This is a genomic window from Streptomyces griseofuscus, assembly GCF_014673495.1.
GTDB lineage: Bacteria > Actinomycetota > Actinomycetes > Streptomycetales > Streptomycetaceae > Streptomyces > Streptomyces murinus.
In genome coordinates, this window is record NZ_CP051006.1 from 4,391,918 (window position 1) to 4,449,162 (window position 57,245).

Genomic DNA, 57,245 nt, shown 5'->3' on the forward strand with positions numbered 1-57,245 from the left:
CTGGACGATCTGGAGGCGGAGCGTGCCGCCAACGAGGGTGCCTACCTTCAGTTCCTGCGCGAGCGGAACATGTCGGTCGGCCTCTACGCCCTCGACTCGGGCGCGCACGACCCGCAGCAGCCGCACAAGCAGGACGAGGTGTACTTCGTCGTCAGCGGCCGGGCGTCGATCACCGTCGGCCTGGAGACGACCGAGGTGGCACGGGGCAGCGTGGTGTACGTGCCCGCCGGTGTCGCTCACAAGTTCCACCACATCAGCGAGGATCTGCGGGTGCTCGTCGTGTTCTCTCCACCCGAGGCGTGAGGGTCGGTCTCCGGGTTCCCTAGGGGACGGCTCAGGGGAGGACAAGGGCTGCGAGGCCCCCGCTGGACCCTCCCTCGGCTCTAGCATCGGGTGCAGGACATCGGGACCGTACGCGACGTACACGTACGCACGAGACGAGAAGGACGAGGGCCATGCGAGGGATCTTCGCGGGACTGCCGTGGTGGGTGAAGTGGGTCGCGGTGCCGGTCATCGCCCTGGTCGTGTTCGGCGGCCTGATAGCGAGCGTCGTCGGTTTCGTGATCGGGCTGCTGTTCAAGGCGCTGATCTTCGTCGCCCTGGTCGGCGGACTGATCTACATCGTGCGCAAGTTCATGTCCAACTCCTCCTCGCACGGCGACTGGTGAGTCAACACGGGAACCGGTGACCGGTAAGGGGGTGCCGGTTCCCTCGGGGGAGGGAAGTTTCCCCGTGAGCCCGGCCCCACGCGATGGCGGCCGGTTAGAGTCCGGAACTCCCGCGGGGTGCGGCCCCGTGGGTGGCGCAGAAACCCATCCGTGCTCCCCACCCACGCACGGGCTGCCCCCTCGCGTTTCCGGAGTAACCCTTGGCCACGGTCGACACCGCACCGGCGAAAACCCCCGCACTCCCCGCCCAGCCACGCCCCCGCACCCCACCGGCCCGGCGGCCGCCCGGGATGGCCGTCCCCCCGCAGCCGGCCCCCACGACCCTCATCGGCTCCGTGCAGCGCGCCATGCGGCTGCTGGAGACCGTCGCGGCCCATCCGTACGGCGCCCCCGCCAAGCAGCTCGCCCGCGCGACCGGCCTGGCCCTGCCCACCACCTACCATCTGCTGCGCACCCTGGTGCACGAGGGCTATCTGCGCCGGGACAAGGGGCTCTTCTTCCTCGGCGACGCGGCCGAGCGGCTGAGCAGCAGCGGAGCGCGGGAGAAACGTCGCGGCAGGCTCGCCGACACCCTCGCGCACTGGCGCGATTCCATCGGCGCCCCGATGTACTACGCGATGTACCGCGACGGCGAGATCGAGGTTCTCTGCGTCGCCGACTCCCGTGAGTCCCCCGCGGCCGAGGAGTGGGCCGACTTCCGCGAGACCGGGCACGCGCACGCCATCGGGCAGTGCCTGCTCTCCCAGCTGGACGAGGGCGCCCGGCGCGAGTACCTCGCCCGCTATCCGGTGCAGGCCCTCACGCCCTACACCGTGCGGGACAGCGACGCCCTGCTGAGGCGGCTGGCCCGGGTGCGGCGCATGGAACCGGTGACGGAGCGCCAGGAGTACGCGCTCGGCACGGTCTGCGCGGCGGTCCCCATCACGGTCGGCACCACCGCGGCCACCATGGCCATCTCCCTCCCGGCCCATCAGGCCGACCGGCTACTGCCCGCGGCGCAGCGGCTCCAGACGGAGATCGGACGGCATCTGGGATCCCTGACCCTCTCTATCAGTATCTGAAAACTTACTCCTTGTGATCCACTGTGTACTTTCAGCAAGATTTACCACGGTCAGAGGGATCAAACCCGGCCAGTCGATGTCATATGACGGGGTAGGCGATGCGCGAGTCCGTACAGGCAGAGGTCATGATGAGCTTTCTCGTCTCGGAGGAGCTCTCCTTCCGCATTCCGGTGGAGTTGCGCTACGAGACCGGCGATCCCTACGCCGTGCGGCTCACCTTCCATCTGCCCGGCGATGCCCCGGTGACCTGGGTCTTCGGACGGGAACTGCTGATCGACGGCGTCGGACGGCCGTGCGGGGAAGGGGATGTGCGGATCTCCCCCGTCGAGGCCGATGTGCTGGGCGAGGTGCTGATCAGGCTTCAGGTCGGCGGCGACCAGGCACTGTTCCGCTCGTCGGCGGCGCCGCTCGTGGCCTTCCTCGATCGCACGGACAAGCTGGTGCCGCTCGGCCAGGAGGGCGCGCTCGCCGACTTCGACGCCCATCTGGACGAAGCGCTGGACCGGATCCTCGCCGAGGAGCAGAGCGCGGGCTGAGATGCCGAGAGACGGCAGGGGCGCTCCGCCCGGTGCCACAGGGCCGTGCAGTAACGCTTCTTCAGAAGGTCCCGTACGGGGCCTCGTACGGGCTTCCGCGCGGGACGGCGGGCAGGGCGGCGGGCGGTGTCCGGTCCCCTGCCGGACGGGCCGCCCCGCCCCGCCTCAGCGCTTCCGGCGCCGTCCCCGGCCACCACGGGCCGGCAGGGGCTGGGTGCCGGTGGAGGTCTCCGTACCCGGGGCGCTCCGGTCGGCCGCCACCACCAGGGCGGCGAGCGCGGTGGTGACCGGCACCGAGGCGACCAGCCCGATGGAACCCACCAGGGTGCGCACGATCTCCTCGGCCACCAGCTCGCTGTTGGCCACCGCCCCCACGCTGCTCTGCGCGATGGAGAACAGCAGCAGCAGCGGCAGCGCGGCACCGGCGTAGGCGAGCACAAGGGTGTTGACGACGGACGCGATGTGGTCGCGGCCGATCCGGATGGCCGCCCGGTACAGACCGCGCGGGCCCATCGTGGGGTTGGCCTCGTGCAACTCCCACACGGCGGAGGTCTGGGTGACCGTCACATCGTCCAGGACGCCGAGCGAGCCGATGATGACGCCGGCCAGCAGCAGACCGCTCATGTCGATCTTCGGGTACAGACCGTGGATCAGACCGGTGCTGTCGTCGGTGTTGCCGGTGAGGGCGGCCCAGCCGATGAACACGGAGCCGAGCAGGCCGATCAGGGACAGCGAGATCAGCGTGCCGAGCACCGCCACCGACGTACGGGCCGACAGGCCGTGGCACATGTACAGGGCGATCAGCATGATGGCGCTCGACCCGATCACCGCCACCAGCAGGGGATTGGAGCCCTGGAGGATCGCGGGCAGGATGAACTGGTTCAGCACCAGGAAGCTCACCGCCAGCGCCACCAGGGCCATGACCCCGCGCAGCCGGCCCACCACCACGACGGCGACCGCGAAGATGCCCGCGAGCAGCGCCATCGGGAACTTGCGATTCACATCGGCGACCGAGTACTGGAGATCCTTCGGAGCGGTCGGCTCGTAGGCGGCGATGACCTGCTCGCCCTGGTGCAGCTGCCGGGGCTGGTCGGGCTGCACGATCTCGGTGAACGTACGGCCCTTGTCCTTGCCGGTGTCGACCCGGACGGTCGCCTTCTTGCAGGTGCCGCCGGACTGCTGATCCGTCGAGGGGCCGCCGGAGGCATCGCCGCTCGGTGCTCCGCCGCCGGCGTTCACCGAGGCGCAGCTCACCTCGGCCACCCGGGTCACGGTGGCCTGTTGGGTCTGCCGGTCGAAGCCGACACCGCTGTGCTTGTGCGCGGGGGCGCCACCGGGCCAGAGCACCACCAGACCGACCACGACCGCCGCGGTGAACGGGACGAGGATCGCCGCGATCACCTTGCGCAGATGCCGGGAGACGGGCGCGGCGGGGCCATGGCTGTGGCTGTGCCCATGTCCGTGCCCGGAGCCGTGTCCGTGGCTTGCGCCGTCGCTGTGCCCGCGCCCGTGGCCGTGACCCGGGGCCGGGGCTGAGGCCGGGCTCTGGACCGGGGCCTGGGCTTGGCTGTGGTCGTGACGGTGGGCCTGGCTCGGGGGTGCCGAGCCGTCGGGTCGGCGCGGGCCGGGCGGCTGGTACGGGTGCTGGTCCATCCGGGTCATCGCCAGATCATCGCAAGAACCGAGGAGGGCCCACTGTTCATCGCGTCACGGATGACGCTAGCGTGGAGACACCTTTGCACACGCGGGAGCTCGGAGCACCGGGCTGAGAGGGCGCTGACCTCCGTAGAAGCGATGTTTCACGTGGAACATGCGATGTTCCCCGGGAGACCTCGGACAACGGAAGCCGCTGCGTCGACCGCCGAACCTGTTACCGGGTAATGCCGGCGTAGGGAGTAGGTCTCATGACCAACAAGGACGCACGCACGCCTGCCTCCGTCCAGGACGACATGTCCTCGGAGGCCGGGAAGTCCATCGGCTGGCACAAGGCGTATGTCGAGGGCTCGCGCCCCGACCTGCGGGTGCCGGTCCGTCAGGTGCACCTCACCAACGGGCAGTCGGTCACGCTGTACGACACGTCGGGCCCGTACACCGATCAGCTCGTCGACACCGACGTCCGCCGGGGGCTGGCGCCGCTGCGGGGGAACTGGATCATCGCCCGCGGCGACACCGAGGAGTACGCGGGCCGTCCCGCCCGTCCCGAGGACGACGGCATCAAGCACACCTCGCCGCGTGGCGGGCTGCGCAACCTGGACGCGGTCTTCCCGGGCCGTCCGCGCCAGCCGCGCCGGGGCCGGGGCGGGCAGGCGGTGACACAGCTCGCGTATGCGCGCAGGGGCGAGATCACGCCCGAGATGGAGTTCGTGGCCCTCCGGGAGAACGTCTCCCCCGAGGTGGTCCGCGAGGAGATCGCGGCGGGCCGGGCGGTGCTGCCGGCCAACGTCAACCACCCGGAGATCGAGCCGATGATCATCGGCAAGCGGTTCCTGGTGAAGGTGAACGCCAATATCGGCAACTCCGCGGTGACGTCGTCCATCGAGGAGGAGGTCGAGAAGATGACCTGGGCGACCCGCTGGGGCGCCGACACGGTCATGGACCTCTCCACCGGCCGCAACATCCACACCACCCGCGAGTGGGTGCTGCGCAACTCCCCCGTCCCGATCGGCACGGTGCCGCTGTACCAGGCGCTGGAGAAGGTCGATGGCAGGGCGGAGGAGCTGACCTGGGAGATCTACAAGGACACCGTCATCGAACAGGCCGAGCAGGGCGTGGACTACATGACCGTCCACGCGGGCGTACGGCTGCCGTTCGTACCGCTCACGGCCAACCGCAAGACCGGCATCGTCTCGCGGGGCGGCTCCATCATGGCCGCGTGGTGCCTGGCGCACCACAAGGACTCGTTCCTGTACGAGAACTTCGAGGAGCTGTGCGAGATCCTCGCCGCCTACGACGTCACGTACTCGCTGGGCGACGGACTGCGGCCCGGGTCCATCGCGGACGCCAATGACGAGGCCCAGTTCGCGGAGCTGCGCACCCTCGGGGAACTCGGCCGGATCGCCCGGCGGTTGAACGTACAGACGATGATCGAGGGCCCCGGGCATGTCCCGATGCACAAGATCAAGGAGAACATCGACCTCCAGCAGGAGATCTGCGACGAGGCGCCGTTCTATACGCTCGGCCCGTTGACCACGGACATCGCACCGGCGTACGACCACATCACCTCCGGCATCGGCGCCGCGATGATCGCCTGGTGGGGCACGGCGATGCTCTGCTACGTCACGCCGAAGGAACACCTGGGCCTGCCCAACCGGGACGACGTCAAGACCGGCGTCATCACCTACAAGATCGCCGCCCATGCGGCCGACCTCGCCAAGGGGCACCCGGGCGCGCAGGACTGGGACGACGCCCTCTCGGACGCGCGCTTCGAGTTCCGCTGGGAAGACCAGTTCAATCTGGCCCTCGACCCGGACACGGCCCGCGACTTCCATGACGAGACCCTTCCGGCCGAGCCCGCCAAGACGGCGCACTTCTGCTCCATGTGCGGCCCGAAGTTCTGCAGCATGAAGATCTCGCAGGACATCCGCCGCGAACACGGCGGCAGCCGGACCGAGATCGAGGAGGGCATGGCCCAGAAGTCGAAGGAGTTCGCCGAGGCCGGGAACCGGGTGTACCTGCCGATCGCGGACTGACGAGGACGCCGAGCGCCGCTCCGGCCGGGTCACCGGCTTCGGAGCGGCGCCTTGTCGGGCCGAAGGCCCCCCGCCCGGCGGGGTCAGTCCGGCTGGCGTTCCGGGTCGGCGTGTTCCGAGCCGGTGTGGTCGGGATGGTCGGCGAGGGCCTCCTGGAGGAAGGGAAGGATGCCGCGTTCCAGAAGGGCGGTCTCCCAGGCGGCTCTGGCTCTGGCGACCTCCTCGGTGGCGGCGTCGCGGGCCCGGGATTCGGGGGAGGAGCCGTTGCGCAGGGCGGTCAGAAGCAGTCCCGCGGCGGCGACGAGAAGCGCGGCCACGGTCAGGGCCCCGAACACCCAGCCGGCGGTGAGCATGGTGCCGGCGAAGGACTGTCCTGGGTCCAGGGTTCTCAGGATGTAGCCGATGAGCAGGAATATCACCGCCGCGGTCGCGGACAGCAGCGGCGCCAGGACGGCGACGACCGCGACCGCCCCCGCGCCGTGCGCGGCGGCGAGATCCGCCGCGGCCGGATCCGGCTCGGCGAGGGCGGCGCCGGCCGCGCCCGCGGCCTGCTCCGGGTGGCGCAGTTCGTCCCGGATCCGCACATAGCGCTGGTACTCGGCGGCCGCGGCCGCCGTGATGAGCGTGGACGCGGCGATGGCCATGGTGCGCAGTTGCGCGGGGTTGAGCCGCTGTCCCACGGCGGCCAGTTCCGGTCGGTGTGGTGCGGAGCGCAGAACCTCGTCGAGGAGCCGCTCGAACTCCCGGCGGTCCTCGTTCCGCAGGTGCTGCGGAAGGCTGTTCATGTGCATCCCCCGATGCTCCGTAGGGCTTGGGGCTCGCGCAGCGGCGAGCCATCGGGCAGAAACGGAGGGGAGCCTGCTACGGATAAGCCGATGGTAGAGCCGTGACGGCGCGTGGTGACAGGGGAATGCCGGAAATTGCCTCCCGGCCTGCGCGTACTCCGGTATGGCGGCGGCCGCCCGGGGAACGGTCAGTGCTCCAGCGGGAGTTGCCTCACCAGCAGCTTTCCGGCCATGGTCACTCCGCCGTCCATGGCGATGGCGAGCCCCTCGGCATAGACATGCGGTCCTTCGACCACCGGGTCGTTGCTCTCCTCGCCGTCCTCGGAGCCCACTTCGCCCAGCAGATAGGGGATGGGGCTGTGGCCGTGCACGATCCGGGTGCCGCCGTAGGTGTCCAGCAGGGAGCGCACGGCGTCGGCGCCGCCCTCGTCGCGGAAGGAGAAGCGCTTGGTGAGCTTGCGGAACAGGTCCCAGCACTCGTCCGCGTCATTGCGGGTGAGCCGCTCGCGGACGGTGTCGTTGACGGCCTCGATGGAGTCGCCGTAGTCGAGGTAGGCGGTGGTGTCGGAGTGCACCAGCAGATAGCCGTCGACCTCTTCGAGCGCGTCGAGGCGGGCCATCCACTGGAGATGGTGGTCCTGGAGACGGTCCATGTCGGTCTTCTGGCCGCCGTTGAGCAGCCAGGCCGCCTGGAACGTGGCGGTGCCCGCACCGGAGTTGACGGGCGTGTCGCCGAACCGCTTGGCGCCGAGCAGCAGCAGCTCGTGGTTGCCCATGAGGGCCTTGCAGTAGCCGCCGGCCGCGGCCGCCTCGGCGGACAGCCGCATCACCAGGTCGATGACGCCGATGCCGTCCGGTCCGCGGTCGGTGAAGTCGCCGAGGAACCACAGCCGGGTGGTGCCGGCGCACCACTGGCCCGCGTCGTCGATCAGCCCCTGCTCCCGCAGGGCGGCCATCAGTTCGTCGAGATAGCCGTGCACATCGCCCACGACGAAGAGCGGGCCGGGTCCTGCCACGGGCTGCGCGGCCGGGGCGGCGGGCGCCGGGTCGACGGGCACCTGGAGCGTGTCGCCGCGGTTGATGACCGGCAGATCGCGCTGGGTGGGCGTGTACGCCTCGGGGTACGACTCCTCGGCGGGCGGCGCGCTCTCGCCCTGCTGGGTGTGGGGGACGTACGGAGCGGACTCGTGGACGTACGCGGGCACCCGGAAGTCGCGCAGCGTAGCCGTCCGCTCCACCTCGGGTCCCTGACCGGCCCCCTGAGTCATCAGACCCCTCCACCATCGCGCCGCATCTGCACCGCTTCGGACTGCCTGGTCGCAGCGGTCCGCGGTGTCGTGGGCCCATCATAGGAATGCGCGTCGCGCCATGTGATGACCCAGGGGTGGTGAATCGGAACAAGACTCCGCTTCGCCGCGGCTTTCGCCCCGTTTGGGCAGATGTTCTCCGGCGGTCGGAGGACCGCCGACCCGGTGCGGCCGGCGCGGCCGCGCGGTCCGACGGCATCCGGGCCGCCGCCGAAAGCCGTCCGAGCCGTCCCCGAACGGCTTCCGCACCACCGCGCGCGGCCCGTCCTACGTGTCGTCCGGGGATCGCGGCGGGCTGACCGTCGTGCGCGGGGGCCGCCGCTGGGAGGATGTGCGCACGATCAGCTCGGTCGGTATGACCTGCTCGACCGGTTGCTCGGATTCCACGCCCTCGATCGCGTCGATGAGCAGCTGGACGACGGCCGTGCCGATACGGCGCGGCTTGAGCGAGAGCGTGGTGACGGGCGGCTCGGTGCTGGCGTACACGGTGGACTCGCTGCAACACACCAGCAGCAGATCGTCCGGGACGCGCAGCCCGTAGCGGCGGGCGGCGGCGAGCAGATCGGTGCCGTTGGGGTCGAACAGCCCGTAGACCGCGTCGGGCCGGTCGGGCCGGGCGAGCAGCCGGTCGGCGGCGACGGCGCCCGCGCACGGGTCGTGCGCCGGATAGGACTCGTAGACCGGGTCCTGGCCGACCCGCTCGCACCAGTGCAGGTAGGCCGTGGTCGACAGGTGGGTGTACGTGTCGGTCGAGGTGCCGGTGAGCAGCCCGATACGGCGGGCGCCGGCGGCGGCGAGATGGTCGAGGATGCCGAGGACGGCGGCCTCGTGGTCGTTGTCCACCCAGGCGGTGACCGGGAGCGCGCCCGCCGGGCGGCCGTCGGAGACGACGGGCAGGCCCTGGCGGACGAGTTCGCTGACCACCGGGTCCTGGTCGGAGGGGTCGATGACGACGGTGCCGTCGAGGGCGACGTTGGACCACACGTCGTGGCGGGAGGTCGCGGGCAGGATGACCAGGGCGTAGCCCCGGGCCAGCGCCGCCGAGGTGGCGGCCCGCGCCATCTCGGCGAAGTACGCGAACTCCGTGAAGGTGAAAGGTTCATCCCCGTACGTGGTCACGGTCAGGCCGATCAGACCCGACTTGCCGGTACGGAGGGTGCGGGCGGCGGCCGAGGGGCGGTACCCCAGCCGGTCGGCGACCTCGCGGACATGGCGCCGGGTGGCGTCCGGGAGCCGGCCCTTGCCGTTGAGGGCGTCGGAGACGGTCGTGATGGAGACGCCGGCGGCGGCGGCCACGTCCCTGATGCCCGCCCGGCCCGGCCGGCTGCCTCGACGTGAGGTTTCCGCGCGGCTCACCTGGTGCTTCCCTGCTGCTGTCATGGCGAGCCGATAGTAGGGCTCATGCGGTGGGGTAGTGCGGACGCATATGCACTCGTTGACAGGCACGTTTCTGCATGGTGATGCGGCGTTAACTACCTGTGAATCTAAGGCAGTTGGGCGCTTTCTTGGCAAGACATAGCGCGACGGCGCGCATGAGCCTGCCAATGGTCCGATGTTTCGAAGAGGTCTCAACTCACCTGCACGGGTGATGCGCGCTACGGCGCAAGCCACCGGCGCATAGATATATGTGCGGCGCGCCCCCGAAAGATCCGCCTTCATGGGGCGATGCCCGGTGATGCCCCTGTTACAGCCGTGAGCCCAGGAGCTTTGCCCACGGCCAGTACTCAGGGCAGCCGAATCCTCATATGGTGAGCAGTATTGGAAGCCGGCGGCGTCGACGGTCCGCCGGTGGTCGCGAGGAGGACTGCGGTGAGCGAGACGAGCCCCAAGCTGCGCGCCGAGCTGGAGGGTATCCCCACCTACAAGCCGGGCAAGCCGGCCGCGTCCGACGGACCGGTCGCCTACAAGCTGTCCTCGAACGAGAACCCGTACCCGCCGCTGCCCGGTGTGCTGGAGCGTGTGACCGCGGCCGCGGCCTCCTTCAACCGCTACCCCGACATGGCGTGCGCCGCCCTGACGGAGGAGCTGGCGGAGCGCTTCGGGGTGCCGGCCTCCCACGTGGCCACCGGCACGGGCTCGGTGGGCGTCGCCCAGCAGCTGATCCAGGCGACCAGTGGTCCCGGCGACGAGGTGATCTACGCCTGGCGCTCCTTCGAGGCGTACCCGATCATCACGCAGATCAACGGGGCCCGGTCGGTGCAGGTGCCGCTCACGCCCGGCGATGTGCACGACCTGGACGCGATGGCGGAGGCGATCACCGACCGGACGCGGCTGATCTTCGTCTGCAACCCGAACAACCCGACCGGCACGGTGGTACGGCGGGCCGAGCTGGAGCGCTTCCTGGACCGGGTGCCGAAGGATGTCCTGGTGGTGCTGGACGAGGCGTACCGGGAGTTCATCCGCGACCCCGAGGTGCCCGACGGCGTCGAGCTGTACCGGGAGCGGCCCAATGTCTGCGTCCTGCGGACCTTCTCCAAGGCGTACGGCCTCGCCGGGCTGCGTGTCGGTTTCGCGATCGCCCATGAGCCGGTGGCCGCCGCGCTGCGCAAGACGGCGGTGCCGTTCGGCGTGAGCCAGCTGGCGCAGGAGGCGGCGATCGCCTCGCTGCGGGCCGAGGACGAGCTGCTGGGCCGGGTCGGCTCGCTGGTCTGCGAGCGCACCCGTGTGGTGGACGCGCTGCACGCGCAGGGCTGGACGGTGCCGGAGACGCAGGCCAACTTCGTGTGGATGCGGCTCGGGGAGCGTACGACGGCGTTCGCACAGGCCTGTGAGGAGCACGGTGTCGTGGTCCGGCCGTTCGCGGGCGAGGGTGTCCGGGTCACGATCGGGGAGGCCGAGGCGAACGACATCTTCCTGAAGGTCTCGGAGGCCTTCCACAAGGAGCTGTGAACAAGGAGCTGTGATCCAGCTCTCTCGGCGGCTGTCGTCCGGTTCACGGAGCAGCTGTAATCCGGCTCACGCCGGAGAAGATCACGGGCGCCCGGCTCTGTCGGGCGCCCGTTTCACGTGAAACGGGGCATTGACGGCAACTCCCTGGTCGACGGCGGGAGTTACCCATCTTCCGGAGTCCCATGCCCGCCCTACGGCCCCTTTGGCGGGACGTCGGGGGGACCGCCGGGAACTTGACTCCGAGGCAAGGGGGCGACCCCGCACTTCCTGGCTGAAAAACGGTGCGCCATAATGGCTTGTGAATGTGAACGCGTTCACAAGCGCGTCCCGTTTGCCCCGTATGTACGTGACAGACGGGGCGAATCGCCGCAGTACCACGGCGTAGTAAGGAGAGTGACGACGTGGACCTGGCATTGGCGCCGGAGACACTGGCGCGCTGGCAGTTCGGCATCACGACCGTCTACCACTTCCTGTTCGTCCCGCTGACGATCTCCCTGGCCGCCCTCACGGCCGGGTTGCAGACGGCCTGGGTGCGCACGGAGAAGGAGAAGTACCTCAGAGCGACGAAGTTCTGGGGCAAGCTCTTCCTGATCAACATCGCGATGGGTGTGGTCACCGGCATCGTGCAGGAGTTCCAGTTCGGCATGAACTGGTCCGCCTACTCGCGTTTCGTGGGTGACATCTTCGGCGCCCCGCTCGCCTTCGAGGCGCTGATCGCGTTCTTCTTCGAGTCCACGTTCATCGGGCTGTGGATCTTCGGCTGGGACAAGCTGCCGAAGAAGATCCACCTGGCCTGCATCTGGATGGTCTCGATCGGCACGATCCTGTCGGCGTACTTCATCCTCGCGGCCAACTCCTGGATGCAGCACCCGGTCGGCTACAAGATCGACAAGGCCAGGGGGCGGGCCGAGCTCACCGACTTCCTGGCGGTGCTCACCCAGAACACCGCGCTGAGCCAGGCCTTCCACACGCTGGCCGCCGCGTTCCTGACCGGTGGTGCCTTCATGGTCGGCATCTCCGCCTACCACCTGGCCCGCAAGAAGCACATCCGCGAGATGAAGACCTCGCTGCGGCTCGGTCTGATCACCGTGGTCATCGCCGGCATGCTCACCGCGGTCAGCGGCGACACCCTCGGCAAGGTCATGTTCAAGCAACAGCCGATGAAAATGGCCGCCGCCGAGGCGCTGTGGGACGGCCAGAAGCCGGCGCCGTTCTCGATCTTCGCCTACGGCGATGTGGAGAAGGGCCACAACACGGTCGCGATCGAGATACCCGGCCTGCTCTCCTTCCTCGCCAACGACAACTTCACGTCGGAGGTCCCCGGGATCAACGACGTCAACAAGGCCGAGCAGCAGCGGTTCGGGCCCGGCGACTACCGGCCCAACATCCCCGTCGCCTTCTGGGGCTTCCGCTGGATGATCGGCTTCGGCATGTCGTCCTTCGCCATCGGGCTGGCCGGACTCTGGCTGACCCGCAAGAAGTTCATGCTGCCGGAGCATCTGCGGGTCGGTGAGGACGAGGTGCCGCATCTGGTGCTCTTCCGCAAGAAGGCGCTCGGCCCCGGGCTGACGCCCTGGTACTGGCGCATCGCGACCTGGACCATGGCCTTCCCGCTGATCGCCAACTCCTGGGGCTGGATCTTCACCGAGATGGGCCGTCAGCCGTGGGTGGTCTACGGCGTGCTCCAGACCCGGGACGCGGTCTCCCCCGGCGTCTCCCAGGGCGAGGTCCTCACCTCGATGATCGTCTTCACCTCGCTGTACGCGATCCTCGCGGTGATCGAGGTCAAGCTGCTCGCGAAGTACATCAAGGCCGGGCCGCCCGAGCTGACCGAGGACGACCTCAACCCGCCCACGAAGATCGGCGGCGACACCAGTGACGCCGACCGGCCGATGGCCTTCTCGTACTAGGCCGAGGGAACAGTCATGGAACTTCACGACGTCTGGTTCGTCCTGATCGCCGTCCTGTGGACCGGCTACTTCTTCCTGGAGGGCTTCGACTTCGGGGTCGGCATCCTCACCAAGCTGCTGGCCCGCGACCGGGCCGAGCGGCGGGTGCTCATCAACACCATCGGACCCGTCTGGGACGGCAACGAGGTGTGGCTGCTCACGGCGGGCGGCGCGACCTTCGCCGCCTTCCCCGACTGGTACGCCACCCTCTTCTCCGGCTTCTATCTGCCTCTGCTGGCCATCCTGGTCTGCCTGATCGTGCGCGGCGTGGCCTTCGAGTACCGGGCGAAGCGGCCCGAGGAGAACTGGCAGCGCAACTGGGAGACGGCGATCTTCTGGACCTCCCTGCTCCCGGCGTTCCTGTGGGGCGTGGCCTTCGGGAACATCGTGCGGGGCGTCAAGATCGACCAGCACTTCGAGTACGTCGGCAGCTTCTGGGACCTGCTCAACCCCTACGCCCTGCTCGGCGGACTGGTGACGCTCACGCTGTTCACCTTCCACGGGGCGGTGTTCACGGCGCTCAAGACCGTCGGCGACATCCGGGGGCGGGCGCGGCAGCTGGCCCTGTGGGCCGGTCTCGTCGCCGCCGTGCTGGCGGTGGGCTTCCTGCTGTGGACGCAGGCCGACAGCGGTGACGGCAAGAGCCTCATCGCCCTGGTCGTGGCGGTCCTCGCCCTGGTGGGCGCACTGACAGCCAATCAACTCGGGCGCGAGGGATGGGCGTTCAGCCTGTCCGGCCTCACCATCGTGGCGGCCGTGGCGATGCTCTTCCTGTCGCTCTTCCCGAATGTCATGCCGTCCACCCTCAACGGCGCGTGGAGCCTGACGGTCAGCAACGCCTCGTCCAGCCCGTACACCTTGAAGATCATGACCTGGCTCGCGGTGATCGCCACTCCGCTGGTGGTGCTCTACCAGGGTTGGACCTACTGGGTGTTCCGCAAGCGGATCGGCACGCAGCACATCGCCGAAGCCGCACACTGAGTCCGTCGAGGGTGTGTTTCACGTGAAACACACCCTCTGGACCGAAGGGCCTGTTTCACGTGAAACCAGTCGATCCTCGTCTGCTGCGGTACGCCCGAGCCACCCGCTTCTTCCTGGTGGCGGTCGTCGCCCTGGGCGCCGTCGGCGCCGGGCTGGTCATCGCCCAGGCGATGCTCCTGGCCGAGGTGGTCGTCGGTGCCTTCCAGCACGGGCGCTCCCTGGCCGAACTGACCACTCCCCTGCTGCTTCTGGTGGCGGTGTCCGCGGGGCGGGCCCTGGTCGCCTGGCTCACCGAACGTGCCGCCCACCGGGCGAGCGCGGCGGTGAAGTCCGAGCTGCGGGGGCGGCTGCTGGAGCGGGCTGCGGAGCTCGGTCCCGAGTGGCTCGGCGGGCAGCGCACCGGCTCGCTGGTCAACCTGGCCACGCGCGGGGTCGACGCCCTCGACGACTACTTCTCGCGCTATCTGCCGCAGTTGGGGCTCGCGGTGGTGGTGCCGGTGGCGGTGCTGGCGCGGATTGTCACCGAGGACTGGGTGTCGGCGGCGATCATCGTCGGCACCCTCCCGCTCATTCCGCTGTTCATGATGCTGATCGGCTGGGCCACGCAGGCGCGCACGGACCGGCAGTGGCGGCTGCTGTCCCGGCTGTCCGGTCACTTCCTGGACGTGGTCGCGGGGCTGCCCACGCTGAAGGTGTTCGGCCGGGCCAAGGCACAGGCCGAGTCGATCCGGCGGATCACCGGTGAGTACCGCCAGGCGACCATGCGCACCCTGCGGATCGCCTTCATCTCCTCCTTCGCGCTGGAGCTGCTCGCCACGCTGTCGGTGGCGCTGGTGGCCGTGACGATCGGCATGCGGCTGGTCCACGGCGACATGGACCTGTACATCGGGCTGGTGATCCTGGTGCTGGCGCCGGAGGCGTACCTGCCGCTGCGTCAGGTGGGGGCGCAGTACCACGCGGCGGCGGAGGGACTGGCGGCCGCGGAGGAGATCTTCGAGGTGCTGGAGACACCGGTGCCGGTGTCCGGGACCGCTGCGGTGCCGTCGGGCGCGGTGGCCTTCGAGTCGGTCACGGTGCGGTATCCCGGGCGGTCCGTGGACGCGGTGAGCGAGGTGTCGTTCACCGTCGAGCCCGGGGAGACCGTGGCGCTGGTCGGGCCGAGCGGGGTGGGCAAGTCCACGCTGCTGAACGCACTGCTGGGGTTCGTACGGCCCACCGCGGGGCGGGTGCGGATCGGCGGGGTCGACCTCGCCGAACTGGATCTGGCGCAGTGGCGGTCGCGGATCGCATGGGTGCCGCAGCGGCCGCATCTGTACGCCGGGACGATCGCGGAGAACGTACGGCTGGCGCGGCCCTCGGCGGACGAGGAGGCGGTGCGGCGGGCGTTGCGGGACGCCGGGGCGTGGGAGTTCGTGGCCGCGCTGCCGGAGGGGGCCGGCACAGTGCTCGGGGAGGACGGGGCGGGGCTCTCGGCGGGGCAGCGGCAGCGGCTGGCCCTGGCGCGGGCGTTTCTGTCGGATCGGCCGGTACTGGTGCTGGACGAGCCGACGGCGGCGTTGGACGGGGTGACCGAGGCGGAGATCGTCTCGGCGGTGCGGCGGCTCGCGGTGGGCCGTACGGTGCTGGTGGTCGTGCATCGGCCCGCGCTGCTGGAGGTGGCCGACAGGGTCGTACGGCTGGAGCCCGCCGAGCCGGAGACTGCGGGTGCGGGTGGGGACACCGGGCGCACCAAGGGGCTCCGCCCCCTGGACCCCGGGCCTCGTCCGCCCGCCCCCGGAAACTCGGCACTGGAAGGTGAGACCGACGCCGCGCCCTTCGAGACGTTGCCGGTATCCGGGTCGCCCGACACGTCGGACCGCCCCCGCGGCGCCCTCGGTTGGGTCCGTGGGCTGGCCGGGGCCCGGCGGGGGCGGTTGGGGCTGGCGTCGGTGCTGGGGAGTCTCGCGCTCGGGAGTGCCGTGGGGTTGATGGCGACCTCGGGATGGCTGATCTCGCGGGCGTCGCAGCAGCCGCCGGTGCTGTATCTGATGGTGGCCGTGACGGCGACGCGGGCGTTCGGGATCGGGCGGGCGGTGTTCCGCTACACCGAGCGGCTGGTCTCGCACGACGCCGTGCTGCGGATGCTGGCCGACACCCGGGTCGCGGTCTACCGGCGGCTCGAACGCCTGGCCCCCGCCGGGCTGCGCGACGCCCGCCGCGGTGATCTGCTGACCCGCCTGGTCGCGGACGTGGACGAGCTCCAGGACTACTGGCTGCGCTGGCTGCTGCCCGCCTCCGTCGCCCTGCTCGTCTCCGGTGCGACCGTCGGCTTCACGGCCTGGCTGCTCCCCGAGGCGGGCGCCGCCCTCGCGGTGGGTCTGCTCGCGGCCGGAGCCGGTGTGCCCCTGGTGACCGCGGCCGCGGCCCGGCACACCGAGCGCCGGCTGGCACCCGCCCGCGGCGAACTGGCGACCCGCGTCACCGATCTGCTCACCGGCACCGCCGAGCTGACCGTGGCCGGCGCGCTGCCCGCCCGTACCGGCGCGGCCAAGCGGGCGGACGGCACCCTGACCCGGATCGCCTCCCGCGCCGCCGCCGTCACCGCGCTCGGCGACGGACTCACCGCGCTGGTCTCCGGCCTGACCGTCACGGCCATGGCGCTGTTCGGCGTCCAGGCGGTGGCGGCCGGCCGGCTCGGCGGTGTCGCGCTGGCCGTCGTCGTCCTCACCCCGCTGGCCGCGTTCGAGGCTGTACTCGGGATGCCGCTCGCCGTCCGCCACCGGCAGCGGGTGCGGCGCAGCGCGGAGCGGGTGCGGGAGGTGCTGGAGGCGCCGGAGCCGGTGCGTGAGCCCGAGCGGCCCCGCCCGGTGCCCGCGACGCCGTTCCCACTGGTCCTCAAGGGGCTGGCCGCGCGGCACGAGGGACAGCACGGTGAGGCGCTGACCGGGTTCGACCTGACGCTGGAGCGGGGCCGCCGGATCGCCGTGGTGGGGGCCTCCGGCTCCGGCAAGACGACCCTCGCCCAGGTGCTGCTGCGCTTCCTCGACCCGCGCTCCGGCTCCTACACCCTCGCCGGGGTGGGCGCCTCCGAACTGCCCGGCGACGAGGTGCGGCAGCTGGTCGGGCTGTGCGCCCAGGACGCGCATCTCTTCGACAGCTCGGTGCGCGAGAACCTGCTGCTGGCCAGGAAAGGCGCCACCGAGGCCGAGCTGCGCGGGGCACTGGCGCGGGCCCGGCTGCTCGACTGGGTGGACGGGCTGCCCGACGGCCTGGACACCCTGGTCGGCGAGTACGGGGCGCGGCTGTCCGGCGGCCAGCGGCAGCGCCTCGCGCTGGCCCGCGCGCTGCTCGCCGACTTCCCCGTGCTGGTCCTGGACGAGCCGGCCGAGCACCTGGACCTGCCGACGGCCGACGCGCTCACCGCCGATCTGCTGGCCGCCACCGAGGGCCGTACGACACTGCTGATCACCCACCGGCTCGCCGGTCTCGACGAGGTGGACGAGGTCCTGGTGCTCGACGCGGGCCGCGTCGTACAGCGGGGCCCCTACGCGGAACTCGCCGCGGTGGACGGTCCGCTGCGCGAGATGGTGCGCCGCGAGGCGGAGGCGGAGTCGCTGGTGGGCGCGCGGTGAGACCCCGGGGCACCGTCCGCGGACGATGCGTCGGCAGGCGGTGCCCCGGGGCCTCGTGCGGCTCGGTCTAACCGTGCTGGTCGAGCAGACGCTCGATCACGATCGCCACGCCGTCCTCCGTATTGGCGGCGGTGCGGCCGGAGGCGGCGGCGACGGCGTCGGGGTGGGCGTTGCCCATGGCGTAGGACTGCCCGGCCCAGGTCAGCATCTCGATGTCGTTGGGCATGTCCCCGAAGGCGACGACCTCCTCGTGCGAGATGCCGCGCTCGGCACAGCACAGGGCGAGCGTGCTGGCCTTGGAGACGCCCGGGCCGCTGAGTTCCAGCAGGGCGCTGGGGCTGGAGCGGGTGACCGTGGCGCGCTCGCCGACGGCCAGCCGGGCCAGGGTGAGGAAGGCATCCGGGTCGAGGGTGGCGTGGTGGGCGAGGATCTTGAGCACGGGCTGCGCGGCGGTCGGGCCGTCCGGCGCGAGCAGTTCCTCGGCGGGCAGCCGGTGGCCCGGCACCTCCATGTGCAGCCGCGGATAGGCGGGCTCCTGGTGGAAGCCGTAGGTCTGCTCCACCGCGAACACCGTGCCGGGCGCGGCCCGGCGCAGCAGCCGGACTGCCTCCAGGGCGTTGCCGCGGGCCAGCTCGCGCACCTTGGTGAACCGGTGGGCGCCGGGGCCGCCGCCCAGGTCGACCACGGCGGCGCCGTTGCCGCAGATGGCCAGCCCGTGGCCGTGGACATGGTCGCTGACGACGTCCATCCAGCGGGCCGGGCGGCCGGTGACGAAGAAGACCTCGATGCCCGCCTGCTCGGCGGCGGCCAGGGCGGCGACGGTCCGCGGGGAGACCGACTTGTCGTCGTGCAGCAGGGTGCCGTCGAGGTCGGTGGCGATCAGCCGCGGGCGGATCGCGGCGGCGGGGGTCCCGGGTTGCCTGGTCGCTGAGGTCATCCGGTCATTCTCGCGCATATGCCCGCACGGGCGTGCGGAAGTGTGCACAGATGAGACACAGATGACGCTCCGGGTGCCCCTGCCGCCCCACGAAGTGTCCCGGGACCCGCATGAGCGTGCCGCAGGACACATCAGCCCAACTGGGCGAGGCCCTCCATGGCGATCCGCTCGAAGATCTTCTCGTCCGCGGCGAAGTCGGAGTCCGGGATGGGCCAGTGCAGGACGATCTCGGTGAAGCCGAGGTCCCGGTGCCGCCCGGCGAAGTCCACGAACGCGTCCAGCGAGGTGAGCGGGCGGCCGCGGTCCGGGGTGAAGCCGGTGAGCAGGATCTTGTCCAGACCGGCGGCGTCCCGGCCGGCCTCCGCGCAGGCGTCGGTCAGCCGGGCCAGCTGTCCGCGCAGCGCCTCCACCGACTGCTCCGGGGTGCCCGTCTCGTACAGCTTCGGGTCGCCCGTGGTCACCCATGCCTGGCCGTGGCGCGCGGCGAGCCGCAGCCCGCGCGGGCCGGTGGCGGCGACGGCGAACGGCAGCCGGGGGCGCTGGACGCAGCCCGGGATGTTGCGCGCCTCGTCCGCCGAGTAGTAGCGGCCCTCGTGCGTCACCGCGTCCTCGGTGAGCAGCCGGTCGAGCAGCGGCACGAACTCGGCGAAGCGGTCGGCGCGCTCGCGCGGGGTCCACGGGTCCTGGCCGAGGGCGGTGGCGTCGAAGCCGGTGCCGCCGGCGCCGATGCCGAGGGTGATGCGGCCGCCCGAGACGTCGTCCAGGGAGATCAGTTCCTTGGCGAGGGTGACCGGGTGGCGGAAGTTCGGGGAGGTGACCAGGGTGCCGAGGCGGAGCCGCTCGGTGGCGGCCGCGGCGGCGGTCAGGGTGGGGACGGCACCGAACCAGGGGCCGTCACGGAAGCTGCGCCAGGACAGGTGGTCGTAGGTGTACGCCGTGTGGAAACCCAGCTGCTCGGCGCGCACCCAGGTGGCGCGGCCGCCCTCGTGCCAGCGGCGGTACGGCAGTATCACGGTGCTCAGACGCAGACTCATGCGTTCGAGGGTAAGCGGTGGGCCGAGGCGGTGCGGGTGAGATCAGCGCGGTCCTGGGAAACGCAGATGGCGCGGGGGCACGGCGGCCGTCAGCCAGACGCCGTTGGCGCTGACGTGGAAGACATGGCCGTCACGGTGCATGGCACCGGCGTCGACCACCAGGACGACCGGGCGGCCCCGGCGGAGGCCGACCCGGGTGGCGGTGTCGCGGTCGGGGGAGAGGTGCACGGCATGTCTGTCCATGGGCTTGAGACCGGTGGCCCGGATGGACTCCAGGGCGCGGGGGTGGGTGCCGTGGTAGAGGTACGGCGGCGGGGTGGCCGGGGGAAGGCCAAGGTCCACGGCGACGGTGTGGCCCTGGTTGGCGCGGATCCGGGCACCGTCGACCGTGAAGCGCCGTTTGTCGTTGGTGGCGACGACCCGGTCGAGTTCCTCGCGGGTGAAGCGGAAGCCGTGCTCGGCCGCCGCGCTGATCAGAGTGTCGATGTCCACCCAGCCGGCGGGGTCGAGGGTGAGGCCGATGCGGTCCGGCTGGTGGCGGAGGTGCCGGGAGAGGTACTTCGAGACCTTGACCGTGCGTCTTTCGCCCATGGGGTCTTCGTCCATGGGTTCAGGGTGGTCGAGAGACGCGGATCACGCAGCTTGTTTTCGCGGGGAGGTTTGATCCACAGGCAACCGCGGTTATCCACAGGGGAATGGGCGAAGTTGTGGACAACTGGATTGCGCAGACGGGGTGTTGAGGACCGGCACCCCCAACGCCCCCGCCCGGCTCACACCTTCGGCTCCACCCGCGCCAGCCGGCGCAGCGCCCCCGGCAGCACCCGGGACAGGAGGTGCGCGCCCCGCGCCTCCGGGGTCACCGGGACCACCGGACGGTTGTGGACCACCGCGTCCAGGATCGCCGAAGCCACCTTCTCCGGCGGGTAGTTGCGCAGTCCGTACAGGCGCGCGGAGCTCTTCTGCAAGCGGCGCTCCTCGGTCTCGTCGGCCCCGGCGAAGCGCGCCGTGGACGTGATGTTGGTGTTGACGATGCCGGGGCAGATCGCCGTGACCCCGATCGTCTGGGACGCCAGCTCCGCGCGCAGGCACTCGGAGAGCATCAGGACCGCCGCCTTGGAGGTGCTGTAGGCGGGCAGCACCCGGGACGGCTGGAACGCCGCGGCGGACGCGATGTTGACGATATGGCCGCCCTGGCCCCGCTCGGCCATCCGCGCCCCGAAGAGCCGGCAGCCGTGGATCACGCCCCAGAGGTTGACATCGAGGACCTTGCGCCAGTCCTCGGTGGTCGTGGCGAAGAAGGACCCGGACAGGCCGATGCCCGCGTTGTTGACCAGCACGTCCAGCACGCCGTACGCGCGGTGGACCCGCTCGGCCAGCTTCTCCATGGCCTGTTCGTCCGAGACGTCCGCGGTCTCCGCCCATGCCTCGGGCGCACCGATCAGCCGGGCCAGTTCCGCGGTGCGGGCCGCCGCCTCGGCGTCCCGGTCGACGGCCACCAGCCGCGCGCCCGCCTCCGCGAACGCGAACGCCGTCGCCCGGCCGATCCCGCTGCCCGCGCCGGTGACCAGCACCAGCTGCCCGCCGAACCGCGCCGAGTGGGGCCCGGTCGCCTTCGGCTCGGGGCGGCCGCCCTCCACCGACAGGACGAACTCCTCGATCCAGGCGGTCAGCTGGTCCGGCCGGGTGCGCGGCGCCCAGTGCTTGGCCGGGAGCGTGCGCCGGGTCAGCCGGGGCACCCAGCGGTCCAGGTCGTCGTAGAGCCGCTCGGAGAGGAACGCGTCGCCCTGGGGCGTGATCAGCTGCACCGGCGCGTGCGCGAACGCGTCCGGGCGGGGGTGGGTCAGCCGCGGCCGCACATTGTCCCGGTACAGCCAGGCGCCGTGGGCCGCGTCCTGGGGCAGGGAGGAGGTCGGGTAGTCGCCGGCCGGAATGCCCTCGGCCCGCTCCAGTAGCTTCGGCCAGTGCTTGCCGAGCGGGCCGCGCCAGGCCAGCTCCGGCAGGGCCGGGGTGTGCAGCATGCCCACGTACCAGGACTTGGCGCCCTGGCCCAGGAGCTGGGCCACCCGGCGGGGCGTCGGACGCTTCAGGCGGTCGTTGATCCAGTGCCCGAAGTGGTCCAGGGACGGTCCGGAGATCGTGGTGAAGGAGGCGATACGGCCCTCCGTGCGGCCGACCGTGACGAACTCCCAGGACTGCACCGAGCCCCAGTCGTGGCCGACGAGATGCACCGGGCGGTCCGGGCTCACCGCGTCCACCACGGCCAGGAAGTCGTCCGTGAGCTTGGCCAGCGTGAAGCCGCCGCGCAACGGCCGCGGCGCCGTGGAGCGGCCGTGGCCCCGGACGTCGTACAGCACCACATGGAAGCGCTCCGCGAGGCGCGGAGCTATCTCGGACCACACCTCCTTGCTGTCCGGATAGCCGTGCACCAGGACCACCGTCGGCTGCTGCGCGTCGCCCAGTTCGGCCACGCACAGGTCGATTCCGCCGGTCCGTACCGTGCGCTCGCGCGCACCCTTCAGGGTCGTCACTTCTCCTCCGCCCAGCGCCGCACATGCGGCAGCTCGTCGTCCAGCCAGAACGCGCTCTGCTCGGGGTCCTTCGAATCGGTGACCACGAGCAGCTCCTCGAACTTCGCACCCGTGCCCCGGAAGCCCAGATGCGGTTCGACCGCCCACAGGCCCGGCTTCGGCGGATGGTCCGAGAAGCGGTACGGCGACCACAGCGGCGACCAGCCCTCGCGGTGGCCGTGCAGCGCGTCCGAGGCGAGGCCCTTGAGGGACTGGGTGCCGAAACCGAAGACGTGGGGCGCGAAGCGGCGCTCCCGCACCCGGTCCACCTTGTGGGCGATCACACCGAAGGGGTAGGCCCGATGCCGGTTGGCGTAGCCCTGGCGGACCATCAGCCGCTCCACGTCCTCGTAGATCTCCCGCAGCGGACGCCGCTCCCGCACCTCGCGCAGGATCAGCTCCCGGTGCGCCTCCAGATCGGCCATCAGCCGGTCCTGTACGGGATTCACCCCGAGGGACCCCGAGTAGCCGATGTCAGCCGTGTATCCCTCGAACACCGGAGCCATGTCCAGGATGAACGGCATCCCCGGCTCGAGTTCGCGGTCGGTCGGGAAGAACTGGAGCGGGATCCGGAAGTTCACGAACGCCGTACGGTCCCCGAACCAGGCGAAGGGCAGATGGAACCAGTCCCGCACCCCGCGCTCGCGCAGCCACTCCCGCTGCATCCGCGCGGCCTCACGCTCGGTCACCCCCGGCTCCAGGCGCGCCGCGACCGCCTCCGCGCACTCGTAGGCGAGGCGCTGCACCTTTCCGAATCCCCGCAGCTCCGTGGGGAGTTCACTGCTCACTGCCGTCGTCATGCCGCCTCGTCCCGTGGTCCGGCCGATTCGCGTCGGCTGCGGTACGCGTCCGTAACTTGACAGAGGTGAATCTCGCAGTTGTTAGAGGCGGCGTCAATAGGCGGGGGTGCGGGCCCGGGACAAGTCCGGGTGCCCCCTAGGGAGGGGCGGCCCCTAGGGTCCTGTAATACCTGGGGCGGACCCGAAGACGGCTCTGTGGTCTGACGACCGGCGTGGCCGGGATCACTACCGTTCGGTGGGTGACTGTGATCGCGACCGAAAGCCTGAGCAAGCGGTTCCCCCGGGTGACCGCGCTCGACCGGCTGTCCGTGGACATCGGGCCCGGGGTGACCGGACTCGTCGGAGCCAACGGCGCCGGCAAGTCCACCCTGATCAAAATCCTGCTGGGGCTGTCCCCCGCCACCGAGGGCAGCGCCCGGGTGCTGGGCCTGGACATCGCCACCGAGGGCGCCGCCATCCGCGAACAGGTCGGCTACATGCCGGAGCACGACTGCCTGCCGCCGGACGTCTCGGCGACCGAGTTCGTCGTGCACATGGCGCGCATGTCGGGGCTGCCGCCCACGGCCGCGCGCGAGCGCACCGCGGACACCCTGCGCCATGTCGGCCTGTACGAGGAGCGCTATCGCCCCATCGGCGGCTACTCGACCGGCATGAAGCAGCGCGTGAAGCTCGCGCAGGCCCTGGTGCACGACCCCAAGCTGGTCTTCCTGGACGAGCCGACCAACGGCCTCGACCCGGTCGGCCGCGACGAGATGCTCGGCCTGATCCGCCGCGTCCACTCCGACTTCGGCATCTCCGTCCTGGTCACCTCGCACCTGCTGGGCGAGCTGGAGCGGACCTGCGACCACGTGGTCGTCATCGACGGCGGCAAGCTGCTGCGCTCCAGCTCCACCACCGACTTCACACAGACCACGACCACCCTCGCGATCGAGGTCACCGACAGCGACGCCCATCCCGACGGCACCGCCGCGGTCCGCGACGCGCTGAGCGAGCGCGGGGTGGAGACCCACCACGAGGGCGCGGGCCTGCCCGGCGCCGGCCACATCCTGCTGCTGACCGCCGCGGGCGAGGAGACGTACGACCTGGTGCGCGACGTGGTCGCCGACCTCGGCCTCGGCCTGGTCCGCATGGAGCAGCGCCGGCACCACATCTCCGAGGTCTTCACCACCGACACCACCGACACCGCCGAAGGCAGCGGCGACGAGCAGCGGAAGGAGGCCGTCGGCCATGGCGGTTGAGCAGCCCCTGACCTCGCCCCCGGGCGAGACGACCCGGATCCACGACATCGGCTACCGCGGCTACGACGGCCCGCGCCTCGGCCGCGCCTACGCCCGCCGCTCCCTGTACTCGCAGTCCCTGCGCGGCGCCTACGGCCTCGGCCGCTCGGTGAAGTCCAAGGTGCTGCCCATGCTGCTGTTCGCGGTCATGTGCGTGCCCGCCGCCATCATGGTCGCCGTCGCCGTCGCGACCAAGGCGCACGAACTGCCGGTCGCCTACACGCGGTACGCGATCATGCTCCAGGCCGTCATCAGCCTGTACGTCGCCTCCCAGGCGCCCCAGGCCGTCTCCCGCGACCTGCGCTTCAAGACGGTCCCGCTGTACTTCTCGCGGCCGATCGAGACCGCCGACTACGTGCGCGCCAAGTTCGCCGCGCTCGCCTCGGCGATCTTCATCCTCACCGCCGCTCCCCTGCTGGTGATGTACGTGGGGGCGCTGCTGTCCAAGCTGGGCTTCGCCCACCAGACGAAGGAATTCGCCGAGGGACTGGTCTCCGTGGCCCTGCTCTCCCTGCTCTTCGCCGGCATCGGCCTGGTCATCGCAGCCGTCACCCCGCGCCGCGGCTTCGGTATCGCCGCCGTGATCGCCGTACTGGTCATCACCTACGGGGCGGTCTCCACCCTCCAGGCCATCGCGGAGGTCCAGGGGCACTCCGGCGCCATCGCGTGGATCGGCCTGTTCTCGCCGGTCACCCTGATCGACGGCGTGCAGTCCGCCTTCCTGGGCGCCACCGCCCGAAACCCCGGCGGGGTCGCTCCCTCGACCGGAGAGGGCATCGTCTACGTCCTCGTCACCCTCGCACTGATCGCCGGCTGCTACGGCCTTCTGGTGCGCCGCTACAAGAAGGTGGGACTGTGACGACCCTCAGCATCGACCATGTCTCCCGCTGGTTCGGCAACGTGGTCGCCGTCAACGACATCACGATGACCATCGGACCCGGTGTGACCGGTCTGCTCGGCCCCAACGGCGCCGGGAAGTCCACCCTGATCAACATGATGGGCGGCTTCCTCGCCCCCTCCACCGGCACGGTCACCCTCGACGGACAGCCGGTGTGGCGCAACGAGGGGATCTACCGGCACATCGGCATCGTCCCCGAGCGCGAGGCGATGTACGACTTCCTGACCGGGCGCGAGTTCGTCGTGGCCAACGCGGAACTGCACGGCCTCGGCGACAAGGCCGCCCAGCGGGCCCTGGCCACCGTCGAGATGGAGTACGCCCAGGACCGCAGGATCGCCACGTACTCCAAGGGCATGCGCCAGCGCGTGAAGATGGCCAGCGCCCTGGTGCACGACCCCTCGCTGCTCCTGCTGGACGAGCCGTTCAACGGCATGGACCCGCGCCAGCGCATGCAGCTGATGGATCTGCTGCGGAGGATGGGCGACGAGGGCCGCACGGTGCTGTTCTCCTCGCACATCCTGGAGGAGGTCGAGCAGCTCGCCCGGCACATCGAGGTCGTCGTCGCCGGGCGGCACGCGGCCAGCGGCGACTACCGCAAGATCCGCCGTCTGATGACCGACCGCCCGCACCGCTACCTGGTGCGCTCCAGCGACGACCGGGCCCTCGCGGCGGCGCTGATCGCCGACCCGTCCACCGCCGGCATCGAGGTCGACCACGCCGAGGGCGCACTGCGCGTCCAGGCCGTCGACTTCGGCCGTTTCACCGCTCTGCTGCCGAAGGTCGCCAGGGACCACGGCATCCGGCTGCTCACGGTCTCGCCGTCGGACGAGTCCCTGGAATCCGTGTTCTCTTACCTGGTCGCGGCGTAGGAGGCCGAAGATGTACGACCCCACAGTCGCCCGGCTCACCTACCGGGCCCTGCTCGGCCGTCGCCGGGCCCTCATCCTCGGCGCGCTGCCGCTGCTGCTCATCGTGATCGCCGTGGCCGTACGCGCCCTCAGCGGGGCCGACGACCAGACGGCCGCCGATGTGCTCGGCGGGTTCGCGATCGCCACCATGGTGCCGATCATCGGTGTCATCGCGGGTACGGGCGCGATCGGTCCGGAGATCGATGACGGCTCTGTCGTCTATCTGCTCGCCAAACCCCTGAAGCGGCCGACGATCATCTTCACCAAGCTGATCGTGGCCATCGCGGTGACCATGGTGTTCTCCGCGGTGCCCACGCTGATCGCGGGCCTGATCCTCAACGGCAACGGCCAGCAGATCGCCGTCGCCTACACGGTGGCCGCGCTGGTGGCCTCCATCGCCTACTCCGCGCTGTTCCTGTTGCTCGGCACGGTCTCCCGGCACGCGGTCGTCTTCGGCCTGGTGTACGCGCTGGTCTGGGAGGCGCTGTTCGGCTCCCTGGTGCCGGGCGCGCGCACGCTGAGCGTGCAGCAGTGGGCGCTCGCGGTCGCACACAAGGTGGCCGGGGGCGACCTGGTCACCTCCGACGTCGGGCTGACGACGGCGGTGGTGCTGCTGGTCGTGGTGACGGTGCTGGCCACCTGGTACGCGGGGCAGAAGCTGCGCTCGCTGAAGCTGGCGGGGGAGGAGTGAGGGCCGTCCCCGATCTTTGACGGGGACTTCATCCCCGGCCGGGCACACTGGGCAAAAGGTGACGTAAGGCTAGGAGGCCGGGGATGGCGGAGGAGATGACGGGGGGTGGCGGGGAGCCCGCGGAGGACGCCTTCGAGGGGCTGGTCCTGGACGAGGACTTCGTGCGGGCCGCCGATACCTCCGAGCCGTCCGCCCGGGCCCGGATGCTGGCCGCCCGCTGGCGTACGGAGGCCCCCGAACCCCAGCCCTGGCGCTCGGACGAGCCGCCGGCGGGGTGGTTCTTCAGCAAGATACGACGGCGGGGGTGGCGCCGGCGGCGGTGAGCCCGCGGCCGACGCCACGGCAGGCACTGTGAACGGCGTTACGCCAGCAGGCCTTCCAGTACCGCCGCGATCCCGTCCTCCTCGTTCGAGGACGTCACCTCGTCGGCCACCGCCTTGAGCTCCTCGTGGGCGTTGGCCATGGCCACGCCCCGAGCGGCCCATCCGAACATCGGGATGTCGTTCGGCATGTCGCCGAAGGCGATCGAGTCCGAGGCCTTGAGGCCGAGGCGGCGCGCGGCCAGGGAGAGCCCCGTCGCCTTGGAGAGGCCGAGCGGCAGGAGTTCCACGATGCCCGCGCCGGCCATCGCGACCGAGACGAAGCCACCGGCCGCCTGTCGGGCGGCCTCCGCCAGTTCGTCGTCGCCCAGCGTCGGATGCTGTATGTAGATCTTGTTCAGCGGCGCGGCCCACAGGTCGGAGGCGTCGGTGAAGGGGACCGCGGGGAGCGGCCCCGCGACGGCGTAGCCGGGCCCCACGAGCACCTCGCCGTCCAGCCCGTCACGGCTCGCGGCGAGATGCAGCGGACCGACCTCCGCCTCGATCTTGGCCAGCGCCACCCCCGCCAGCTGACGGTCCAGGGTGACGGACGTCAGCAGGCGGTGCGCCCCGGCGTCGTACACCTGGGCGCCCTGGCCGCAGACCGCGAGGCCGTCGTAGCCGAGGTCGTCCAGGACATGGCGGGTCCAGGGGACGGCCCGGCCGGTGACGACGATGTGCGCGGCGCCCGCCGCGGCGGCCGCGGTGAGCGCGTCGCGGGTGCGCTGCGAGACCGACCCGTCGGAGCGCAGCAGCGTCCCGTCCAGGTCGGTCGCGACCAGCCCGTAGGGGAAGCTCACCTGGCCACCGGCTCCAGGACCTCCCGGCCGCCCAGGTAGGGGCGCAGCACTTCGGGGACCCGGACGGAGCCGTCGGCCAGCTGGTGGTTCTCCAGGATCGCCACGATGGTGCGCGGTACGGCGCACAGCGTGCCGTTGAGCGTGGCCAGCGGCTTGACCTGCTTGCCGTCGCGGACCCGGATGGACAGGCGCCGGGACTGGAACTCGGTGCAGTCCGAGGTCGAGGTCAGCTCGCGGTACTTGCCCTGCGTCGGGATCCACGCCTCGCAGTCGAACTTGCGGGCGGCCGAGGAGCCGAGGTCACCGGAGGCGACGTCGATCACGCGGAACGGCAGCTCCAGGGAGGACAGCCACTGCTTCTCCCACGCCAGCAGGCGCTGGTGCTCGGCCTGGGTGTCCTCGGGGTCGACGTACGAGAACATCTCGACCTTGTCGAACTGGTGCACGCGGAAGATGCCCCGGGTGTCCTTGCCGTGCGAACCGGCCTCGCGGCGGAAGCAGGGCGAGAAGCCCGCGTACCGCAGCGGCAGCTTGTCGGCGTCGAGGATCTCGTCCATGTGGTACGCCGCGAGCGCCACCTCGGAGGTGCCGACCAGGTAGAGGTCGTCCTTGTCGAGGTGGTAGACGTCCTGCGCGGCCTGGCCGAGGAAGCCGGTGCCGGCCATCGACTGCGGGCGGACCAGCGCCGGGGTCAGCATCGGGGTGAAGCCGGCCGCGGTGGCCTGGGCCATCGCCGCGTTCACCAGGGCCAGCTCCAGCAGGGCGCCGACACCGGTGAGGAAGTAGAAGCGGGAGCCGGAGACCTTGGCGCCGCGCTCGACGTCGATCGCGCCGAGCAGCTGGCCCAGCTCCAGGTGGTCCTTGGGCTCGAAGCCCTCGGCACCGAAGTCGCGGATGGTGCCGTGCGTCTCCAGGGTGACGAAGTCCTCCTCGCCGCCGACGGGGACGTCGGGGTGGACGAGGTTGCCGAGCCGGAGCAGCAGCTCATGGGTCTCGGCGTCGGCCGCGTCGCGCTCGGCGTCGGCGGCCTTGACGTCGGCCTTGAGCTGCTCGGCCCGCTTGAGCAGCTCGGCCTTCTCGTCGGCGGTGGCCTTGGGGATCAGCTTGCCGAGCTGCTTCTGCTCGGCACGCAGTTCGTCGAAGCGGACGCCGGAAGACCTGCGCCGCTCGTCGGCGGACAGGAGGGAGTCGACGAGCGCGACATCCTCTCCACGAGCACGCTGGGACGCGCGCACACGGTCGGGGTCCTCACGGAGCAGGCGAAGGTCAATCACAGGCCCAAGGCTACCGGTGCGGGGATCCCGCTCACGAATCACCATTACGGCGCGCTTGGATTTGCGGCTTACGGTGCGTTATGCGCTAATTGCCGCGCGTGTCAAGGGAAAGTGTCTCACTCCCTGGGACGAGGCAGGTCCAAGGCGCCCGGTTGACTCGATTTCCTTGTGGAGAGCGGGACTTGGCGACCTGGTTGTCCACAGAAATCCACACCCCTCGAAGAGTTATCCACAGGGTGTGGGGAAGTTCTGTGGATGCGGGAATTGATCACTCCGGATCCCCTGGTCGACGTGCAGAATTCCCCGGCCAAAGTGGATCGACACCCACTTTCGGGTGGAAAACGGTCGCCCCAAAAGATGAACCAAAGGAAACGGGTGGACGAAGGGTGAGTCAGGTGAAGGTCGCCCCGTCTGTGGGCTGTGGGGCGATTTGTCGACTGGATCGCGCTTCGCTGTCGACTTGTCCCCAGGTCGAGAAGCGCCCCTGTGGATAACTTCTGTGGATAACTAGAAGCGGCCGTCCTGGCAGCGCGCCACCCAGTCCGCGGCCCGCATGAACTCCTCGTCCGAGGTTCCCGGCCGTACGGCGCGTGCCTCGTCCGGCGTGATGTCGGCGCGCGGGTACGAGCCGAGGAAGCGCACTTCGAGGCAGAGCCGCTTCAGGCCCATCAGCGCCGCCGCCATCCGCCGGTCGGAGATATGGCCCTCGGCGTCCACGCAGAAGCAGTAGTTGCCGATGCCCTCGCCGGTCGGCCGGGACTGGAGCAGCATCAGGTTGATCCCGCGCGAGGCGAACTCGCCGAGCAGATCGCGCAGTCCGCCGGGGTGGTCGGTGCGCTGCCAGAGCACCACCGAGGTCTTGTCGGCGCCGGTCTTCGCGGCGGGCCGGGCCGGGCGGCCGACCAGCACGAACCGGGTCTGCGCGTTCTCCGCGTCGTGGATCCCGGTCTCCAGGGCCTCCAGGCCGTACCGGGCGGCGGCGAACTCGCCCGCGAAGGCGGCGTCGTAGCGGCCCTCCTGGACCAGCCGGGCCGCGTCCGCGTTCGAGGCGGCCGACTCCCAGACGGCGTCCGGGAGATTGGCCTTCAGCCAGTTGCGTACCTGCGGCTGGGCCGCGGGATGGGCGGAGACCGTCTTGATGTCGGCGAGCCGGGTGCCCGGCCGGACCAGCAGCGCGAAGGTGATGGAGAGCAGCACCTCGCGGTAGATCGTCAGCGGCTCGCCCGCGACCAGGCCGTCCAGGGTGGCGGTGATACCGCCCTCGACGGAGTTCTCGATCGGCACGAACGCGGCCTCGGCCTCGCCGGCCCGCACCGCGTCCAGCGCGGACTGCACCGACACGTACGGGGTCAGCTCCCGGGTGGCCGCCTCCGGCAGCGTCCGCAGGGCCACCTCGGTGAAGGTGCCCTCGGGACCGAGATACGCATAGCTCGCTGGCATGGTCCTCACCCTAATGGCCGCGGGCCGTCGTAGCTCAGGCGTCTCAAGATGACCACTCGACCGGGTGGTTTGGGAAGGGAAAATCCCCCTAGCCGATGGAATGACGGCTAAGGGGATCGAGGGGGCCCTCGCTCAGCCCTCCAGCAGCCGCTGCCCCACGTACTCGCCCTTCGCCGCCCCGCCCGGCACCGCGAACAGCGCGCTCGACTCGTGCCGGATGAACCGGGACAGGGCGTCGCCCCGGTCGAGCTTGCGCTGCACCGGTACGAAGCCGAGCAGCGGGTCCGCCTGCCAGCACACGAAGAGCAGCCCGGCGTCCGGGACCCCGTCCGCGTCGATGCCGTCGTGGTACGAGAACGGGCGCCGCAGCATCGCCGCCCCGCCGTTCTTGTCCGGCCGGGTGATCCGCGCGTGTGCGTTGAGCGCGATCACATAGTCACCCTTGGCGTCGGTCTTCTCCAGCTCCATCGGGGAGTTCTCGTGGCCCCCGGTCAGCGGCGCCCCGTCCGCCTTGCGGCGCCCGATGACCTGCTCCTGGGCGGCGACGGGCAGCTTCTCCCAGTCGTCCAGGAGCATGCGGATCCGCCGTACGACGGCGTAGGAGCCGTTCGCCATCCACGCGGGCTCACCCGAGGCGGGCACGAAGATCTGCTTGTCGAAGGCGGCGTCCGTCGGCTTCGGATTGCCCGTGCCATCGATCTGGCCCATCAGATTGCGGGCCGTCATCGGGTGGGCGGTGGCGCCCGGGGCGCGGTTGAAGCCGTTCATCTGCCAGCGCACCCGCGCGGCCGCCCCGGCGTCCTTCTGGATCGCGCGCAGGGCGTGGAAGGCGACCAGGGCGTCGTTCGCGCCGATCTGCACCCACAGATCGCCGTCGCTGCGCGCCTTGTCCAGATGGTCGGAGGAGAAGTCGGGCAGCGGATCGAGGGCGCCGGGCCGCTGCTTCTCCAGACCGGTGCGGGTGAAGAAGCTGTTCCCGAAGCCGAAGGTGACCGTCAGCGAGGAGGGGCCCGCGTCCCGGGACACATCGGTGTCGTCGTGCGGGGCCGGCTCGCCCGCCATCAGCCGCTCGGCCGTCGCCGACCAGCGGCGCAGCAGGGCCGCCGCCTCCTTGCGGCCCGCGCCCGCCGCCAGATCGAAGGCGATGAGATGACCGCACGCCTGGAGGCCCTCGGTGATGCCGGGCTGGTGTTTCACGTGAAACAACGCGCGGTCGGAGCCCACCGAGGTGAGCGGGGTGGCCGGGGCGGGCGCGGCGGCGTAACCGACGGCCCCGCCCGCCGCGCCGAGCACCAGCCCGGTGGCACCCGCGGTGCCGAGCAGGGCCCGCCGGGAGACACCCCCGGAACGGACCCCGGACGCCGTGGCCTCGGCCGCCGGGGGCGTGGGAACGGGAGCCTGTTGGGTGGACTGGTCGGTCATGGTCTGAGTCAGCCGATCTGCGCGTTCTTGGAGACGGTCACTTCATCGATGTCGGAGGTGCGGACGGTGACCTCGACCTTCCAGTCGCCGGCCATCGGGATCTGCACTCCGTCCGCCGACCAGTGGCCGGTGGTGATGTGCTCGGGGGCCACGGAGAGCGGGCCGATCTTCTTCGCCTCCAGGGTGAGGGCGATCTTCACCTCGGGGACGTCGAAGAGCTGTCCGCCGGGCTTGCGGACGAAGAGGTGCAGCGAGTTGGCGCCCGCGTGGGCGGGGTCGATGTCGAGGGCGACCACGCCCTTGCCGTCCGCGCCACCCGTGTCGAAGGGCAGGCTCAGGGACAGGCTCCCGTTCCTGGGGGCCGTGACGGCGCCGGTGGCGGCCTTGGCCTCCTGCTCGGTGCGGCCGGGCTCGGTCTGCGTCAGCGCGGTGGTGACGGCGAGCAGGACGACCGCGACGGCGGCCTCGGCGAGCACCGAGCGGCGCAGCCCGAAGCGGCCCGCGTCACCGTCCCGCAGCCGCTTTTGCCGGGCGGTGTCCACCGCGGCCCGCTGCCGGGCGAGCTGGGCGGCGCGGCGGGGGTCACCGGAGTCCTCGGGAGCGGGGCCGGGTTCGGAGGCGCCGGCGTCCGCCGTGGCGCGCTCCTGCCCGGCCGTGTCCGCCGTACCCGTCCCCCTCGCTGCCGTGTCCTGACCAGCGGTCGGCTTCGCCGCGGTGACCGACTCCTTCTCGGTCCCCACTTCGGCAGCGGCCCGTTCCTCCTCCGCGCCCTGATCCGAGAGCCGTCCCGTCCAGCGCCGTGACACGGACGCGAGGCCCACCATGACCGCCACCAGGGCGATCTTGGCCAGCAGCAACTGCCCGTACCGGGTGTCGGTGAAGGCGGACCAGGAGCCGAGCTGGCGCCAGGACTGATAGACGCCGGTGGCGACGAGGGCCACCACGGAGCCGAAGGCCAGCCGCGAGAAGCGGCGTACGGCGGCGGCCTCGACCGGTGTCCCGGCGGGCGCCCGGTACAGGGCGACCAGCAGTGCGGTGAGCCCGCCCAGCCAGGCGGCGACGGCGAGCAGATGGACGACGTCGACCGGCATGGCGATGCCCGGCTGGAGCCCCACCGAGGCATGCTCGGACATCGCCCAGCTGGTCGCGAGCCCGGCCGCGACGACGAGGCCCCCGATCCCGAGCCCGAAGGTCAGGTCCCGCTTCTCCGCGCCCTCCTCGCGCCGCTGGTACGTGCCGAAGAGGACGGCGATGAACAGCGCGGCGGCGGCGAGCAGCAGCAGCCGGGAGACCAGCGCGGCCCCCGGCTTGGTCTCCAGCACCTGGCCGAGCAGTCCGAGGTCGAAGACATCGGCGACCTTCCCGGTGGTGGTGTAGGAACCGCGCAGGAGCAGCAGCCACAGGGTGGCCGCGGTCAGCGCCAGCCAGCCGCCCACGACCAGCCGTTGCAGCGCCCGTACGCCCGCGCCGCGCCGCCAGCACAGCAGTACGAAGGCCGCGCCGCCCACGAGCACGATGTATCCGGCGTACGACACGTACCGCCCGACCTGGTAGAGGCCGCCGACGACCCCGCCGCCCACGGTCGGACCGCTGCCGGAGACCACGGTCCGCGAGGGCGCCCCGATGGAGAACGTGTAGGCACCGGCCACCGGGTGGCTGTCGGCGGAGACGACCTCGTAGGTGACGGTGTATGTGCCCTTGCCGAGGCCGCCCTTGAGCCGCACGGAGTACGTCGTCCCGCGCACGTTGTCGGGGGCGCCGGTCTGGACCGGCTTGCCCTTGGGGTCGAGGACGCGCAGTGAGTCCCCGTTCATCGCGACCTTCTCGGAGAAGGTGAGCGAGACCCGGGCGGGCGGCTGCTGGACCACCACCCCCTGCGCGGGGTCGCTGCCGGTCAGCGCCGCGTGCGCGGAGGCCGGCGCGGCGCCCGCGAGCAGGGCGCCCAGGGCGGCGAGAAGCAGCAGCACCAGGGTCCGCGGGCGGGGGGTGATGGTCCGGGTCACGGTGGTCCCTTCCCTCAGTTGCCGGTCGTCGGGTGGTACGTGGCGGACTTCACCGGCATCTCGACGGTGAGGGGCCCGCTCTTGGCGAAGGTGAGCTTCAGGGTGACCGTCTGGCCCTGCTTCGGCCGCTGCCGGAGCTGCTCGAACATCAGGTGGTTGCCACCACTTCTGAAGACGAGCCGGCCATGGGCGGGTATGGCGAAGGAGGACTGCTCCCGCATCTCGCCGTCCGTGGTGCTGTGCATGGTGACCTGGCCGGCCGCGGTGCTGCTCACCTTGGTCAGCTCGTCCTTCGTGCCGCCCTTGTTGGTGATCGTCAGGAAGCCTGCGGCCATGTCGGCGGAGACGGGCTGCGGCATGTAGGTGCCGCTCACCGACAGTTCGGCCTTGGAGGTGTCCGAGGAGCCCGATCCCGAGCAGCCCGCGAGAGCGAGGGCGCCCGCGAGTGCCGTGGCCAGGACGAGGGGGCGGCGGTTCACGGCTTGGCTCCCTGGACGATCTTGGGCAGGTCCTTGATGTAGTCGTCGACCGTGGCGCTGTCGCTGATCAGGACGTACCCGCCGTTGTTCTTCGGCGAGAAGGCGAGCACCTGGGTGCCGTGGACGGAGACGAGCTTGCCGTTCTTGTCCTTGGTCGTCGGCTCGACGGAGATACCGACGGAGCGGGCGGCGGCCTGGACGGACTTGAAGTCGCCGGTCAGGCCGATGAACCGAGGGTCGATGCCCTTGAGCCAGCTGCCGAGCGCGGCCGGGGTGTCGCGGCCGGGGTCGGTGGTGACGAACACGACCCGCAGATCGGCGCGCTGGGCCGGGGTCAGCGACTTCTGGGCCGCGACGGCGATGTTGCTCATCGTCGTGGGGCAGATGTCGGGGCAGTGCGTGTAGCCGAAGTAGAGCAGGGTCGGGTGGCCCTGGGTCTCCTTGCGGAGGTCGTACTTCTTGCCGTGGGTGTCCGTGAGGACCAGGCCGGGCTTGGCCCAGGGCTGGTCGAGGACGGTGGCGGGGCCGCTGCCGCCGGACTCCTGCGAGACGGCGGAGACCGTCGACGAGTCGGCCTTCTGGCCGCCGCAGGCGGAGAGGGTCAGGGTGGCGGCGGCGAGCAGCGCGGCCGCGGCGAACGTCTTCTTGCGCATAGAGAAATGTCCCAGATGTGAGAAGTCCGGCGCGCGCCGGGGTCGTACGGGGGCCAAGCCTGGCACGGCCCCGGCGCGCGCTGCGGAACGGTGGGGCTAGGCGGTGCGGCGGCGGCCGGCGAGGACGCCGTAGGCCACGCCCGCGGCGCCGACGACGATCCCGGCGACGCCGAGCACCCGGGCGATGGTGTCACTGCTGCCGCCGGAGTCCGCGGCGGCGGCCGTGTTCTGCTTCTTGTCGTCGGACGCGTCCTGGGCGGCCGCCGCGCCGTGCTCGTCGGCCGCGGCGGTCAGCTGGAGCACCGGGGCCGGGTTCTGCGGCTCGTCCTGGCCCGCCTGCGGCACCTCGATCCAGCGCACGACCTCGCGGTCGGAGTACGTCTGGAGCGCCTTGAACACCAGTTGGTCGGTGTTGTCGGGAAGGGCGCCGACGGAGAGCGGGAACTTCTGGAAGTAACCGGGCTCGATGCCCTTGCCGTCGGCGGTCCAGGTGACCTTGGTGACGGCCTGGTCGATCTTGTCGCCGTGCACGGTCAGCGGCTTGGCGAGCTTGGTCTTGGTGAGCTGCACGCTCCAGCCCGGGACGGGCTCGGCCATGACGGAGGCCAGCGGGTGGTCGGTGGGGAGGTTCACCTCGACCTTGGTGGTCGAGGCGTTGTCACGCTCGTTGGGGACCTTGACGTCGACGACCGCGTAGCTGCCCTTGGCCGCGGCGCCCTCGGGCTGCACGGTCACATGCGCGAAGGCGGGGGCGGACAGGGCGAGTACGGCGGTGCCGGCGACGGCGGCACCGGCGGCGACACGGGCGGCCGTACGGCGGGTGGCGGCACGGCCGGCGGTGAGGCTGGGGACGAGCTGGGAAACCTGCATGACAGGAGCACTCCATGGTGAGAGTTCCGGTGAGGAAGGAAGGCGCGCGGGCGCGCGCGGGCCGCGCGACGGCGGCCGTCTCCTCGGAACCCGGAGCTGTCTCGGGCAGGGGGCGGGCGCGTCGCGTCAGGCGGCGAGTCGCAGTGCGGCGGCGGGCGGCCCGCGCCGGATCACCGAGTGCTGGAGTGCGAGGGTGGCGGGGGCGGGCGGCTCGTCCCGGTCGCCGCGACGGGCGCGCGGGGCGGGCTCGGCCGCGGACAGGAGTCCGGCGCACAGGGCGCCCACCAGGGCGAGCGCGGCGCGCAGGGATCGTACGAGCGCGGTCTCGGCGACTTCGTGGGCCGAGTGCGCCGACAGTTCGAGCAGCCGCAGCACGGCCAGGTCGCCGCGGCGCAGCAGCCAGCCGAGGGCGACCGCCGCGAGGAGGTGGCCGAGCAGCATCGGCAGCGAGGGCAGCAGTGCCGCGGAGGCGCCGGTGGCGTCGGCCGCGTGCGGCATGGGCAGCGGGGCCCCGGCCACGGGGCGGCCCGAGCGGTCGATGAGGCGGGCGGCGAGCAGGATGTGGAAGGCGTGGCCGGGGGTGAGCGCGGCGGCGTTCGCCCCGCACAGCAGCCGGGTGGCCTGTTCGACCAGGGCGGCGTCGCCGAGCGCGGTCTTGCCCGGGGTGCCCTGCCCCATCGGCATCCCGCCCATGGCCATGGCCGCCCCGTGCTGGCCCACGCCGAACAGCGTGTGCAGCGCGGTCTGGCCGAGGGTGAGGAGCGCGGCGATGCCCGGCAGCGAGCGGGCCCGCCCGGCGAGCGGGACCACGAGCAGCAGGGAGCCGAGGGAGCCCACGCCGAGCGTCCACAACGGCACGCTCGCGCAGGAGGCCAAGGTGTGCCCGGCCGCGGCCAGCACGACGCAGACCGCGGCGAAGACCGCGGCCCGCAGCATCCGGAGCCCGGCTCCGGGACGCGCCGTGCGCGCGTGAGGGGCAGACATGGCGGGCTCATCATCCCACCGCGCCCCGCGCCGTCCTACGTCAGGTCCGGGCAATACATCCCCGGCCCGGCCGGAGGGGTACGTCCCGCATACACCGATTCCTCCCGGCCCGCGTCGGCTGTATGGGCGGAGTCACGTCAACGGTGTGCTTACGGCCACCTATGGGCGGCAATAGGTATCGGTATGTCGAGCCGCGGCCTGGAGGCTGGAGCATGAGCATCTGGTGGTCACTCCATCTGCGCCGTGAGGCCGCGAGTGTGCCGCTCGCGCGGCGGCTCCTGATCGGCACCATGGAGACGGCCGGGGTGGATCCGGAGATCTCCTACGACCTCTCCGTCGCCCTCAGCGAGGCGTGCGCGAACGCCGTCGAGCACGGCGGCGACGACAGCACCTCGGCGGTGTACCGGGTGACCGCGTACCTCGACGGGGAGAAGTGCCGTATCGAAGTGGCCGACTCCGGCCCCGGCTTCCAGCACACCCGCGAACTGCGCCCCGCCCGCCCGGACGCCGAGCACGGCCGCGGCCTCTGCCTGATCCGCGAACTGGCCGATCACGTCCACATCGGCCCCAAGCCCGGCCGCCACGGCACGGTGGTCAGCTTCGACAAGATCCTCAAATGGCGCGACGACGCTCCGCTGCTGGCGGTGTAGCCCGGCCCCTCACAGCGGGGGGATGAATCCCCGCCCCGGTCCCGCATAGTGGGGGCATGAAGATCGACAGTGGGGAGATGACGGCCGGGGTGACGTTGAGGCCGCTCGGGGTGGGGGACGCGGGGAGGTTGGCGGAGGCGTATGTGGTGAATCGGGGGCACCTCGCGCCGTGGGAGCCGGTGCGGCCGGATTCCTTCTTCACGCCGGACGGGCAGCGGGAGCGGATCGAGGGGCTGTTGCGGCAGCGTGACGAAGGCGCGGCGGTGCCCTGGGTGTTCGAGGAGGCGGGCGGACGGATCGTCGGAGCCATCACCCTGACGGGGATCACCCGGGGGCCGTTCTGTAGCGCGCACCTCGGCTACTGGGTCGCCGCGGACCGGCAGGGCCGGGGGCTGGCGAGCGCGGCCGTGTCACGGGTGTGCGGGCTCGCGCGGGACGTGGTCGGCCTGCACCGGATCGAGGCGTCCACGCGGGTGGAGAACACCGGGTCGCAGCGGGTGCTGGAGAAGTGCGGCTTCGAGCTGATCGGGACGGCGCCCAAGTACCTTCACATCAACGGCCGTTGGCGGGACAGCCGGCTGTTCCAGCGGATCCTGCACGACGAGGACCCCGCGCTCTGGAGCGCCCCGGAGCGGCGCTGAGGACCGCGCGGGCGGCCATGCGGGTCCGCGGACGGCGGCGGCCGGGCACCCCCGGGCACCCGGCCGCCTCGCTCGTCAGGTCAGCCCTTCAGCGCGGCCATCCACGCCTCGACCTCGTCGGCGCGCCGCGGCAGGGCGGCCGAGAGGTTCCGGTTGCCGTCCTCCGTCACCAGGATGTCGTCCTCGATCCGGACGCCGACGCCCCGGTACTCCTCGGGCACGGTGAGGTCGTCGGCCTGGAAGTACAGACCCGGCTCGACCGTGAGGACCATGCCCGGCTCCAGGACGCCGTCCACATACGTCTCGGTGCGCGCGACCGCGCAGTCGTGGACGTCCATGCCGAGCATGTGACCGGTGCCGTGCAGGGTCCAGCGGCGCTGGAGGCCCAGCTCCAGGACACGCTCGACCGGGCCCTCGACCAGGCCCCACTCGACCAGCTTCGCGGCCAGCACCCGCTGGGCCGCGTCGTGGAAGTCGCGGTACTTGGCGCCCGGCCGCACCGCCGCGATGCCGGCCTCCTGGGCCTCGTACACCGCGTCGTACACCTTCTTCTGGAGCTCGCTGTACGTGCCGTTGATCGGCAGCGTGCGCGTGACGTCGGCGGTGTAGAGGGTGTGCGTCTCCACGCCGGCGTCGAGCAGCAGCAGGTCGCCGGAGCGGACCGGGCCGTCGTTGCGGACCCAGTGCAGCGTGCAGGCGTGCGGGCCGGCGGCGCAGATCGAGCCGTAGCCGATGTCGTTGCCCTCGACGCGGGCGCGCAGGAAGAAGGTGCCCTCGATGTAGCGCTCGCTGGTGGCCTCGGCCTTGTCCAGGACCTTCACCACGTCCTCGAAGCCGCGCACCGTGGAGTCGACGGCCTTCTGGAGCTCGCGGATCTCGAACGCGTCCTTGACCAGGCGCAGCTCGGAGAGGAAGACGCGCAGCTCCTCGTCGCGCTCGGCGGTGACCTTGTCGGTCAGGGCCGCCTCGATGCCGGCGTCGTAGCCGCGCACGACGCGCACCGGGCCGGTGGCCTCGGCCAGCTGCTCGGCCAGCTCGCGGACATCGGCGGCGGGGATGCCGTACAGCGCCTCGGACTCGGTGAGGGAGTGGCGGCGGCCGACCCACAGCTCGCCCTGGCCGTCGAGCCAGAACTCGCCGTTCTCGCGGTCGGAGCGGGGCAGCAGGTAGATGGTCGCCCGGTGGCCCTCGCCCGCGGGCTCCAGCACGAGGACGCCGTCCTCCGTCTGGTTGCCGGTGAGGTACGCGTACTCGACGGAGGAGCGGAAGGCGTACTCCGTGTCGTTCGAGCGGGTCTTCAGGTTGCCCGCCGGGATCACCAGACGCTCGCCCGGGAAGCGCGCGGAGAGCGCGGCGCGGCGGCGCGCGGTCTCGGCGGCCTGCTCGATCGGCTTCAGGTCACGCAGCTCGGTGTCGGCCCAGCCGGACTGCATGTTCTCGGCCAGCTCGTCGGAGACGCCCGGGTACAGGCCGTTCTTCCGCTGCTTGATGGGCTCCTCGGACTCGGTTTCCGGGGTCTCCGGAATGAGCTCGTCGGCCACGTGTTCCTCCTCGGTACGGCGTGTGATCTCCCCCGGGGCGGTCCGTGCGGCTCGCCACGGTGGGTGACTGTGTCCGAGCCGGGGGACCTCCATCATCGTACGGTCGTATCGGGACGGGATCAGGGGCGGATGCCCCGTTATGCCTGGTCACCGGCCGGTCACTGAGCGGTGATACCGGGCCGGGGCGCCGACTCAGTCGAAGCGGGCCGCCAGCAGCACCACGTCCGCCGTGCTGCCGGCGGTGTCCGGGCCGTCCGGCAGCACCGTGCGCAGCACATGGTCGGCGACGGCCCCCGGATCCTGCCGCAGCGCCCGAGGGACGCTCGCGGCGGCCGTGTGCAGCCGGGCGAAGGCGCGGTCCATGGGGTCGCCAGTACGGTGCAGCAGCCCGTCGGTGTAGAGCAGAACCGTCTCTCCCGCTTCGGCCTGGATCTCCACGCTGGGCGCCTCCCAGCAGGAGAGCATGCCGAGCGGCGCGGAGACGGAGGTCTCGGCGAACTCGGTGCGCCGCTCGCCGATCAGCAGCGGCGGGCTGTGCCCGGCACCCGCCAGGGTGACCCGGTGCAGCGCGGGCTCGCAGTAGGCGAACAGGGCGGTGGCCGAGCGGGCGGGCTCGGTCAGCCGCAGCAGCAGCTCCAGATCGGACAGGACGGCGACCGGGTCCTCGCCCTCCATCACGGCGTACGCCCGCAGCGAGGCGCGCAGCCGGCCGGCGGCGGCCACGGCGCTGGGTCCCGAACCGGTGACCGAGCCGACCGACAGACCGAGCGCCGCGTCGGGCAGCGGCAGCGCGTCGTACCAGTCGCCGCCGCCGCGCGGTCCGGTGCGGTGCCGGGCGGCGAGCTGGACGCCGGGCACCCGGGGCAGCCGGGAGGGCAGCAGTTCCTCGGCGATGGTCGCGACGCACGCCCGGGTGTTCTCCACCTCCCGCAGCCGGGCGAGGTGTTCGGTGGCGTGCCGGATGTACAGGCCCGCGAGATGGCGCTGCCGTTCATGGGGTTCGGCGGGCTCGTCGTAGAACCAGACGGCGGCGCCGAGGCGACCGGCACCGTCGGTGGCGAGCGGCAGGGCGAAGCTGGCGGCGTAGCCGAGGCGGGCGGCGACCTCGCGGTGCCGGGGGTCGAGGTCGTCCTCGGCGAACAGATCGGGGTGGACGATCTCGGCGGTGCCCGCGGTGTCGTACGGCAGCGCGCCGCGCGGCACGGTCTCCAGATGGCCGAGGTCGGCGCGGCCGAGTCCGAGGCCGCGGCTGGTGCGGGGGCCGAGTCCGTCGCCGGGCTCCAGGACGACGAGGCCGCGGCGGGCGCCGACGAGGGCGGCGCCGGCGTGCAGCAGTTCGTCCAGGGCGGGCTCCAACGCGCTGGTACGGGTGAGCCGTTCGGTGAGTTCGTGCAGCGTGGTGAGGTCGGAGACCCAGCCGGCGAGGCGGTCCTGGAGGAGCGTGCCGGGGGCGGCGACCGGGGGGTGCGGGGCGGGGACGGCGGGGATGGTGTCCGCGAGTGTGCCCGCGGGGGCCTCCGGGGCGAGAGGGGCGGGCGCGACAGTGTGGGCGGGCGTGGGAACAGTGGGATCGATTCCGGCCACTTTCGGTGGGTGCGGGGCGCTCATGGCGCGCGGCCTTCAGACCGGTGCACAGTGCTCAAAAGCATCGCAAACCCCCATGTGATTCTGCGCCGCTAGCAGTGTCTCCACATGTACACGCACTCGTGAGGGGATGTCCAGCATTGTCCTGCGGGGATTCCTGGTGTCCACGGGGCTGGTGGGTGATTTCCCGGAACCCCTTGCCTTACCGTCAAGTTGGCTCAAAACTGCCTGGGGGAACGGTCCACTGCGGTCGACTGGGCTCGCTCCACGGAGCGTCACAGCGGTCGTGATGGGTACGTACTCGGAGAAGGCCAGGGGTGGTTGGGGACCACCCGGAACCTGGCGACGGACCCGGGCGTCATAGCCACCGACGGCCGAGCCCCATCCTCCCGTGGCGGAGGCGGAGAGAACCACGCGCGACGGCAAACGCCATGCTTCGCCACCCCCGCGCCGCTACCGTGCCCTGCCTTGAGTGCCGTGGACGCGGCCGCGGCCGACGCTCGAACCCCTGGGGATCCCCTGCCGTGTGCGGGGGTGTGATGCGCCACCAGGTACGCACAGTGCAGTGATCGACTCATGTTGTGATGTGGACCACGGTGTTGCCAGCGGTGCAACGGAAAGGAACGAGCGCTCATGCGCGAGATCCTCGGAAGGCGACGCAGGCTCCTGTCCAAGCGACGGAACGACGGGACGCCTGAGCCGATCAGCGCGGCCCTGACCTTCGCGACGGAGTGGCAGTGGCCCGTACTCCCGGGTGTGGCCCCGGACCCGCAGGGCAGAGGCCGCTGCGGCTGCCCCGACCCGGAATGCACGGTGCCCGGCGCCCACCCCTTCGACCCCGGGCTGCTCGCGGCCACGACCGACGCGCGCATGGTGCGCTGGTGGTGGACCAACCGGCCGAGCGCGCCCGTCATCCTCGCGACCGGCGGGACGGCGCCCTGCGCGGTGAGCCTGCCTGCGCTCGCCGCGTCCCGCGCCCTCGCCCTGCTCGACCGACGGGGCATGCGCCTCGGCCCGGTCGTCGCCTCGCCCACCCGCTGGGCGCTGCTCGTCGAGCCGTACTCGATGGAGCAGTTGGGCGAGCTGCTCTACGCCAAGGACTTCGTCCCCGGCTCGCTGCGTTTCCACGGCGAGGGCGGCTATATCGCGCTGCCCCCGTCCGAGACCGGCACCGGCGCGGTGCGCTGGGAGCGGGCGCCGCTGCCGGGTTCGGCCGCGCCCTGGGTGCCGGACGTCGAGGCGGTGGTGGACGCCGTGGTCGACGCCCTCACTCGTACGGGTGTGAGCGCGCCCGAGTTGTAGGGGTGTCCGGCGCGCACGGTGCGGACGGGGGTGCCGTGCTCGTTATGTTCCGCCCATGCTGCGAATTCTTGGGGGCCATGGGACGCGCCGGCCACGCGACGGGGGACGCCGGCGCCCGACCGGCACGGGACCGGAGTACGACGGCGGGTCGGATCGGGTGCGGCCTGCGGACGGCGGGGACGGTTCCCGCGCGTCGGCGGGCGGCCGGGCCGACCTCCAGGTGTCGGCCGACGAAGGGGCTGGTCCCCGGGCGTCGGCCGGTGCCGGCCCTCTGGCATCGACCGGTGACGGGGGCAACCCGCCCTCCGCCGCAGGAAGTTCCCCCGAGTTCCGGGGCGCGCCCGGTGACGGAGCCGGTCCGCGGCCGAAGGGCGGGTTCCGGCGGGCGCGGTACGGGAAGGCCGATCCGCGCCGGGTGCATCTCGTCGGGCTGGCCTGCGTGGTGACGGCCGCCGTCGTACTGCCGCTGACCGTGGCGTCCGCCGGGCAGGTCAGGGACGTGGGCGAGGTGCTGGTGCCGGGCGCGCTGCGGCACGGGGAGGGCAAGGACCCGTCGGCCGCGCCGGGCCGCTCGCCCGGGCTGCTGGATCTGGGCCTCGGCACCGCTGTCCGCTGCGGACCCCAACTCAGCTCCCCCGAGGGCATCGAGGCGCAGACCTGTGTGCTGATCCAGGGCGCGGACACCTGGGCACGGACCTACTACCGCAACGCCACCGGCAAGTCGCTGGACGCCGGGCTGAGCCTCATGGGCCCCGGCGGCCGTACCACGCGTACGCGCTGCGACACGGGAGCCGACGACGAGCCCGCCACCTGTGAGACCCCCCGTGAGCGCAGCCGGGGCGGGGCGGACGCCTACATGGCCGTCGCGGAGTTCGCGGAGCGCGGGTCCGCGGGGGCGCTGCTACTGCGCTCGGGTAGCAACTCCGAGGACACGGACGGCGGTTGAGGGCGCGCGACGCGCCGGGCACCGGACGCGGGCATGGAAAGACCCGGTTGCTGGCGACGGGGGATGCACCAGCAACCGGGCTACTGGAACGGTAACAAGAGATCGGCCGTACGCAAATTCCGACTCAGGCATTCGGCCATCGTTTTCCCACCGATTTCCGTGCCGGGGCCGGGAGTTGTGACGGGAGTCACCCGTCGGAAACCCGGTGTCATGACTGACCGACCAGTCAGTCATGACACCGATGCGGGTGCCGTCAGCTGAGCGTGACCTGCCGGTTGGTCAGTCCGCCGCGGGCCCGGCGCTCCTCCGCGGTGAGCGGTTCCTCTACGGCGAGGGCGGCGGCCAGGCGCTCGGCGAACTCGGCGGCCGGCTTCTCCACATCCTCCGCGCGGACCTCGCTCGGCAGGTCCCAGACCGGCACGGTGAGCCCGTGAGCACGGAAGGAGCCCACCAGCCGGGTGCCCTCGCCGAGGCTGGAGCGGCCCTGCGCGTGCAGTCGCGCGAGAGCGTCCAGAAGCCGCTCCTCGGGATGCGGCATCACCCAGCGCAGATGGTTCTTCTCCGGGGTCTCGCACCAGTACGCCGCGTCCACGCCGGACAGCCGGACCGTCGGGATCGCCGCCGCGTTGGCCCGCTCCAGGGAGGCGGTGACCTCCGGGGCGGCGTTCTCCGCGTCCGGTACCCAGAACTCGAAGCCGCTGTGCACGACCGGCTCGAACGGGCTCTCGGCGGCCAGCAGTTCCTGGAGCCGGGGCCCGTCGGCGGGGGCGCGCCGGCCCTGCACGGGGGTGCCGGGCTCCGCCTCCAGCGCGCGCTGGAGGGTGTCGGCGAGGTCGCGGCTGATGTCACCGGACGACGTGTCGTTCTGAAGGCCGAGCAGGACCGAGCCGTCGTCGCGGCGCAGCGCGGGCCAGGCCATCGGCAGCACGGTGGCGAGCGTGACCGAGGGGACGCCCTCGGGCAGGCCGTCCTTCAGGGTCAGCTCGACCGTGGCGGCCGGGACCAGCTCGCGCAGCGCCACCCAGTCGCACTCGCCGGGCAGCCCCTCGAAGGGGCGGTGGACCAGCTCGGTCACCGCGTGCGCGGCGTCCCGGCCATGGCACGCCTTGTAGCGACGGCCGCTGCCGCAGGGGCAGGGCTCGCGGCCGCCGACCACCGGAATGGCACCATCTGCCCCACCCGTCGGCTGCGGGCGCTTGGCCTTCGTCTGGGGTCGCTTCTTGGCCATCGTGGATGTCTCCCGGTTACGGCGCTTCTCGTACGGCGGGAGCCTAGCCGTTCGCGCCATCGCCGACGGGAACCTGTGGACAACGACCGTGCGGCGGGTGGCTCCCCGGACACCGGCGGACCGCTTCCGCTCCCGCTCACCGGCGATCCGCCCCGCCCACTTGCTCTCGCTCACCGGCTCTCTTTCAGCGGGCCCTTCTTCACCGACCCCGCCCGGCTTTCACCGGCCCTCGCCCGGCCCTCACCGCTCCCCGCCCGGCTCTCGGCCTCAGGCCAGGTCCTCGAACGCCTCCGTGAGATCGAGTCCGGACAGATCCGGCGGCGCCGACGCCGTGAGCGCGGCGGTGACATGGCCGCGGCGGCAGCGGGCATCCGGGTCGTGCACGTCCCCGTGGACCACCACCCAGACCGTCACCTCGCCGCGGACGTCGTCGCGGACGCCCCAGTCGTCGGCGAGCGCGGTGATGATGGCGAGCCCCCGGCCGCCGTGCGCGGTCACCGAGGGGGTGGCCGGCGCCGGGCGGGTCGGGCCCCCGCCGTCCGTGACCTCCACGATGAGCCGCCCGCGCGTGTCCACCTGCCATGCGGCCCGTACATCACCGCCGTCGTACCCGTCTCCGCTCCCGGCCCGGGGCGCGCCCAGGGGCCGGCCGTGCTTGCACGCATTGCTCAGCAGTTCGGAAAGGATCAGTACGGCATCGTCGACCACCGATTCCGCCACGCCGCCGCCGCGCAACTGCGCGCGCATCCGGCGCCTCGCGTCACCCACGCCCGCAGGGCCATGGGGTACGGCCATGCACGACGACGTGGGCACCTCCTGTGCCACCACCAACGCCACCCCCGAGACCTCCTTCGCCCCACGCCACGGTGTGGATGCCCCAGTGATCTGTGCCGGAAACCGGCCAATCCCCTTCCGCTGACGCATTCGATACTCGCGCACACGCGGCGAACGCGCCGGAGCACTCCCTGTGACGGCAGCGGCGACCTGCGGCGGGGTGTCAATAAGGAAGATCAGCGGCCGAGCTGGTCCAGCACCGCGCGCGGGCGGTTGGTGATGATGGCGTCGACGCCGAGTTCGAGGCAGAGGTCGACGTCCTCGGGCTCGTTCACGGTCCATACGTGCACCTGGTGCCCGGCCCGCTTCAGCCGCTCCACGTATCCGGGGTGGTTGCGCACGATCCGCACCGAGGGACCCGCGATGCCCACGCCCGCGGGCAGCCGTCCGTCCCGGAGCCGGGGCGAGAGCCACTGCACCAGGTAGACCGTCGGCAGGGTCGGCGCGGCCGCGTGCACCCGGTGCAGCGAGCGCGCCGAGAAGCTCATGATCCGTACCGGCGACTCGGCGGCCGTGGCGGGCGCGGCCAGACCGAACCGGCCCAGCACGCCCAGCAGCTTCTCCTCGACCTGGCCCGCCCAGCGGGTGGGGTGCTTGGTCTCGATGGCCATCTCGATCCGCCGCCCGGAGTCCGCGACCAGTTCGAGCAGCCGTTCCAGGGTGAGGACGGAGGTCTCCTCGCGGTCCTCGGGGCGGTGCTCCCAGTCGGGCTCCTCGACCCGGCCGCGATACGGCTCACCGGTCTTCCAGGAGCCGAAGTCCAGGGCGGCGAGATCGGCGAGCTCCAGGGCGGAGACGGCGCCGCGGCCGTTGGAGGTGCGGTTCACCCGTCGGTCGTGGACGCAGACCAGGTGGCCGTCGGCGGTCAGCCGGACATCGCACTCAAGGGCGTCGGCGCCGTCCTCGATCGCCTTGCGGTAGGCGGCCAGGGTGTGTTCCGGTGCGTCTTCGGAGGCGCCCCGGTGGGCGACGACCTGGACGGAGAGCTGTGGTGCGTGGGTGGTCACCGCGTCATGGTGCCACCCCCGCGGGGCACGCGGGACGACGCTCGGGCGTCCGGGCGGCGAACGGTGGCACACGTTGTGCTGGTTTATGTAGCTTTTTCCATACATGCCCTTTGTAAGGGCTGGCCCTGGACCCACAGCCACGGCTTATGGTGCTCTGACGGCCCGTGGGAAAAGCTGACTGCATACAAACTGGAACAGTGAACGCAGGACCATGCGCAGCCGCATCGTGACAGGCCACGACCAGCGCGCACGCGCCGCCGAGCGTGCACGAACGTGACTGAGCGCGACCGAGGACAAACAGCCGTGGATCGAGGAGTAGAGCTGTGAGCACCGAGAACGAGGGCAACGCGGTACCCCCGGCCCCGTCCGCACCTCCCGTGCCGGTGGCCTCTCCCGACGCGTCCCCGCAGGCACACACCGCGCCGGAGGGGACCGGCGGGCCGGCGGGCCCGGGGCACCAGGCGGACCAGCAGCCGGGGCAGCCCGCCCCTTCCCCCCAGACGCACCAGGCGCCGCAGACGCACCAAGCACCCCAGTCGCCCCACGCGGGCCAGGGCTATCCCGCGGCCCCGGCGCCCGGCGCCGAGCCGACCGCTCCGCTGCCGCCGGTCCCCGGGACCGCCCCGCAGCCTCCCGTCGCCGGCCCCGAGGGCGCCTGGCCGCCCCCGCCGCCCGGCACGCCGACCTACGCCGACGGCGCGGGCGGCGCGGGTGGCGGTGCCGCCTGGGGGGCGTCGTACCAGCAGCCCGCCCCCAAGCCGAAGGGACGCGGTGGCCTGCTCGCCGCGGTCCTGGTGGCCGCGCTGGTCGCGGGCGGTCTGGGCGGTGGCCTCGGCTACACCCTGGCCAGGAACAACGACAACGGCAGCTCCACCACCGTCTCCGCGTCCGACAACGGCGCGGCGCAGGTCAAGCGCGCCCCCGGCACCATCGCCAACGTGGCCGCCAAGGCGCTGCCCAGCACGGTCACCATCGAGGCCGAGGGCTCCAACGGCGACGGCGGCACCGGCACCGGCTTCGTCTTCGACAAGCAGGGCCACATCATCACCAACAACCACGTGGTGGCGGACGCCCTCGACGGCGGCAAGCTGACCGCGACGTTCCCCGACGGCCGGAAGTACGACGCCGAGGTCGTCGGCCACGCGCAGGGCTACGACGTGGCGGTCGTCAAGCTCAAGAACCCGCCCTCCGACCTCAACCCGCTGCCGCTCGGCGACTCCGACAAGGTGGCCGTCGGCGACGAGACGATCGCCATCGGCGCCCCCTTCGGCCTGTCGAACACCGTGACGACCGGCATCATCAGCGCCAAGAACCGCCCGGTGGCCTCCAGCGACGGCAGTGCCACGAGCAAGGCGTCGTACATGAGCGCGCTCCAGACCGACGCGTCCATCAACCCGGGCAACTCCGGCGGCCCGCTGCTGGACGCCTCCGGCGCGGTGATCGGTATCAACTCGGCGATCCAGTCCTCGGGCAGCAGCGGTGGCTTCGGCTCGGGCGGGCAGTCCGGTTCGATCGGCCTCGGTTTCGCCATCCCGATCAACCAGGCCAAGTACGTCGCCCAGCAGCTGATCAAGACCGGCAAGCCGGTGTACGCCAAGATCGGCGCGTCCGTCTCGCTGGAGGACTCCACGGGCGGCGCGAAGATCACCGACCAGGGCGCGGACGGCGCCGCCGCGGTCGAGGCGAACGGTCCGGCGGCCCAGGCCGGCCTGAAGCCCGGTGACGTGATCACCAAGCTCGACGACTCGGTGATCGACAGCGGTCCCACCCTGATCGGCGAGATCTGGACCCACAAGCCCGGCGACAAGGTGACGATCACCTACAAGCGCGGCGGCCAAGAGCACACGGTCCAGCTGACCCTCGGCGCCCGCGCCGGCGACAGCTGACCTCCCCCTCTCACCGGGGCCGTAGTCCCCAACGCCCCCGCGACCGCCCCCGGGCCGGTACGCTGTACCCCGCTCCGTCCCAGGTGGGCGGCGCGGGGAGGCGTGCCCGAGCGGCCTAAGGGAACGGTCTTGAAAACCGTCGTGGCAGCGATGTCACCGTGGGTTCAAATCCCACCGCCTCCGCAGGTCATGAGACGTGCTGGTCAGAAGGGTGTCCCTTGAGGAGGGGCACCCTTTCTGCACGGGGGGTGTCTCACCTCGATCCGGCCCCGTCGCTGGTTCGTGCCGTCCACGGTCCACCGCGTGCGCCGAGGCGGCGACCTTCTCCGGGTCACGCGCCCCTCCGCCCGGCTTGGGGGTGTGGTGCGGGAAGCGGCCCGCGAACCGCTCGCTGCCGTGACCACGAAGTGGGTGACTGTCGAACAGCTCTTCACCAGCCACCGCGCGACAGGCGACGAAGGGCGCGTGCTGCTTCAGCGCCGCCGCGATAACGATCTTTGGGCGCTCCCCGGTGGCGGCATGGAGATGACTGACTCGCTGTTCTCTGCACTCAAGCCGCCGGCCGGGGCGGTGTCAGCTGTATACGGGTTGTTCGATGGCGACTTCCTGCTCACCGGAGCCCCCGTCAGTCAGATTCAGATGAGCGTTGCCGGACCGATCAGCGGCTTTGTTGTGGTCTTTGTTCCGCTACAGAGGTAGAGTCCTTCGCTGCCCTCGACCCACGAGTACTCACCGATGGCAGGGGAGTGCGTCAGGATCTTTGTCCTGAAGAAGCCCTGGTAGAGAAAGGCTTTCTTCCCTGCAGGCACCGTGAACGAAATCGACTCGGTTGTCGATTTACTTGTCTCCGCGCTGAAAGTGAAACTAAACCCGAACGTCTTGGAAGCCTTGGCGATTTCGAACGATCCTTCGATCGTGTATTGTGCGGAGACCGTCAACGATTCACTGTGGGTGAATCCTTCAGTGACGGACTTGGTGTATGTTGCCTCGGCCTCACTTGCACTGTTGTCGATGCAGCAGAGGCTCTTCAGGTCCGGCGCGTAGAACACGACAGCGCGACGCTCCTTCGTCGAGGACATAATGCTGACCGACTTGTCGAACGTATCCTTCCCGGCGTGCGGAAGATCATCGAAGATGGTGAACTCTTCGATCTCGTCCGGCTCGCCTTCCATTTCGCTTTCTGTGGGGTTTCTCTGAAGTGTCACGGCGACTCCTGGGTTAGCTGGTGATCGGGCAGAGCTTCTTGTCGTCCTGGGTCTGGTCGTAGACCGTTGTCATGTTTTTTTCGGGACCACTGCTGTAGACAGTCGGGTACAGAATCGACCTCATGGTGAAGTCGAGAGAGGCGTCGTGCCGCGTAGCACTCTTCTTGCTTTTGTAATTTTTGATCTGGAGTCGCCATGTGACGGAAAGGATGCCCACGCCTTGGTTCGTTTTCCTGCTTGGGTTCCTGACTAGGCAGACGAGAATTTCTCGATCGACACCATCTTTCCTTGTGTCGTAGTCATTGCTCTTGAAACTCTCCTCTTGCAACGGGCTGATCTGGTTGGTCAGAGTTGCCTCAATTCCCTCCTTGGAAATCCCTTCGACAATGGCGGCCGAGATGTTGGTCCCGAGTTGTCTGTACTTCTTCTTGATGGCATCGGCGCTCGTGCCCTCAAGGGTGTAGGACTCTTTCCTGTATCCGGTCTGGCCCCAGCGCTTGTCCGGCTGTTCACCCTTTTTGCAGGTAGCCCTGTCGCTCTTCGGCTTCTTCTGATTCAGAGCTTCCCATCGCTTGGCGACCACGAGTTCTGTAAGATCGCTCGTGGTCTTCCGCCCTGCCTGGTCGTCCACCACCCAGGTGCCAGAAGCGGTAGGCACAATGTTCTGCTCAGCCAACGTGGCGAGAAAATGCACGCCCTCGGGATTGTTCTCGGCGAACTGCTGACCGAAGTCTCGGTCTCCGTAGTTCACTCCTGCGATCTGACTGACGAACTCCTGTCCTCCCGGGTTATCTTTCAGAATGAAACCGAGGAAGCTGTCCAGGCCGTCATGTCCGGAGATCAACTCCGAGTCGATGGTGTCGCCCTCAAGGCTGTAGCTCGATACTTCGTCGATGAAAGAGGCGGCAGCCGCCGGCGCGACGGACGCCGCGGGAACTCGTTCCGCGATGCAGAAAACCTCTGCCGTGCCACCAGTGGGCAGCTGCCCCCTGATCTCGTCGATATAGCGTTGCAGCGTTTTTTCAGAAGTCTGCTCGCAGGTGAGACCCACCTTGTGGAGTTCTTTCTGGAGAATTTCCACCTCCACCTTGCTCGGTGTCGTCTCCCGCATGCTCATAGGTTCTTCGAGTACCTCATCCGGCTCCCCTTCTTCTTCCTCCCAGGGGGCGGCATAATTAACAGATGATTCCATGATTTCCTTCATTCCCGGACCGCATATCAGGTGCCTGTGCAGACATCAGCGTCGAGACCATGGCTCCCCTCTTCCTGTCAGATCACAGGCCACACCGCCGGGAAATCACTCAAATGGTGAGCCCCTATCGATCTCGCCAGCGGGCCGCATCCACGACCTGACCGGCTGGGCGATTGGTGTGCGCGGCGGCCTTCGTGCTGTCCGTAGGAGCGCTCACGGCGACCTCTGGAAGGCCGCTCTGCACGGACGACCCCCCCGGGCGGGTCCGCAGCCTCCGAAGCGACGTGCCCGACGTGCCCGACTGTCCTACGGCCGGCGCCCCGTCATCCTCGCCGCCGAGGCGATCGTCGCGCGAGCCTCCTGTTCGGTCAGGCCGGTGCGGCGGGCGGCTTCGGTGAGGGGGGCGGCCAGGGCGGGGCCGAGACCGTTCTCGTAGGCGCGGCAAGCGGCCCAGAAAAGGCGGGTGTTGCGCTGGCCCTCGTGCGCGGTGAGCACGAAGTGAACGAGGCCGTGGCCGTGGCCGGGATCCGCGAGGGCGCGGTGAGGGGTGCGCGGGGGCGGCAGGAGCAGGCGCAGCAGGGCCGGCGGGCACGCGGCCGGGGGCAGATGGGCGGTGCCCGGCAGGGTGCCGTAGGCGCCGTGGGCGGTGCGGGAGCCGGGGCCCACCAGGTAGCCGCCGGCGCCGCGGATGTCGATGCCGGGGGCGAGCCGGCTCGCCGAGTTCGGTACGACGACGTCCGGGGGGCCGGTCAGCCACAGATGCCGGCCGCCGCTCGGGGTGAGCACCACGACCGTGTCCGGAACGGTGAACAGATGGCGCAGGCCCAGTTCGCGCAGGGCGGCCGGGGCGTCCGTGCCGGACTTGGTGTCCAGGTCGACGCCGATCAGGTGGTACGGCGGCAGCCCGCAGGCGATGCCGTAGCCGGTGGCCCAGGGCGCGGCGGCGAACATCTCGCGGACACGCGCCGGGTCCGTCGAGGCGTCGTACACCCCGTGGCCGAACCGGCCGCACTCGCCGTGGCAGGCGGGTCCGGAGTCGTCGTGGTGGGGCGAGCGCAGGGCCGGGAGCTTGGTCCGGGACAGCGGGAGAACGGCCAGGCCGCGTTCGGCGGCGGACAGGGCATGGGCGAGGGCCAGCGTCGTGGCCTGCCGGTCGGTGGTGGCCATGACCCCCATGTTCGGACGTATGTTCGAAAAAAGAAAGAGGTTTATCGACCGGTGATCACGCTTGCGTGCGAAGTGATGATTTCGGAGGGATGCGGCGGAGATCGCCGGGCAGGTCTGGCTGTGCGGCAGCACCCACGGCGGTCGAGACGGCGACCGGTTTCGAGAGGATCACCATGGCAGGCATGCGCACCGCCCGAGGACACCGGCATCGGCTTCGGCCCGCCGCGGTGAGCCCCGGCTGACGGCCCGAGGGGGCGCGCTCCGGGGATGCGGGACAGCGGCGCGGCGGTGCTTCGGCATCGCCGCGCCGCCGCGTTTCCATCCGCCGTCCGCGGCGTTCCCGGTCGCTGTTCCGGCGCACGCCCGGTCGCTGTCCGAGGCCTGCCCGGCCCGTGGCCGCCGTGCGCCCGCCGGGTCGTTCTCCTTGACAGCCCGCTCGCATCTGACGGACAGTCAGGAACGCGGCGGGAGGCCGAACACCACAGCGGGAGGCCGGACATGGGGACACGGGCGGACGACACGCAGGCGCGGCTCGCGGCGTACGAGGGGCTCCCCGCCGCCGCCACCGGGACCGGCCGTGACCCCGTCAACCTGCCGATGATCCGGCACTGGTGCGAGGCCATGGGCGACACCAGCCCCGCCTACCGCGGCCCCGGCGCCATCGCCCCGCCCACCATGCTCCAGGTCTGGACGATGGCCGGCCTCTCCGGGCACGGCCACCGCTCCGGCCCCTACGACGAACTGCTGCGCCTCCTGGACGACCTGGGCTGCACCTCGGTCGTCGCCACCGACTGCGAGCAGGAGTACCTGCGCCCGCTGCGGCCGGGCGACACGATCACCTTCGACACGGTGATCGAATCGGTGTCGGGCCGCAAGACCACCAAGCTGGGCACCGGCCACTTCGTCACCACCCGCACCGACATCCGCGCGGACGGCGCCCTCGCGGGCACCCACCGCTTCCGTATCCTCAAGTACGCCCCCGCCCGCACACCGGCACCTGCACCGGCGCCGTCACCATCACCGAGACGCCCCCGCCCGGTCGTCAACCGCGACAACGCCGGCTTCTGGCGGGGCGTCGCCGAGCACCGGCTGCTCATCCAGCGCTGCACCGGCTGCGGCACCCTGCGCCACCCCTGGCTGCCCGGCTGCAACGCCTGCGGCGGCCCCGGCTGGGACACGGTCGAGGCGAGCGGCGAGGGCACCGTCCACTCGTACGTCGTGATGCACCACCCGCCCTTCCCCGCCTTCGACCCGCCCTACGCGGTCGCCCTGGTCCAACTCGCGGAAGGAGTACGGATGGTGAGCAATGTGGTCGGGGTCCCGTACGACAAGGTGCGCATCGGGATGCCGGTACGCCTTGAATTCGAAGCGTACGACGACGAGTTGACGCTGCCGGTGTTCCGGGGGGTGGCGGCGTGAGGCCGGTCGGCAGTGAACTCCCGCCGCTCAGGATCCCGTTGACCCGCACGCTGATCGTGGCGGGCGCGATGGCCTCCCGGGACTACCAGGACGTGCATCACGACCCCGAACTGGCCCGGGCCAAGGGCTCCCCGGACGTCTTCATGAACATCCTGACCACGAACGGCCTGGTGGGCCGGTACATCACCGACCACTTCGGCCCCACCGCGATCCTCCGCAAGGTCGCCATCCGGCTCGGGGCCCCCAACTATCCCGGTGACACGATGGTGTTGACCGGCCGGATCGAGCGGATCGACGGCGACACCGCCACCGTGCGCGTCGTCGGCGCCAACGGCCTCGGCACCCATGTGACCGGCACGGTGACCGTCATCGTCCCCGCGGCGGCCCGCCCATGAGCCTGCGTGCGAAGGACACTCTCGGCGGACGCGCGGCCGTCGTCGGGATCGGCGCCACCGAGTTCTCCAAGGACTCCGGGCGCAGCGAACTGCGGCTCGCGGTGGAGGCGGTGCGCGCCGCCCTCGACGACGCCGGGCTCACCCCCGCCGACGTGGACGGCCTGGTCACCTTCACCATGGACACCAGCCCGGAGATCACGGTCGCCCAGGCCTGCGGGATGGGCGAGCTGTCCTTCTTCTCCCGGGTCCACTACGGCGGCGGCGCGGCCTGCGCGACCGTGCAGCAGGCGGCGCTGGCCGTGGCGGCCGGGGTCGCCGAGGTGGTGGTCTGCTACCGCGCCTTCAACGAGCGCTCGGGGCGCAGATTCGGCGCCGGTGTCCAGCACCGCGAGCCCTCGGCGGAGGGCGCGGCGCTCGGCTGGGTGCTGCCGTTCGGGCTGCTCACCCCGGCCTCCTGGGTGGCGATGGCGGCCCAGCGCTATCTGCACACCTACGGGCTGACCCCCGAGGCGTTCGGCCATGTCGCCGTGACCGGCCGCGCCCACGCCGCGACCAACCCGGCCGCCTACTTCCACGGCCGCCCGATCACCCTCGCCGAACACGCCGCCTCCCGCTGGATCGTGGAGCCGCTGCGGCTGCTGGACTGCTGCCAGGAGACCGACGGCGGCCAGGCGCTCGTCGTCACCTCCCTGGAACGGGCCCGGGACCTTCCCCGCCCGCCCGCCGTGATCGCGGCCGCCGCCCAGGGCGCGGGCCGTGCCCAGGAGCAGATGACCGGCTTCTACCGGGACGAGCTGACCGGGCTGCCGGAGATGGGCGCGGTGGCCCGCCAGCTGTGGCGCACCTCGGGCCTCGCCCCGGCCGACATCGACGTCGCGATCCTGTACGACCACTTCACCCCGTTCGTGCTGATGCAGCTGGAGGAGTTCGGCTTCTGCGCCCGGGGCGAGGCGGCGGACTTCACGGCCGGGCGGCGGCTGCCCCTCAACACCCACGGGGGCCAGCTCGGGGAGGCGTATCTGCACGGCATGAACGGCATCGCGGAGGCGGTCCGCCAGCTGCGCGGCACCGCCGTGAACCAGGTCCCCGGGGCCGCCAGGACCCTGGTGACCGCGGGTACCGGGGTGCCGACATCGGGCCTGGTCCTGGCGGCGGACGGCTGAACTCCCCGGGGTGCGACCCGGGGTCGGGCGTACCCCCGCTCCACCTTCAGGAGGTGGCGTGGTCCCCACCCCTACAACCTGAGGGGGACCCCGCTTCGGCACCTGCGGCCGATCCCGGGACGCGTGGGCCGCTCATAGCGTGGAGCCATGACCACACCCGTCTGCACCAGCGCCTCGGCAGCGGCCTCCACGTACCCGTCGTTCACGTCGTACGTACGGGCCCGCCGACCCGTCCTGCTGCGCGCCGCGCGCTCGCTGACCGCGAACCCCTGCGACGCCGAGGACCTGTTGCAGACCGCGCTGGCCAAGACCTACGCCGCCTGGGAGCGGATCGAGAACCAGCGGGCGCTCGACGGGTATGTGCGCCGCGCGCTGCTGAACACGCGGACCTCGCAGTGGCGCAAGCGCCGGGTGGACGAGTTCGCCTGCGACGAGCTGCCCGAGCCGGACCCGCTGCCCGACGACGACCCGGCCGAGCGGCAGGCGCTGCACGACGCGATGTGGCGGGCCGTCATGAAGCTGCCCACGCGGCAGCGGGCGATGGTCGTCCTGCGGTACTACGAGGATCTCAGCGAGGCCCAGACCGCCGAGGTGCTGGGGGTCTCGGTGGGCACGGTGAAGTCGGCGGTGTCCCGCGCACTCGGCAAGCTGCGCGAGGACCCGGAGCTGGGGCTGGCGCGATAGCCCGACCGGGCCGGGGACACCGGCCTACGGGTACGGCCCGAGGACCCCGGCGCACGGGGCCCGAGGACACCAGGTCACCGGCGCGAAAGAGCGCCGGATCTCGATTCCGACCCGTTTCCGTCCCGTTCCGCACGCGGTGACATTCCACCTAGTGACATACCGAGCGGTATGTGCGCAGAATCGGCGCACCCCCTACTACCGCGTAGGCACTGTCGCCGGGAGGACTCCGTGCTGAGCACCATGCAGGACGTACCGCTGCTGATCTCCAGGATCCTGACCCATGGGTCGACGGTCCACGGCGCCTCGCAGGTGATCACCTGGACCGGCGAGCCCGAGCCGCAGCGGCGCTCCTACGCCGAGATCGGTGCCCGCTCGGCCCAGCTGGCGCACGCCCTGCGCGACACCCTCGGCGTCACCGGCGACCAGCGGGTGGCCACCTTGATGTGGAACAACGCCGAACACGTCGAGGCGTACTTCGCGGTCCCCTCCATGGGCGCGGTGCTGCACACCCTCAATCTGCGGCTGCCCGGCGAGCAGCTGGCGTGGATCATCAACCACGCCGCCGACCACGTGGTCATCGTCAACGGCTCCCTGATCCCGATGATCGCCCCGCTGCTGCCCCGGCTGAAGACCGTCGAGCACATCGTGGTCACCGGCCCCGGCGACCGCGCCCCGCTGGCCGGCGCCACCGCGCGAGTGCACGAGTACGAGGACCTGATCGCGGGCCGGCCGACCCACTACGACTGGCCCGAGCTGGACGAACGCCAGGCCGCCGCCATGTGCTACACCTCCGGCACCACCGGCGACCCCAAGGGCGTGGTCTACAGCCACCGCTCGGTCTATCTGCACTCCATGCAGGTGCAGATGACCCAGTCGATGGGCCTGACCGACAAGGACACCACGCTCGTCGTCGTCCCCCAGTTCCACGTCAACGCCTGGGGCCTGCCGCACGCCACCTTCCTGACCGGCGTCAACATGCTGATGCCGGACCGCTTCCTCCAGCCCGCGCCGCTCGCCGAGATGATCGAGCGGGAGCGGCCGACCCACGCCGCCGCCGTGCCCACCATCTGGCAGGGCCTGCTCGGCGAGCTGCTCGCCCGCCCCCGTGATGTCTCCACCCTCACCCATGTCACCATCGGCGGCGCGGCCTGCCCGCCCGGTCTGATGCGGGCCTTCGACGAACTGGGCATGCCGGTCGTGCACGCCTGGGGCATGACGGAGACCTCCCCGGTCGGCACCGTGTCCCGCCCGCCGGCCAGTTCCCTCGGCACGGACGAGGAGTTCGGCTACCGCCTCACCCAGGGCCGCTTCTCGGCCGGGGTCGAGGCCCGCCTGACCGGGCCCGACGGCGAACGACTGCCCTGGGACGGCGAGTCGGCCGGTGAGCTGGAGGTGCGCGGCCCCTGGATCGCGGGCGCCTACTACAACGGCCCCGACGCCGAACCCCTGCGCCCCGCCGACAAGTTCAGCGCCGACGGCTGGCTGAAGACCGGCGATGTCGGGGTCATCTCCCCCGACGGTTTCCTCAC

At 71.2% G+C, this 57,245-nt stretch carries 50 protein-coding genes, 1 tRNA gene and 1 pseudogene (2 of these 52 running past the window's edge); 26 read left to right on the top strand and 26 right to left on the bottom strand.

From position 1 onward, the window contains the following. The 4 genes from HEP81_RS19520 to HEP81_RS19535 form a co-directional block, all read left to right on the top strand. On the top strand, positions 1 to 303 hold the 3' portion of the coding sequence (locus HEP81_RS19520; protein WP_037650489.1) for a cupin domain-containing protein. It extends 15 nt beyond the left edge of the window; the window shows 303 of its 318 coding nt (coding positions 16–318); the start codon falls outside the window, past its left edge; its stop codon occupies positions 301 to 303. A 152-nt stretch (positions 304 to 455) separates the two neighbouring features. After that, positions 456 to 668 carry a DUF5326 family protein gene (locus tag HEP81_RS19525; RefSeq protein WP_037650493.1) on the top strand — a complete coding sequence of 71 codons (213 nt, stop codon included), beginning with the start codon at positions 456 to 458 and terminating at the stop codon, positions 666 to 668. 200 nt (positions 669 to 868) lie between these two features. Continuing rightward, positions 869 to 1,729 carry an IclR family transcriptional regulator gene (locus tag HEP81_RS19530; RefSeq protein WP_182788402.1) on the top strand — a complete coding sequence of 287 codons (861 nt, stop codon included), beginning with the start codon at positions 869 to 871 and terminating at the stop codon, positions 1,727 to 1,729. 98 nt (positions 1,730 to 1,827) lie between these two features. Then, positions 1,828 to 2,265, top strand: a complete 438-nt coding sequence (locus HEP81_RS19535; protein ID WP_037650496.1) for an SsgA family sporulation/cell division regulator — start codon at positions 1,828 to 1,830, stop codon at positions 2,263 to 2,265. Between the two features lie 165 nt (positions 2,266 to 2,430). Here HEP81_RS19535 and HEP81_RS19540 read toward each other — a convergent pair whose 3' ends face one another. Beyond that, positions 2,431 to 3,927, bottom strand: coding sequence for a YibE/F family protein (locus HEP81_RS19540; RefSeq protein WP_243279490.1), 1,497 nt, complete (start codon positions 3,925 to 3,927; stop codon positions 2,431 to 2,433). A 242-nt stretch (positions 3,928 to 4,169) separates the two neighbouring features. On the opposite strand from HEP81_RS19540, the gene thiC reads away from it, so the two are divergent. Then, positions 4,170 to 5,954 carry a phosphomethylpyrimidine synthase ThiC gene (gene thiC / locus HEP81_RS19545; protein WP_037650498.1) on the top strand — a complete coding sequence of 595 codons (1,785 nt, stop codon included), beginning with the start codon at positions 4,170 to 4,172 and terminating at the stop codon, positions 5,952 to 5,954. An 83-nt stretch (positions 5,955 to 6,037) separates the two neighbouring features. Here thiC and HEP81_RS19550 read toward each other — a convergent pair whose 3' ends face one another. The 3 genes from HEP81_RS19550 to HEP81_RS19560 all read right to left on the bottom strand — a co-directional run bounded on the left by HEP81_RS19550 (position 6,038) and on the right by HEP81_RS19560 (position 9,426). Further along, the gene (locus tag HEP81_RS19550; RefSeq protein WP_051849816.1) at positions 6,038 to 6,745 is read right to left on the bottom strand and encodes a hypothetical protein; all 708 of its coding nucleotides are present in this window, start codon (positions 6,743 to 6,745) and stop codon (positions 6,038 to 6,040) included. A gap of 182 nt (positions 6,746 to 6,927) precedes the next feature. Continuing rightward, positions 6,928 to 8,007 (bottom strand): metallophosphoesterase, encoded by a 1,080-nt coding sequence (locus HEP81_RS19555; protein ID WP_037650500.1) that lies wholly within the window; start codon positions 8,005 to 8,007, stop codon positions 6,928 to 6,930. 306 nt (positions 8,008 to 8,313) lie between these two features. Continuing rightward, positions 8,314 to 9,426: a LacI family DNA-binding transcriptional regulator gene (locus HEP81_RS19560; protein ID WP_078967094.1), complete on the bottom strand. Its 1,113-nt coding sequence runs from the start codon at positions 9,424 to 9,426 to the stop codon at positions 8,314 to 8,316. A gap of 429 nt (positions 9,427 to 9,855) precedes the next feature. Between HEP81_RS19560 and hisC the strand changes: the two genes are divergently transcribed. From hisC to cydD, 4 genes are all read left to right on the top strand, one after another. Further along, positions 9,856 to 10,935: a histidinol-phosphate transaminase gene (gene hisC / locus HEP81_RS19565; protein WP_037650505.1), complete on the top strand. Its 1,080-nt coding sequence runs from the start codon at positions 9,856 to 9,858 to the stop codon at positions 10,933 to 10,935. A 401-nt stretch (positions 10,936 to 11,336) separates the two neighbouring features. Beyond that, positions 11,337 to 12,845 (top strand): cytochrome ubiquinol oxidase subunit I, encoded by a 1,509-nt coding sequence (locus HEP81_RS19570; protein ID WP_037650507.1) that lies wholly within the window; start codon positions 11,337 to 11,339, stop codon positions 12,843 to 12,845. Positions 12,846 to 12,860: 15 nt separating this feature from the next. Beyond that, a complete protein-coding gene (cydB, locus tag HEP81_RS19575) occupies positions 12,861 to 13,865 on the top strand; it encodes a cytochrome d ubiquinol oxidase subunit II (protein WP_037650508.1) in 1,005 nt (334 codons plus the stop codon). Positions 13,866 to 13,924: 59 nt separating this feature from the next. Then, entirely contained in the window at positions 13,925 to 17,476 is a 3,552-nt protein-coding gene (gene cydD, locus HEP81_RS19580; protein ID WP_037650510.1) for a thiol reductant ABC exporter subunit CydD, read from the top strand. A 67-nt stretch (positions 17,477 to 17,543) separates the two neighbouring features. Here the strand turns inward: cydD and HEP81_RS19585 are convergent, their stop codons facing one another. The 5 genes from HEP81_RS19585 to HEP81_RS19605 form a co-directional block, all read right to left on the bottom strand. Continuing rightward, positions 17,544 to 18,413, bottom strand: coding sequence for an HAD family hydrolase (locus HEP81_RS19585; RefSeq protein ID WP_037650512.1), 870 nt, complete (start codon positions 18,411 to 18,413; stop codon positions 17,544 to 17,546). A gap of 131 nt (positions 18,414 to 18,544) precedes the next feature. Beyond that, positions 18,545 to 19,447 (bottom strand): LLM class flavin-dependent oxidoreductase, encoded by a 903-nt coding sequence (locus HEP81_RS19590; RefSeq protein WP_037650515.1) that lies wholly within the window; start codon positions 19,445 to 19,447, stop codon positions 18,545 to 18,547. 42 nt (positions 19,448 to 19,489) lie between these two features. Further along, positions 19,490 to 20,038, bottom strand: coding sequence for an RNA 2'-phosphotransferase (locus HEP81_RS19595; protein ID WP_037650517.1), 549 nt, complete (start codon positions 20,036 to 20,038; stop codon positions 19,490 to 19,492). 179 nt (positions 20,039 to 20,217) lie between these two features. Further along, entirely contained in the window at positions 20,218 to 21,975 is a 1,758-nt protein-coding gene (locus HEP81_RS19600) for an SDR family oxidoreductase (RefSeq protein WP_106979817.1), read from the bottom strand. Next, positions 21,972 to 22,814 (bottom strand): M24 family metallopeptidase, encoded by an 843-nt coding sequence (locus HEP81_RS19605; protein WP_037650519.1) that lies wholly within the window; start codon positions 22,812 to 22,814, stop codon positions 21,972 to 21,974. The genes HEP81_RS19600 and HEP81_RS19605 overlap by 4 nt, the downstream gene beginning before the upstream one ends. Positions 22,815 to 23,059: 245 nt before the next feature. Between HEP81_RS19605 and HEP81_RS19610 the strand changes: the two genes are divergently transcribed. From HEP81_RS19610 to HEP81_RS19630, 5 genes are all read left to right on the top strand, one after another. After that, positions 23,060 to 24,052, top strand: coding sequence for an ABC transporter ATP-binding protein (locus tag HEP81_RS19610; protein WP_037650521.1), 993 nt, complete (start codon positions 23,060 to 23,062; stop codon positions 24,050 to 24,052). Beyond that, the gene (locus HEP81_RS19615) at positions 24,042 to 24,950 is read left to right on the top strand and encodes a membrane protein (RefSeq protein ID WP_037650524.1); all 909 of its coding nucleotides are present in this window, start codon (positions 24,042 to 24,044) and stop codon (positions 24,948 to 24,950) included. Before HEP81_RS19610 ends, HEP81_RS19615 begins: the two co-directional genes overlap by 11 nt. Further along, positions 24,947 to 25,858, top strand: a complete 912-nt coding sequence (locus tag HEP81_RS19620) for an ABC transporter ATP-binding protein (protein ID WP_037650527.1) — start codon at positions 24,947 to 24,949, stop codon at positions 25,856 to 25,858. Before HEP81_RS19615 ends, HEP81_RS19620 begins: the two co-directional genes overlap by 4 nt. Before the next feature lie 10 nt (positions 25,859 to 25,868). Then, on the top strand, positions 25,869 to 26,588 hold the full coding sequence (locus tag HEP81_RS19625; RefSeq protein WP_037650529.1) for an ABC transporter permease subunit: 720 nt from the start codon (positions 25,869 to 25,871) through the stop codon (positions 26,586 to 26,588). A gap of 83 nt (positions 26,589 to 26,671) precedes the next feature. Then, a complete protein-coding gene (locus tag HEP81_RS19630) occupies positions 26,672 to 26,911 on the top strand; it encodes an SGM_3592 family protein (RefSeq protein ID WP_037650531.1) in 240 nt (79 codons plus the stop codon). A 38-nt stretch (positions 26,912 to 26,949) separates the two neighbouring features. Here the strand turns inward: HEP81_RS19630 and HEP81_RS19635 are convergent, their stop codons facing one another. The 9 genes from HEP81_RS19635 to HEP81_RS19675 all read right to left on the bottom strand — a co-directional run bounded on the left by HEP81_RS19635 (position 26,950) and on the right by HEP81_RS19675 (position 36,872). Beyond that, on the bottom strand, positions 26,950 to 27,747 hold the full coding sequence (locus HEP81_RS19635) for an HAD family hydrolase (RefSeq protein ID WP_037650533.1): 798 nt from the start codon (positions 27,745 to 27,747) through the stop codon (positions 26,950 to 26,952). Continuing rightward, complete coding sequence (gene serS, locus HEP81_RS19640; protein WP_037650539.1) at positions 27,744 to 29,021, bottom strand: serine--tRNA ligase; 1,278 nt, start codon at positions 29,019 to 29,021, stop codon at positions 27,744 to 27,746. Before serS ends, HEP81_RS19635 begins: the two co-directional genes overlap by 4 nt. 507 nt (positions 29,022 to 29,528) lie before the next feature. Next, positions 29,529 to 30,461, bottom strand: a complete 933-nt coding sequence (gene pheA, locus HEP81_RS19645) for a prephenate dehydratase (RefSeq protein WP_037650541.1) — start codon at positions 30,459 to 30,461, stop codon at positions 29,529 to 29,531. Positions 30,462 to 30,593: 132 nt separating this feature from the next. Continuing rightward, on the bottom strand, positions 30,594 to 31,883 hold the full coding sequence (gene efeB, locus HEP81_RS19650) for an iron uptake transporter deferrochelatase/peroxidase subunit (protein WP_037650544.1): 1,290 nt from the start codon (positions 31,881 to 31,883) through the stop codon (positions 30,594 to 30,596). Between the two features lie 8 nt (positions 31,884 to 31,891). Continuing rightward, complete coding sequence (locus tag HEP81_RS19655) at positions 31,892 to 33,886, bottom strand: copper resistance CopC/CopD family protein (RefSeq protein WP_037650547.1); 1,995 nt, start codon at positions 33,884 to 33,886, stop codon at positions 31,892 to 31,894. A gap of 14 nt (positions 33,887 to 33,900) precedes the next feature. Beyond that, on the bottom strand, positions 33,901 to 34,365 hold the full coding sequence (locus HEP81_RS19660) for a copper chaperone PCu(A)C (protein WP_037650550.1): 465 nt from the start codon (positions 34,363 to 34,365) through the stop codon (positions 33,901 to 33,903). Then, positions 34,362 to 35,018, bottom strand: coding sequence for an SCO family protein (locus tag HEP81_RS19665; protein ID WP_037650552.1), 657 nt, complete (start codon positions 35,016 to 35,018; stop codon positions 34,362 to 34,364). Before HEP81_RS19665 ends, HEP81_RS19660 begins: the two co-directional genes overlap by 4 nt. A gap of 96 nt (positions 35,019 to 35,114) precedes the next feature. After that, the gene (locus tag HEP81_RS19670) at positions 35,115 to 35,888 is read right to left on the bottom strand and encodes a YcnI family copper-binding membrane protein (RefSeq protein WP_051849819.1); all 774 of its coding nucleotides are present in this window, start codon (positions 35,886 to 35,888) and stop codon (positions 35,115 to 35,117) included. Positions 35,889 to 36,014: 126 nt separating this feature from the next. Further along, positions 36,015 to 36,872 carry a hypothetical protein gene (locus HEP81_RS19675; protein ID WP_037650554.1) on the bottom strand — a complete coding sequence of 286 codons (858 nt, stop codon included), beginning with the start codon at positions 36,870 to 36,872 and terminating at the stop codon, positions 36,015 to 36,017. Between the two features lie 212 nt (positions 36,873 to 37,084). Here HEP81_RS19675 and HEP81_RS19680 point away from each other — a divergent pair, with 212 nt between their 5' ends. After that, the gene (locus HEP81_RS19680) at positions 37,085 to 37,522 is read left to right on the top strand and encodes an ATP-binding protein (RefSeq protein WP_037650556.1); all 438 of its coding nucleotides are present in this window, start codon (positions 37,085 to 37,087) and stop codon (positions 37,520 to 37,522) included. 56 nt (positions 37,523 to 37,578) lie between these two features. Next, the gene (locus tag HEP81_RS19685; protein WP_037650559.1) at positions 37,579 to 38,163 is read left to right on the top strand and encodes a GNAT family N-acetyltransferase; all 585 of its coding nucleotides are present in this window, start codon (positions 37,579 to 37,581) and stop codon (positions 38,161 to 38,163) included. An 80-nt stretch (positions 38,164 to 38,243) separates the two neighbouring features. Here HEP81_RS19685 and HEP81_RS19690 read toward each other — a convergent pair whose 3' ends face one another. Next, entirely contained in the window at positions 38,244 to 39,704 is a 1,461-nt protein-coding gene (locus HEP81_RS19690; protein WP_037650562.1) for an aminopeptidase P family protein, read from the bottom strand. 192 nt (positions 39,705 to 39,896) lie between these two features. Further along, positions 39,897 to 41,312 (bottom strand): PP2C family protein-serine/threonine phosphatase, encoded by a 1,416-nt coding sequence (locus HEP81_RS19695; protein WP_078967096.1) that lies wholly within the window; start codon positions 41,310 to 41,312, stop codon positions 39,897 to 39,899. Between the two features lie 609 nt (positions 41,313 to 41,921). Between HEP81_RS19695 and HEP81_RS19700 the strand changes: the two genes are divergently transcribed. Beyond that, positions 41,922 to 42,590: a bifunctional DNA primase/polymerase gene (locus tag HEP81_RS19700; RefSeq protein WP_037650570.1), complete on the top strand. Its 669-nt coding sequence runs from the start codon at positions 41,922 to 41,924 to the stop codon at positions 42,588 to 42,590. Between the two features lie 415 nt (positions 42,591 to 43,005). Beyond that, the gene (locus tag HEP81_RS19705; RefSeq protein WP_106979821.1) at positions 43,006 to 43,536 is read left to right on the top strand and encodes a hypothetical protein; all 531 of its coding nucleotides are present in this window, start codon (positions 43,006 to 43,008) and stop codon (positions 43,534 to 43,536) included. Positions 43,537 to 43,789: 253 nt separating this feature from the next. On the opposite strand, the gene HEP81_RS19710 is transcribed toward HEP81_RS19705, so the two are convergent. The 3 genes from HEP81_RS19710 to HEP81_RS19720 form a co-directional block, all read right to left on the bottom strand. Next, complete coding sequence (locus HEP81_RS19710; RefSeq protein ID WP_037650573.1) at positions 43,790 to 44,764, bottom strand: DUF5926 family protein; 975 nt, start codon at positions 44,762 to 44,764, stop codon at positions 43,790 to 43,792. Positions 44,765 to 45,031: 267 nt separating this feature from the next. After that, entirely contained in the window at positions 45,032 to 45,688 is a 657-nt protein-coding gene (locus HEP81_RS19715) for an ATP-binding protein (protein ID WP_037650576.1), read from the bottom strand. An 86-nt stretch (positions 45,689 to 45,774) separates the two neighbouring features. After that, entirely contained in the window at positions 45,775 to 46,605 is an 831-nt protein-coding gene (locus HEP81_RS19720) for a glycerophosphodiester phosphodiesterase (RefSeq protein ID WP_037650579.1), read from the bottom strand. A gap of 323 nt (positions 46,606 to 46,928) precedes the next feature. Between HEP81_RS19720 and HEP81_RS19725 the strand changes: the two genes are divergently transcribed. From HEP81_RS19725 to HEP81_RS19735, 3 genes and pseudogenes are all read left to right on the top strand, one after another. After that, on the top strand, positions 46,929 to 48,491 hold the full coding sequence (locus HEP81_RS19725; RefSeq protein ID WP_037650583.1) for a S1C family serine protease: 1,563 nt from the start codon (positions 46,929 to 46,931) through the stop codon (positions 48,489 to 48,491). A gap of 96 nt (positions 48,492 to 48,587) precedes the next feature. After that, positions 48,588 to 48,674: transfer RNA gene (locus HEP81_RS19730), tRNA-Ser, on the top strand. Positions 48,675 to 48,938: 264 nt separating this feature from the next. Further along, positions 48,939 to 49,031: pseudogene (locus HEP81_RS19735) on the top strand (DNA mismatch repair protein MutT); the annotation flags it as partial. A 95-nt stretch (positions 49,032 to 49,126) separates the two neighbouring features. On the opposite strand, the gene HEP81_RS19740 reads toward HEP81_RS19735, so the two are convergent. The 3 genes from HEP81_RS19740 to HEP81_RS19750 all read right to left on the bottom strand — a co-directional run bounded on the left by HEP81_RS19740 (position 49,127) and on the right by HEP81_RS19750 (position 52,055). Further along, positions 49,127 to 49,696 carry a hypothetical protein gene (locus tag HEP81_RS19740; protein WP_154822898.1) on the bottom strand — a complete coding sequence of 190 codons (570 nt, stop codon included), beginning with the start codon at positions 49,694 to 49,696 and terminating at the stop codon, positions 49,127 to 49,129. 13 nt (positions 49,697 to 49,709) lie between these two features. Then, positions 49,710 to 50,900, bottom strand: coding sequence for a lectin (locus tag HEP81_RS19745; RefSeq protein ID WP_154822899.1), 1,191 nt, complete (start codon positions 50,898 to 50,900; stop codon positions 49,710 to 49,712). A 294-nt stretch (positions 50,901 to 51,194) separates the two neighbouring features. Further along, positions 51,195 to 52,055, bottom strand: a complete 861-nt coding sequence (locus HEP81_RS19750) for a bifunctional DNA primase/polymerase (RefSeq protein ID WP_037650590.1) — start codon at positions 52,053 to 52,055, stop codon at positions 51,195 to 51,197. A gap of 498 nt (positions 52,056 to 52,553) precedes the next feature. Here HEP81_RS19750 and HEP81_RS19755 point away from each other — a divergent pair, with 498 nt between their 5' ends. The 5 genes from HEP81_RS19755 to HEP81_RS19775 all read left to right on the top strand — a co-directional run. Further along, positions 52,554 to 53,474, top strand: a complete 921-nt coding sequence (locus HEP81_RS19755) for a bifunctional MaoC family dehydratase N-terminal/OB-fold nucleic acid binding domain-containing protein (RefSeq protein WP_037650593.1) — start codon at positions 52,554 to 52,556, stop codon at positions 53,472 to 53,474. Positions 53,475 to 53,542: 68 nt separating this feature from the next. Continuing rightward, a complete protein-coding gene (locus HEP81_RS19760; RefSeq protein ID WP_243279811.1) occupies positions 53,543 to 53,869 on the top strand; it encodes a hotdog family protein in 327 nt (108 codons plus the stop codon). Further along, positions 53,866 to 55,032 (top strand): lipid-transfer protein, encoded by a 1,167-nt coding sequence (locus tag HEP81_RS19765; RefSeq protein ID WP_037650596.1) that lies wholly within the window; start codon positions 53,866 to 53,868, stop codon positions 55,030 to 55,032. The genes HEP81_RS19760 and HEP81_RS19765 overlap by 4 nt, the downstream gene beginning before the upstream one ends. 147 nt (positions 55,033 to 55,179) lie before the next feature. Next, a complete protein-coding gene (locus tag HEP81_RS19770; RefSeq protein ID WP_037650598.1) occupies positions 55,180 to 55,716 on the top strand; it encodes a SigE family RNA polymerase sigma factor in 537 nt (178 codons plus the stop codon). Positions 55,717 to 55,944: 228 nt separating this feature from the next. Continuing rightward, positions 55,945 to 57,245: the 5' portion of a long-chain fatty acid--CoA ligase gene (locus HEP81_RS19775; protein ID WP_037650600.1), read on the top strand. Its footprint extends 355 nt past the window's final position; the window shows 1,301 of its 1,656 coding nt (coding positions 1–1,301); it begins with the start codon at positions 55,945 to 55,947; its stop codon lies off the right edge, out of view.

Coding starts and splice junctions, on each gene's coding strand:
- HEP81_RS19525 (WP_037650493.1), top strand. CDS start 456: ATGCGAGGGATCTTCGCGGGACTGCCGTGGTGGGTGAAGTGGGTCGCG.
- HEP81_RS19535 (WP_037650496.1), top strand. CDS start 1,828: ATGCGCGAGTCCGTACAGGCAGAGGTCATGATGAGCTTTCTCGTCTCG.
- HEP81_RS19540 (WP_243279490.1), bottom strand. CDS start 3,927: ATGACCCGGATGGACCAGCACCCGTACCAGCCGCCCGGCCCGCGCCGA.
- thiC (WP_037650498.1), top strand. CDS start 4,170: ATGACCAACAAGGACGCACGCACGCCTGCCTCCGTCCAGGACGACATG.
- HEP81_RS19550 (WP_051849816.1), bottom strand. CDS start 6,745: ATGCACATGAACAGCCTTCCGCAGCACCTGCGGAACGAGGACCGCCGG.
- HEP81_RS19555 (WP_037650500.1), bottom strand. CDS start 8,007: ATGACTCAGGGGGCCGGTCAGGGACCCGAGGTGGAGCGGACGGCTACG.
- HEP81_RS19560 (WP_078967094.1), bottom strand. CDS start 9,426: ATGACAGCAGCAGGGAAGCACCAGGTGAGCCGCGCGGAAACCTCACGT.
- cydB (WP_037650508.1), top strand. CDS start 12,861: ATGGAACTTCACGACGTCTGGTTCGTCCTGATCGCCGTCCTGTGGACC.
- HEP81_RS19585 (WP_037650512.1), bottom strand. CDS start 18,413: ATGACCTCAGCGACCAGGCAACCCGGGACCCCCGCCGCCGCGATCCGC.
- HEP81_RS19590 (WP_037650515.1), bottom strand. CDS start 19,447: ATGAGTCTGCGTCTGAGCACCGTGATACTGCCGTACCGCCGCTGGCAC.
- HEP81_RS19595 (WP_037650517.1), bottom strand. CDS start 20,038: ATGGGCGAAAGACGCACGGTCAAGGTCTCGAAGTACCTCTCCCGGCAC.
- HEP81_RS19605 (WP_037650519.1), bottom strand. CDS start 22,814: ATGACGACGGCAGTGAGCAGTGAACTCCCCACGGAGCTGCGGGGATTC.
- HEP81_RS19615 (WP_037650524.1), top strand. CDS start 24,042: ATGGCGGTTGAGCAGCCCCTGACCTCGCCCCCGGGCGAGACGACCCGG.
- HEP81_RS19625 (WP_037650529.1), top strand. CDS start 25,869: ATGTACGACCCCACAGTCGCCCGGCTCACCTACCGGGCCCTGCTCGGC.
- HEP81_RS19630 (WP_037650531.1), top strand. CDS start 26,672: ATGGCGGAGGAGATGACGGGGGGTGGCGGGGAGCCCGCGGAGGACGCC.
- pheA (WP_037650541.1), bottom strand. CDS start 30,461: ATGCCAGCGAGCTATGCGTATCTCGGTCCCGAGGGCACCTTCACCGAG.
- efeB (WP_037650544.1), bottom strand. CDS start 31,883: ATGACCGACCAGTCCACCCAACAGGCTCCCGTTCCCACGCCCCCGGCG.
- HEP81_RS19665 (WP_037650552.1), bottom strand. CDS start 35,018: ATGCGCAAGAAGACGTTCGCCGCGGCCGCGCTGCTCGCCGCCGCCACC.
- HEP81_RS19670 (WP_051849819.1), bottom strand. CDS start 35,888: ATGCAGGTTTCCCAGCTCGTCCCCAGCCTCACCGCCGGCCGTGCCGCC.
- HEP81_RS19675 (WP_037650554.1), bottom strand. CDS start 36,872: ATGTCTGCCCCTCACGCGCGCACGGCGCGTCCCGGAGCCGGGCTCCGG.
- HEP81_RS19680 (WP_037650556.1), top strand. CDS start 37,085: ATGAGCATCTGGTGGTCACTCCATCTGCGCCGTGAGGCCGCGAGTGTG.
- HEP81_RS19685 (WP_037650559.1), top strand. CDS start 37,579: ATGAAGATCGACAGTGGGGAGATGACGGCCGGGGTGACGTTGAGGCCG.
- HEP81_RS19695 (WP_078967096.1), bottom strand. CDS start 41,312: ATGAGCGCCCCGCACCCACCGAAAGTGGCCGGAATCGATCCCACTGTT.
- HEP81_RS19700 (WP_037650570.1), top strand. CDS start 41,922: ATGCGCGAGATCCTCGGAAGGCGACGCAGGCTCCTGTCCAAGCGACGG.
- HEP81_RS19710 (WP_037650573.1), bottom strand. CDS start 44,764: ATGGCCAAGAAGCGACCCCAGACGAAGGCCAAGCGCCCGCAGCCGACG.
- HEP81_RS19715 (WP_037650576.1), bottom strand. CDS start 45,688: ATGCGTCAGCGGAAGGGGATTGGCCGGTTTCCGGCACAGATCACTGGG.
- HEP81_RS19745 (WP_154822899.1), bottom strand. CDS start 50,900: ATGAAGGAAATCATGGAATCATCTGTTAATTATGCCGCCCCCTGGGAG.
- HEP81_RS19750 (WP_037650590.1), bottom strand. CDS start 52,055: ATGGCCACCACCGACCGGCAGGCCACGACGCTGGCCCTCGCCCATGCC.
- HEP81_RS19755 (WP_037650593.1), top strand. CDS start 52,554: ATGGGGACACGGGCGGACGACACGCAGGCGCGGCTCGCGGCGTACGAG.
- HEP81_RS19760 (WP_243279811.1), top strand. CDS start 53,543: ATGGCCTCCCGGGACTACCAGGACGTGCATCACGACCCCGAACTGGCC.
- HEP81_RS19765 (WP_037650596.1), top strand. CDS start 53,866: ATGAGCCTGCGTGCGAAGGACACTCTCGGCGGACGCGCGGCCGTCGTC.
- HEP81_RS19770 (WP_037650598.1), top strand. CDS start 55,180: ATGACCACACCCGTCTGCACCAGCGCCTCGGCAGCGGCCTCCACGTAC.